The organism is Arthrobacter sp. zg-Y916 (assembly GCF_020907385.1).
GTDB classification, from domain to species: domain Bacteria; phylum Actinomycetota; class Actinomycetes; order Actinomycetales; family Micrococcaceae; genus Arthrobacter_B; species Arthrobacter_B caoxuetaonis.
On sequence record NZ_JAJJOD010000002.1, the window covers coordinates 1 to 55,417 of the forward strand.

Annotated in this window: 57 protein-coding genes, 1 tRNA gene and 2 rRNA genes; 40 read left to right on the top strand and 20 right to left on the bottom strand. The window is 66.0% G+C overall.

Annotation, left to right across the window (positions count from 1 at the left end):
• Both LOC59_RS05260 and rrf read left to right on the top strand, forming a co-directional pair.
• Window positions 1-126 (top strand): 23S ribosomal RNA (locus LOC59_RS05260); the annotation flags it as partial.
• A gap of 217 nt (window positions 127-343) precedes the next feature.
• Window positions 344-460 (top strand): 5S ribosomal RNA (gene rrf, locus LOC59_RS05265).
• Window positions 461-1,939: 1,479 nt separating this feature from the next.
• Here the strand turns inward: rrf and LOC59_RS05270 are convergent.
• A complete protein-coding gene (locus LOC59_RS05270) occupies window positions 1,940-2,830 on the bottom strand; it encodes a hypothetical protein (RefSeq protein ID WP_229970894.1) in 891 nt (296 codons plus the stop codon).
• A gap of 6 nt (window positions 2,831-2,836) precedes the next feature.
• On the opposite strand from LOC59_RS05270, the gene LOC59_RS05275 reads away from it, so the two are divergent.
• From LOC59_RS05275 to LOC59_RS05325, 11 genes are all read left to right on the top strand, one after another.
• Entirely contained in the window at window positions 2,837-3,685 is an 849-nt protein-coding gene (locus LOC59_RS05275) for a hypothetical protein (protein ID WP_229970896.1), read from the top strand.
• Window positions 3,678-4,673: an HAD-IIA family hydrolase gene (locus tag LOC59_RS05280; RefSeq protein ID WP_229970898.1), complete on the top strand. Its 996-nt coding sequence runs from the start codon at window positions 3,678-3,680 to the stop codon at window positions 4,671-4,673. The genes LOC59_RS05275 and LOC59_RS05280 overlap by 8 nt, the downstream gene beginning before the upstream one ends.
• Window positions 4,674-4,682: 9 nt before the next feature.
• Entirely contained in the window at window positions 4,683-4,946 is a 264-nt protein-coding gene (locus tag LOC59_RS05285; protein ID WP_229970899.1) for a hypothetical protein, read from the top strand.
• A 2-nt stretch (window positions 4,947-4,948) separates the two neighbouring features.
• Complete coding sequence (locus LOC59_RS05290) at window positions 4,949-5,794, top strand: TlyA family RNA methyltransferase (protein WP_229970901.1); 846 nt, start codon at window positions 4,949-4,951, stop codon at window positions 5,792-5,794.
• 54 nt (window positions 5,795-5,848) lie between these two features.
• Window positions 5,849-6,793, top strand: coding sequence for an NAD kinase (locus LOC59_RS05295; RefSeq protein ID WP_227897219.1), 945 nt, complete (start codon window positions 5,849-5,851; stop codon window positions 6,791-6,793).
• The gene (gene recN / locus LOC59_RS05300) at window positions 6,790-8,538 is read left to right on the top strand and encodes a DNA repair protein RecN (protein WP_227897218.1); all 1,749 of its coding nucleotides are present in this window, start codon (window positions 6,790-6,792) and stop codon (window positions 8,536-8,538) included. Before LOC59_RS05295 ends, recN begins: the two co-directional genes overlap by 4 nt.
• Window positions 8,535-10,229: a CTP synthase gene (locus LOC59_RS05305; protein WP_279324719.1), complete on the top strand. Its 1,695-nt coding sequence runs from the start codon at window positions 8,535-8,537 to the stop codon at window positions 10,227-10,229. Before recN ends, LOC59_RS05305 begins: the two co-directional genes overlap by 4 nt.
• Window positions 10,230-10,232: 3 nt before the next feature.
• The gene (locus tag LOC59_RS05310) at window positions 10,233-10,901 is read left to right on the top strand and encodes an NUDIX domain-containing protein (RefSeq protein WP_227897216.1); all 669 of its coding nucleotides are present in this window, start codon (window positions 10,233-10,235) and stop codon (window positions 10,899-10,901) included.
• Window positions 10,902-11,068: 167 nt separating this feature from the next.
• Window positions 11,069-12,124 (top strand): site-specific tyrosine recombinase XerD, encoded by a 1,056-nt coding sequence (xerD, locus tag LOC59_RS05315; protein ID WP_269437283.1) that lies wholly within the window; start codon window positions 11,069-11,071, stop codon window positions 12,122-12,124.
• Window positions 12,125-12,460: 336 nt separating this feature from the next.
• The gene (locus LOC59_RS05320) at window positions 12,461-12,631 is read left to right on the top strand and encodes a hypothetical protein (RefSeq protein WP_229970902.1); all 171 of its coding nucleotides are present in this window, start codon (window positions 12,461-12,463) and stop codon (window positions 12,629-12,631) included.
• 9 nt (window positions 12,632-12,640) lie between these two features.
• Complete coding sequence (locus LOC59_RS05325) at window positions 12,641-13,138, top strand: 8-oxo-dGTP diphosphatase (RefSeq protein ID WP_229970904.1); 498 nt, start codon at window positions 12,641-12,643, stop codon at window positions 13,136-13,138.
• Between the two features lie 69 nt (window positions 13,139-13,207).
• On the opposite strand, the gene LOC59_RS05330 is transcribed toward LOC59_RS05325, so the two are convergent.
• Window positions 13,208-13,633, bottom strand: a complete 426-nt coding sequence (locus LOC59_RS05330; protein WP_229970906.1) for a DUF4188 domain-containing protein — start codon at window positions 13,631-13,633, stop codon at window positions 13,208-13,210.
• Between the two features lie 131 nt (window positions 13,634-13,764).
• On the opposite strand from LOC59_RS05330, the gene LOC59_RS05335 reads away from it, so the two are divergent.
• Window positions 13,765-14,436 (top strand): MerR family transcriptional regulator, encoded by a 672-nt coding sequence (locus LOC59_RS05335; protein ID WP_229970908.1) that lies wholly within the window; start codon window positions 13,765-13,767, stop codon window positions 14,434-14,436.
• A gap of 68 nt (window positions 14,437-14,504) precedes the next feature.
• Here LOC59_RS05335 and LOC59_RS05340 read toward each other — a convergent pair whose 3' ends face one another.
• From LOC59_RS05340 to LOC59_RS05355, 4 genes are all read right to left on the bottom strand, one after another.
• Window positions 14,505-15,638 (bottom strand): bifunctional 2-methylcitrate synthase/citrate synthase, encoded by a 1,134-nt coding sequence (locus tag LOC59_RS05340; RefSeq protein ID WP_227917156.1) that lies wholly within the window; start codon window positions 15,636-15,638, stop codon window positions 14,505-14,507.
• 84 nt (window positions 15,639-15,722) lie between these two features.
• Window positions 15,723-16,646, bottom strand: a complete 924-nt coding sequence (gene prpB, locus LOC59_RS05345) for a methylisocitrate lyase (protein WP_229970910.1) — start codon at window positions 16,644-16,646, stop codon at window positions 15,723-15,725.
• Entirely contained in the window at window positions 16,647-18,164 is a 1,518-nt protein-coding gene (locus LOC59_RS05350) for an MmgE/PrpD family protein (RefSeq protein WP_229970912.1), read from the bottom strand.
• A gap of 12 nt (window positions 18,165-18,176) precedes the next feature.
• Entirely contained in the window at window positions 18,177-18,824 is a 648-nt protein-coding gene (locus LOC59_RS05355; RefSeq protein WP_229970914.1) for a GntR family transcriptional regulator, read from the bottom strand.
• 198 nt (window positions 18,825-19,022) lie between these two features.
• Between LOC59_RS05355 and LOC59_RS05360 the strand changes: the two genes are divergently transcribed.
• Complete coding sequence (locus LOC59_RS05360; RefSeq protein WP_229970916.1) at window positions 19,023-20,930, top strand: AMP-binding protein; 1,908 nt, start codon at window positions 19,023-19,025, stop codon at window positions 20,928-20,930.
• A gap of 12 nt (window positions 20,931-20,942) precedes the next feature.
• Here the strand turns inward: LOC59_RS05360 and LOC59_RS05365 are convergent, their stop codons facing one another.
• Both LOC59_RS05365 and LOC59_RS05370 read right to left on the bottom strand, forming a co-directional pair.
• Window positions 20,943-21,638, bottom strand: coding sequence for a response regulator (locus tag LOC59_RS05365; protein WP_227917161.1), 696 nt, complete (start codon window positions 21,636-21,638; stop codon window positions 20,943-20,945).
• Window positions 21,635-23,302: a sensor histidine kinase gene (locus tag LOC59_RS05370; RefSeq protein WP_229970918.1), complete on the bottom strand. Its 1,668-nt coding sequence runs from the start codon at window positions 23,300-23,302 to the stop codon at window positions 21,635-21,637. The genes LOC59_RS05365 and LOC59_RS05370 overlap by 4 nt, the downstream gene beginning before the upstream one ends.
• A gap of 198 nt (window positions 23,303-23,500) precedes the next feature.
• Here LOC59_RS05370 and LOC59_RS05375 point away from each other — a divergent pair, with 198 nt between their 5' ends.
• Window positions 23,501-24,904, top strand: a complete 1,404-nt coding sequence (locus LOC59_RS05375) for a cation:dicarboxylate symporter family transporter (RefSeq protein ID WP_229970919.1) — start codon at window positions 23,501-23,503, stop codon at window positions 24,902-24,904.
• Window positions 24,905-24,994: 90 nt separating this feature from the next.
• On the opposite strand, the gene LOC59_RS05380 is transcribed toward LOC59_RS05375, so the two are convergent.
• The gene (locus LOC59_RS05380; RefSeq protein ID WP_442860569.1) at window positions 24,995-25,186 is read right to left on the bottom strand and encodes a hypothetical protein; all 192 of its coding nucleotides are present in this window, start codon (window positions 25,184-25,186) and stop codon (window positions 24,995-24,997) included.
• Window positions 25,187-25,454: 268 nt separating this feature from the next.
• Between LOC59_RS05380 and LOC59_RS05390 the strand changes: the two genes are divergently transcribed.
• From LOC59_RS05390 to LOC59_RS05430, 9 genes are all read left to right on the top strand, one after another.
• Complete coding sequence (locus tag LOC59_RS05390; protein WP_227897200.1) at window positions 25,455-26,354, top strand: ParA family protein; 900 nt, start codon at window positions 25,455-25,457, stop codon at window positions 26,352-26,354.
• A complete protein-coding gene (locus LOC59_RS05395; protein ID WP_442860570.1) occupies window positions 26,332-27,237 on the top strand; it encodes a segregation and condensation protein A in 906 nt (301 codons plus the stop codon). The genes LOC59_RS05390 and LOC59_RS05395 overlap by 23 nt, the downstream gene beginning before the upstream one ends.
• A complete protein-coding gene (gene scpB, locus LOC59_RS05400) occupies window positions 27,218-27,859 on the top strand; it encodes an SMC-Scp complex subunit ScpB (RefSeq protein ID WP_227897199.1) in 642 nt (213 codons plus the stop codon). Before LOC59_RS05395 ends, scpB begins: the two co-directional genes overlap by 20 nt.
• 24 nt (window positions 27,860-27,883) lie before the next feature.
• Complete coding sequence (locus LOC59_RS05405) at window positions 27,884-28,969, top strand: pseudouridine synthase (RefSeq protein WP_227897198.1); 1,086 nt, start codon at window positions 27,884-27,886, stop codon at window positions 28,967-28,969.
• A 3-nt stretch (window positions 28,970-28,972) separates the two neighbouring features.
• On the top strand, window positions 28,973-30,082 hold the full coding sequence (locus LOC59_RS05410; protein ID WP_227897197.1) for a prephenate dehydrogenase: 1,110 nt from the start codon (window positions 28,973-28,975) through the stop codon (window positions 30,080-30,082).
• Window positions 30,079-30,780, top strand: coding sequence for a (d)CMP kinase (cmk, locus tag LOC59_RS05415; RefSeq protein ID WP_227897196.1), 702 nt, complete (start codon window positions 30,079-30,081; stop codon window positions 30,778-30,780). The genes LOC59_RS05410 and cmk overlap by 4 nt, the downstream gene beginning before the upstream one ends.
• A gap of 185 nt (window positions 30,781-30,965) precedes the next feature.
• Window positions 30,966-32,504 (top strand): ribosome biogenesis GTPase Der, encoded by a 1,539-nt coding sequence (der, locus tag LOC59_RS05420; protein WP_229970921.1) that lies wholly within the window; start codon window positions 30,966-30,968, stop codon window positions 32,502-32,504.
• A gap of 137 nt (window positions 32,505-32,641) precedes the next feature.
• Window positions 32,642-32,715: transfer RNA gene (locus LOC59_RS05425), tRNA-Pro, on the top strand.
• 146 nt (window positions 32,716-32,861) lie between these two features.
• Window positions 32,862-33,617, top strand: coding sequence for an SDR family oxidoreductase (locus LOC59_RS05430; RefSeq protein ID WP_229970923.1), 756 nt, complete (start codon window positions 32,862-32,864; stop codon window positions 33,615-33,617).
• A 232-nt stretch (window positions 33,618-33,849) separates the two neighbouring features.
• Here the strand turns inward: LOC59_RS05430 and LOC59_RS05435 are convergent, their stop codons facing one another.
• Window positions 33,850-34,980, bottom strand: coding sequence for an NAD(P)-binding domain-containing protein (locus tag LOC59_RS05435; RefSeq protein ID WP_229970925.1), 1,131 nt, complete (start codon window positions 34,978-34,980; stop codon window positions 33,850-33,852).
• 91 nt (window positions 34,981-35,071) lie between these two features.
• Complete coding sequence (locus tag LOC59_RS05440) at window positions 35,072-35,545, bottom strand: MarR family winged helix-turn-helix transcriptional regulator (protein WP_227917167.1); 474 nt, start codon at window positions 35,543-35,545, stop codon at window positions 35,072-35,074.
• Between the two features lie 145 nt (window positions 35,546-35,690).
• Here LOC59_RS05440 and LOC59_RS05445 point away from each other — a divergent pair, with 145 nt between their 5' ends.
• From LOC59_RS05445 to LOC59_RS05455, 3 genes are all read left to right on the top strand, one after another.
• The gene (locus LOC59_RS05445) at window positions 35,691-36,071 is read left to right on the top strand and encodes a GNAT family N-acetyltransferase (RefSeq protein WP_229970927.1); all 381 of its coding nucleotides are present in this window, start codon (window positions 35,691-35,693) and stop codon (window positions 36,069-36,071) included.
• 80 nt (window positions 36,072-36,151) lie between these two features.
• The gene (locus LOC59_RS05450) at window positions 36,152-36,448 is read left to right on the top strand and encodes a hypothetical protein (protein WP_229970929.1); all 297 of its coding nucleotides are present in this window, start codon (window positions 36,152-36,154) and stop codon (window positions 36,446-36,448) included.
• A gap of 44 nt (window positions 36,449-36,492) precedes the next feature.
• Window positions 36,493-37,296 (top strand): MerR family transcriptional regulator, encoded by an 804-nt coding sequence (locus LOC59_RS05455; protein WP_229970931.1) that lies wholly within the window; start codon window positions 36,493-36,495, stop codon window positions 37,294-37,296.
• Here LOC59_RS05455 and LOC59_RS05460 read toward each other — a convergent pair.
• Entirely contained in the window at window positions 37,293-37,913 is a 621-nt protein-coding gene (locus LOC59_RS05460; protein ID WP_229970933.1) for a hypothetical protein, read from the bottom strand. The two genes, LOC59_RS05455 and LOC59_RS05460, sit on opposite strands and share 4 nt — an antisense overlap.
• Before the next feature lie 138 nt (window positions 37,914-38,051).
• Between LOC59_RS05460 and LOC59_RS05465 the strand changes: the two genes are divergently transcribed.
• Window positions 38,052-38,612, top strand: a complete 561-nt coding sequence (locus LOC59_RS05465) for a small multidrug efflux protein (RefSeq protein WP_229970935.1) — start codon at window positions 38,052-38,054, stop codon at window positions 38,610-38,612.
• Here the strand turns inward: LOC59_RS05465 and LOC59_RS05470 are convergent.
• The gene (locus LOC59_RS05470; RefSeq protein WP_229970937.1) at window positions 38,609-38,965 is read right to left on the bottom strand and encodes a hypothetical protein; all 357 of its coding nucleotides are present in this window, start codon (window positions 38,963-38,965) and stop codon (window positions 38,609-38,611) included. The genes LOC59_RS05465 and LOC59_RS05470 overlap by 4 nt on opposite strands.
• A 288-nt stretch (window positions 38,966-39,253) precedes the next feature.
• On the opposite strand from LOC59_RS05470, the gene LOC59_RS05475 reads away from it, so the two are divergent.
• The 4 genes from LOC59_RS05475 (at window position 39,254) to LOC59_RS05490 (ending at window position 43,204) form a co-directional block, all read left to right on the top strand.
• Window positions 39,254-40,021 (top strand): SDR family NAD(P)-dependent oxidoreductase, encoded by a 768-nt coding sequence (locus LOC59_RS05475; RefSeq protein ID WP_229970939.1) that lies wholly within the window; start codon window positions 39,254-39,256, stop codon window positions 40,019-40,021.
• A 106-nt stretch (window positions 40,022-40,127) separates the two neighbouring features.
• A complete protein-coding gene (locus tag LOC59_RS05480) occupies window positions 40,128-41,204 on the top strand; it encodes a PQQ-dependent sugar dehydrogenase (RefSeq protein ID WP_229970942.1) in 1,077 nt (358 codons plus the stop codon).
• Window positions 41,205-41,285: 81 nt separating this feature from the next.
• On the top strand, window positions 41,286-42,770 hold the full coding sequence (locus LOC59_RS05485; RefSeq protein ID WP_229970943.1) for an FAD-dependent monooxygenase: 1,485 nt from the start codon (window positions 41,286-41,288) through the stop codon (window positions 42,768-42,770).
• A gap of 50 nt (window positions 42,771-42,820) precedes the next feature.
• Complete coding sequence (locus LOC59_RS05490; protein ID WP_227897169.1) at window positions 42,821-43,204, top strand: VOC family protein; 384 nt, start codon at window positions 42,821-42,823, stop codon at window positions 43,202-43,204.
• A 13-nt stretch (window positions 43,205-43,217) separates the two neighbouring features.
• Here the strand turns inward: LOC59_RS05490 and LOC59_RS05495 are convergent, their stop codons facing one another.
• Both LOC59_RS05495 and LOC59_RS05500 read right to left on the bottom strand, forming a co-directional pair.
• Window positions 43,218-43,760, bottom strand: coding sequence for a hypothetical protein (locus tag LOC59_RS05495; protein WP_229970946.1), 543 nt, complete (start codon window positions 43,758-43,760; stop codon window positions 43,218-43,220).
• Between the two features lie 138 nt (window positions 43,761-43,898).
• Window positions 43,899-44,990 carry a hypothetical protein gene (locus LOC59_RS05500; RefSeq protein ID WP_227917175.1) on the bottom strand — a complete coding sequence of 364 codons (1,092 nt, stop codon included), beginning with the start codon at window positions 44,988-44,990 and terminating at the stop codon, window positions 43,899-43,901.
• A 77-nt stretch (window positions 44,991-45,067) separates the two neighbouring features.
• Between LOC59_RS05500 and LOC59_RS05505 the strand changes: the two genes are divergently transcribed.
• Window positions 45,068-45,658, top strand: a complete 591-nt coding sequence (locus tag LOC59_RS05505) for a TetR/AcrR family transcriptional regulator (protein ID WP_229970947.1) — start codon at window positions 45,068-45,070, stop codon at window positions 45,656-45,658.
• 31 nt (window positions 45,659-45,689) lie between these two features.
• Here the strand turns inward: LOC59_RS05505 and LOC59_RS05510 are convergent, their stop codons facing one another.
• From LOC59_RS05510 to LOC59_RS05525, 4 genes are all read right to left on the bottom strand, one after another.
• Window positions 45,690-47,285 (bottom strand): multicopper oxidase family protein, encoded by a 1,596-nt coding sequence (locus LOC59_RS05510; RefSeq protein ID WP_229970949.1) that lies wholly within the window; start codon window positions 47,283-47,285, stop codon window positions 45,690-45,692.
• A gap of 82 nt (window positions 47,286-47,367) precedes the next feature.
• Complete coding sequence (locus tag LOC59_RS05515; protein WP_229970951.1) at window positions 47,368-48,228, bottom strand: SDR family NAD(P)-dependent oxidoreductase; 861 nt, start codon at window positions 48,226-48,228, stop codon at window positions 47,368-47,370.
• A gap of 119 nt (window positions 48,229-48,347) precedes the next feature.
• Window positions 48,348-48,992, bottom strand: coding sequence for a response regulator (locus LOC59_RS05520; protein ID WP_227897163.1), 645 nt, complete (start codon window positions 48,990-48,992; stop codon window positions 48,348-48,350).
• On the bottom strand, window positions 48,989-50,089 hold the full coding sequence (locus LOC59_RS05525) for a sensor histidine kinase (RefSeq protein WP_229970953.1): 1,101 nt from the start codon (window positions 50,087-50,089) through the stop codon (window positions 48,989-48,991). The genes LOC59_RS05520 and LOC59_RS05525 overlap by 4 nt, the downstream gene beginning before the upstream one ends.
• Window positions 50,090-50,201: 112 nt before the next feature.
• Here LOC59_RS05525 and LOC59_RS05530 point away from each other — a divergent pair, with 112 nt between their 5' ends.
• The 6 genes from LOC59_RS05530 to LOC59_RS05555 all read left to right on the top strand — a co-directional run bounded on the left by LOC59_RS05530 (window position 50,202) and on the right by LOC59_RS05555 (window position 54,483).
• Window positions 50,202-50,945 carry an ABC transporter ATP-binding protein gene (locus LOC59_RS05530; protein ID WP_229970955.1) on the top strand — a complete coding sequence of 248 codons (744 nt, stop codon included), beginning with the start codon at window positions 50,202-50,204 and terminating at the stop codon, window positions 50,943-50,945.
• Window positions 50,945-51,721 (top strand): ABC transporter permease, encoded by a 777-nt coding sequence (locus LOC59_RS05535; protein ID WP_229970957.1) that lies wholly within the window; start codon window positions 50,945-50,947, stop codon window positions 51,719-51,721. Before LOC59_RS05530 ends, LOC59_RS05535 begins: the two co-directional genes overlap by 1 nt.
• 216 nt (window positions 51,722-51,937) lie before the next feature.
• The gene (locus LOC59_RS05540) at window positions 51,938-52,405 is read left to right on the top strand and encodes an FHA domain-containing protein (RefSeq protein ID WP_227897159.1); all 468 of its coding nucleotides are present in this window, start codon (window positions 51,938-51,940) and stop codon (window positions 52,403-52,405) included.
• A gap of 12 nt (window positions 52,406-52,417) precedes the next feature.
• Window positions 52,418-53,173, top strand: coding sequence for a transcriptional regulator FtsR (gene ftsR / locus LOC59_RS05545; protein ID WP_227897158.1), 756 nt, complete (start codon window positions 52,418-52,420; stop codon window positions 53,171-53,173).
• Window positions 53,174-53,178: 5 nt separating this feature from the next.
• Window positions 53,179-53,676 (top strand): bifunctional nuclease family protein, encoded by a 498-nt coding sequence (locus LOC59_RS05550; protein ID WP_227897157.1) that lies wholly within the window; start codon window positions 53,179-53,181, stop codon window positions 53,674-53,676.
• 216 nt (window positions 53,677-53,892) lie between these two features.
• The gene (locus LOC59_RS05555) at window positions 53,893-54,483 is read left to right on the top strand and encodes a MerR family transcriptional regulator (RefSeq protein ID WP_279324720.1); all 591 of its coding nucleotides are present in this window, start codon (window positions 53,893-53,895) and stop codon (window positions 54,481-54,483) included.
• A 76-nt stretch (window positions 54,484-54,559) separates the two neighbouring features.
• Here the strand turns inward: LOC59_RS05555 and LOC59_RS05560 are convergent, their stop codons facing one another.
• Window positions 54,560-55,399, bottom strand: a complete 840-nt coding sequence (locus LOC59_RS05560; RefSeq protein ID WP_229970960.1) for a ParA family protein — start codon at window positions 55,397-55,399, stop codon at window positions 54,560-54,562.
• Window positions 55,400-55,417: the final 18 nt, after the last annotated feature.

Here is a 55,417-nt window from a genome sequence, read left to right on the forward strand (position 1 = left end):
GATTTCCATACACCTTGTGTGTGAGAGGCCCCCAGCCAGACCACTGGGTTGATAGGCCGGATGTGGAAGCGGGGACTAAAGACCCGTGAAGCTGACCGGTACTAATAGGCCGATAACTTACACCACAACAACACCTGGGGAAACACGACTTCAAACGGTTTCCCAACGTACAGGGTGTTGTGATCATGCTGCTTGCGTCCACTATGTGGTTCCCAGCCAACAACCCGCCAGGGTTGTTCTGGTTGCAGGAACTAATTGAATACACGGTTATCGTGTAATCCACTGATTTACCCGCCATACCACCGGACTCGGTCCGGGTGGGTGTGTGCCGGGTTGGTAGGGTTACGGCGGTCATTGCGCGGGGGAAACGCCCGGTCCCATTCCGAACCCGGAAGCTAAGACCCGCAGCGCCGATGGTACTGCACCTGGGAGGGTGTGGGAGAGTAGGTCACCGCCGGACAACCATTAGAACCCCCCCTGGGGGTTCCGGGCTACGGGCCCCGCACCTGGTGCGGGGCCCGACCTGTTTAACCCGACCGGATTGAACCCGCCCAAACCCGGGGTCGCCGGCTACCGGGCGTGCCGGCCTGGCCGGAGGGCCGGGTTCCGGGGTGCCGGAGCGCTGGCTGACGGCTGGAGGCTGTGCCGCCGGGCCGAATGAGCCGCCGGACGTGACCGGTGCGCAATATCATCGGTGCGCAAATCACGCGGCATGGCGGGAGCCGCGAGGCGTGTTGGACAGTTCCCGGTGTTGCCCCGATGACCTCGCGGCCGGGGCTGGAGGCTGCACCGGAATGGGGCGGTGCGGCGAGTGCGCAAAATCACCGGCACGGGCCGGGGCGGGCATTACATGCAGGCCCCCTCAGGGTGCTCGACAGGTTCCAATTCCCCGTAACTCCCGTGGTCGGAGTGACCTCGTGGCGATACACAGCCAGCAACTGCGGCCGGGAAACCCGGTCTCCGGACACCACCGCAGCACCACTCCCGCCCGAAGCACCCCGCATTGTGCCGTTGTGCCGCGGCGTGCGTGGCTCAGGCTCTGAGCATCTTGCAGGGGCTGCCCCCAGGGTAAACGCTGCCTCCCGGGGGTACAGGCACTGCACTGTGGGCAAAGTCACTGCGTCCCGGCAAAACGCTGCACTTTGGGGAAACACTGCACTTTGGGTCCGGAAACACTGCGCTCGGGGATTTCGCTGCACCCTGTGGCATGGTTTCACTGCGTTGCGGGACAAACCGGTCGTTTTGGGAAAATCCGGATACGGCGCCGTGCAGCAAATTCCCCCAGCAAACGAATCAGCCCAAAACGCAGCAAAACCGGTCAGGTCGCATGACCTGCCGTTTATGGCGTACACCACCATCCGAGACGCTCGGTGCCAGCCAAACCGCCGTGCTTGGCGGACAGCTTCCCAAGGGGCGCACCGCATCTGCGCCGTTCCCGTGCGGTGCCCTCCGGCAGGGCGGAGGTCTCGCTCTGGATTCGCGGCAATCCGTGTTCTTGAGTATCCGCAGCAGTTTGAATGGAGGCGAAACATCCACATGTGCGAGCACGTCGAAGGTGTGAGTTTCGCGCCGATAAGGGATGGCCGCTCATGATGTCCTTCTAATGCCAGGACTCGACGGCATCTCGATGGTTGGAGGACCTTGATCGCCGCCCATAGTGGCAAGATTCACCCCGCTCGTCCCGTTGGGTGGTGCCTGGCGGACGGGAGCTTCTCCGTGCTGCCCTAGAATTGAGGAGGACCCTATAGGTCCCCACGACTTTCGCAGGTGGATCCTGCGCCTATCTACACATACATAGTGACGAGCGACTGCATACATTCCGTTGGTCGGCTCACGACGAGAGGAACTCAGCATGTCCGAGCAGAACAACCGGGAAGAGCGAGACAGCCAGGGACGCCCCAAGGCTAACGATCGCAAACCCCCGCAGCGCAAGTCCTATTCAGACCGCCAGGCTTCCGCCGGCCGTCCTGCTCGTGATGGCGAGCGTAAGCCCTTCAGCAAGGAAGGCGGCGACCGTAAGCCGTTTGCCGATCGTGGCGACCGTAAGCCGTTTGGTGATCGTCCGGCGCGTGAGGGGGATCGTCGGCCGTTCAGTGGTGGTCGCGATGACCGTAAGCCGTTTGGTGATCGTCCCGCCCGCGACGGTGAGCGTAAGCCGTTCAATAGCGATCGTGGCGACCGTAAGCCGTTTGGTGATCGTCCGGCGCGTGAGGGGGATCGTCGGCCGTTCAGTGGTGGTCGCGATGAGCGTAAGCCGTTTGGTGATCGTCCCGCTCGCGACGGTGAGCGTCGTTCCTTCGGTGGCGAGCGGGGTGAGCGTAAGCCGTTTGGTGATCGTCCGGCTCGCGAGGGGGACCGTCGGCCGTTCAGCGGTGGTCGCGATGAGCGTAAGCCGTTTGGTGATCGTCCCGCTCGCGACGGAGAGCGTCGTTCCTTTGGTGGCGAGCGTGGTGAGCGTAAGCCGTTTGGTGATCGTCCGTCCCGTGATGGTGATCGTAAGCCGTTCAGCAGTGACCGGGGAGACCGTAAGCCGTTTGGTGATCGTCCGTCCCGCGACGGAGAGCGCAAGCCGTTCCGGAAGGATTCCGAACGCCGTCCGTCGTCGGACCGGCCGTTCCGCAAGGATGACAGGCCGCAGCGCCGCACCGGCGATGACGCACCGGTCACGGAACGCAAGCACAATGCGCGCGACCTGCGCAGCGCCAACCGCGCAGACCGTGAGCGGTCTCCGGAGATCGACGATGACGTCACAGGCCAGGAGCTGGACAAGGTTACCCGCGCCCAGCTGCGTAACCTCGAAGAAGTCAACGGCGAATGGGTCTCCAAGCACCTGGTCATGGCTGGCCGCCTGATCGATGCAGACCCCGAGCTGGCTTTCCAGCACGCCCTCGCAGCCAGCCGCCGCGGCGGACGCATGGCAGCTGTCCGTGAAGCCGTAGCCCTGACGGCGTACGCCGCCGGCGAGTTCGGCGACGCACTGCGCGAGTTCCGCACGCACCGGCGGATCAGCGGCTCCAACGAGTACCTGGCCATGATGGCCGACTGCGAACGCGGTCTGGGCCGTCCGGACCGGGCACTGGACCTGCTGCGTTCCGAAGAGGTTGCCGAGCTCGACAACGCTGTGAAGGTCGACGTCGCGATTGTGGCCTCAGGTGCCCGGATGGACATGGACCAGTTCGACGCCGCCGTGTCCGCCCTCGAGATCCCGCAGCTCGACAAGAACCGTGCCTTCTCCTACAGCCCGCGCCTCTTCCGTGCCTACGCCGATGCCCTTGAGCTGGCCGGCCGCGGCAAGGAAGCTGAGACCTGGCGCCGGCAGGCCGTCGTCGCCGAAAGCGCGCTTGGCGTTGGAGACTTCGCTGAACCGGAAATCATGGACCTCGGTGAAGACGACGAAGCTCCGGCAAAGCCGCGCTTCCGCCGGGACAACGACGCCAGCGCAGACAACGCCGGCCAGGCCGCAGCAGAGGACCGCAGCGCCAACTACGCCCAGGCACCCGAGGCAGCCTCGGCAGAGCTGGACCTTGACGGCGAGTCCGATGACGATGCCCTGCCCAGCGACGAACGCGAAGCACTGCTGGGTGCCGAGGAAGCCGAGCCGGATTCCGAAGATGCCGACGGCGAAGCATCCGAAGCATCCGAGTCAGACACAGCGGAGGAAGCCGCCGCGGAGCGCAATGACTAAGCCGCTCGTCGGCAGCTTCGACGCGGTCTTCGCTGACCTCGACGGCGTTGTCTACGCAGGTCCGCATGCCATCCCCGGCGCGCCGGAAGCCCTCCAGGGGCTTGAGGCGGCCGGGGTGCAGCTGGCGTACATCACCAACAACGCATCCAGGTCATCGGCCACGGTGGCTGAGCACCTGCGGGAGCTGGGCGCTCCGGCAACGGCCGGGAATGTCTTCGGTTCCGCGCAGGCCGGCGCGGAACTTCTGGCGGGACTCGTCCCGGCAGGCAGCCGCGTCCTGGTGACTGGCAGCCAGACGCTGACCGACCAGGTCCGGGCCCAAGGGCTGGAGCCGGTTCCCTCAGCTGAGGACCAGCCGGCGGCCGTGATCCAGGGATTCGACCCCGGACTGGGCTGGAAGGATCTTGCCGAAGCGGCCTTCGCCGTCGCGGCAGGAGCCGTCTGGGTGGCTACGAACACCGATCTTTCGATTCCGCAGGCCCGCGGGATCGCTCCCGGAAACGGCACTCTCGTCGCAGCTGTCGCTGCGGCGACGGGTCGGGCTCCGGTAGTCGCCGGTAAGCCCGAAGCGCCCCTGTTCACGACGGCGGCACGGCACCTGGGCGTCGAGCGCCCCCTGGTGGTGGGCGACCGGCTGGACACAGACATCCTGGGCGGCACCAACGCCGGCTATGCGACGGCACTGGTACTGACCGGCGTGGACAGCCCTGCCACGGCCCTCGCGGCACGCACCGCTGAACGTCCGGACTTCCTCATTCCCAACCTTGGTGCGCTCTATGAGCCGTACCCGAGCGTGCAGCGCACCGACGGAGGTTTCGGCTGCGGTACCGCGCTGGCAACTGTTTCCGGCGGGACGGTGGAGATCACGGCTCCCGAGGGAGACCTGGACGGATGGCGCGCCGCCTGCGCGGCGTGGTGGGACGCCAACCCCGAAGTCACGGCAGCCGCTTCCCCCGAAGTCCGCTGGGTTGTCGGTGCCGGAAGCTAGGGTTTGAGCGTGGAAGAAATCAACGGAGACAACCCTGCGGTTCCGCAGACAGGGGACCCCGGCGTCGATGCCGTTCTCGCTGCGCTCGGCAAGGTGGCAGACATGCCTGTTTCAGAGCACGCCGCCCTGTACAGCACCCTCCATGACGGTCTGCTGGCCGCGCTGAGCGACGACGCCGCCGGACTGCCCGGGAGCACAAGCCCCGTTCCCGGCATCCCGCAGTCCATGAAGCCGGGCCTGCCCACCAGGCCTGCCTCTTTGGAAGCAGGCTAGCTGTGGCCCGGCTGGACCAGGAGCTGGTAACCCGGGGGCTGGCCCGCTCCCGTACCCATGCTGGAAAGCTCATCGCCGGAGGACGCGTCCTGCGCGCCGGAAGCGTGCTCACCAAGGCTTCAACGCCAATCCAGCCGGAGGATCCGCTTCAGGTGACGGACGACGGCGGCCCGGACTATGTCAGCCGTGCCGGCCACAAGCTCGCCGGTGCACTGGCGGCCTTTCCGGCCGTCAATCCTGCCGGACTGCGCTGCCTGGACGCCGGTGCCTCGACAGGCGGGTTCACGGATGTGCTGCTGCGGGCAGGCGCCCGTGAGGTCGCCGCCGTCGATGTCGGTCACGGCCAGTTGGTTGATTCCCTCCGGTCAGATCCCCGCGTGCGCGTCTTTGAGGGTATGAACGTGCGCTATTTCACCCCCGGGGACATTGGCGGGCAGGTGAACCTGACGGTCGCCGACCTCAGCTTCATCTCGCTCTCCATGGTCATCGTCCCCCTCGCCGCAGCCACCGCGCCCGGCGGAAGCCTGCTGCTGATGGTCAAACCCCAGTTCGAGGTCGGACGGGAGCTGCTGAACCGCACCGGCGTCGTCACCGATCCCGCCAGGCACCGTCTGGCCGTGGACCGCGTCACTGACGCGGCAGTGGCCGCCGGTCTGGAAATATCCGGAATCGCCCGCAGTCCATTGCCCGGCCAGAACGGGAATGTGGAATTCTTTATGTGGATGCGCGTTCCCGCAGGGACCATCCCGGACGCCGGGGAACGCTCGGCGGCGGCAACGGCTCTGGTCAACCGGCTATTCGATGCGCCCGCTGCGTTTGCGGACGCACCGGGTGGCGTAGAAGACTGACGGACGGCTACACACGGCTTCCTTCACAGGGGCAGAAGAGGACACAGAGACAACATGAGCAGACGAATACTGGTGATCGCGCACACCGGCCGCAGTGCCGCGATGGCTGCGGCCCAGGAAGTCTGCACCCAGCTCCATGCCGCAGGCCTGGTTCCCGTGATGCGCCGCAAAGACCTCGAAGATATCCAGGCTGAGTATGGCCAGCTCACTGCGCCGACTGAAATCCTGGATGAAGACGTCCAGCTCACCGAAGTCGATCTGGGCATGGTGCTTGGGGGAGACGGGACCATCCTGCGCGCAGCGGAACTGGTACGGGACACGGAAGTGCCGCTGCTGGGGGTCAATCTGGGCCACGTCGGCTTCCTGGCCGAAAGCGAACGTGAAGACCTGGACAAAACCGTCGGCTGGGTCGTGGACCGGGACTATACCGTCGAAGAGCGGCTGACCATCGACGTCAAGGTCTGGCTGGACAGCACGCTGCTGGCACACACCTGGGCGCTCAACGAGGCCGCGGTGGAAAAGGCAGACCGGCAGCGCATGCTGGAAGTGGTCATGGAAGTCGATGCACGTCCCATTTCCTCCTTCGGCTGCGACGGCGTGGTCATGGCGACCCCGACGGGATCGACTGCCTACGCGTTCTCCGCTGGAGGGCCCGTCGTGTGGCCAGGCGTCGAAGCACTGCTGATTACGCCCATCAGCGCCCACGCCGTGTTCTCCCGGCCACTCGTCGTCGCTCCGGACTCCATCCTGGCGGTGGAGATCCTGTCCCGGAATGCCGCCAACGGTATCCTCTGGTGCGACGGGCACCGCAGCATCGACCTGCCGCCGGGCTCCCGCGTGGAGGTGACACGCTCCAACGTTCCGGTCCGGCTGGCCCGCACGCACGACACGCCTTTCTCGGAGCGCCTGGTCAACAAGTTCCAGCTCCCCACCCAGGGTTGGCGGGGACCGGCGAACCAGCCTCCAGAGCAGGCTGCGAACGGAGGTATCCTCCCGTGATCGAAGAAATACGCATCCGGGACCTCGGCGTCATCACCGACGCAACGCTGACCCTGGGCCCGGGCTTCACTGTGGTGACAGGTGAAACCGGTGCCGGCAAAACCATGGTGATCACTGCCCTGGGGCTGCTGCTCGGTGCCCGCTCGGATGCAGGAGCCGTCCGTACAGGCGCCAAATCGGCGCTGGCCGAAGCCGTCGTCCGGCTGCCTCCGCAGAGTCCGGCGGCGGAGCGTTCCGCGGAGGCGGGAGCCGAACTGGAAGAGTTTGACGGCGGCGTCGAACTCATCGTTGCCCGTACCGTCAACGCTGATGGACGCAGCCGCGCCCACCTGGGCGGCCGCGCGACACCCGTGGGCGTCCTGTCCGAGGTGGGCAACCATCTTGTGGCCGTCCACGGGCAGACTGACCAGCTGCGGCTCAAAAGTTCATCAGCACAGCGGGAAGCGCTGGACAAGTATGCGGGGGAGTCCCTGGCCGCCGCGCTGGAAGAGTACCGTACCGGCTACAACCGCTGGCGGGCTGCCGAATCGGAGCTCTCGGAACTGCGCGAGACCGCACGGGAACGCCTCCGTGAGGCCGAGTACCTCGCCGCGTCGCTGGAAGAGATCGACGCCGTCGCCCCCGAACCGGCAGAAGACGAGACGCTGAAGGCCGAGGCCATGCGCCTGGGCAACATTGAGGAACTGCGTTCGGCGTCCGTGGGAGCGCACCAGGCGCTTGTCGCGGGTGACTTCGCCGACGGATCGGATGCCACGTCGCTGGTGGATGCTGCCAAGCGCCAGCTGGAACTGGCAGGCGAGCACGATCCGGCCCTGGCGCAGGCCGGCCAGCGGCTCGCGGAAGTCGGCTACATCCTGGCCGACATTGCGGCTGAGCTGTCCAGCTACAGTGCGTCCCTGGACGGCGAGGGCCCCGGCCGGCTGGCGGAGGTTGAAGCCCGCCGCGCGGAACTGGCTGTTCTGGTGCGCAAATACGCCCCCTCGGTCGACGAAGTCCTGGAATGGGCGGAAACCGGCAGGGCCCGCCTGGCGGAGCTCGGAGACGACGGCAGCCGGATCGAATCCCTTGAAGCCGAACTGACCGAGCTCCAGGCACGTCTCTGGGAGCAGGCCGCGGGACTGACCAAGCTGCGCACGGATGCCGCAGTCGAACTCTCAGGACGCGTCAGCGACGAACTCACTGCGCTGGCCATGCCTGACGCCCGCCTGGTCATCACCGTGGATCCCAGCGCGGCCCTGGGCCCCCAGGGCGCGGACGCGATCGAGTTCCTGCTGGCTCCGCATCCCGGAGCACCGGCGCGGCCGCTGGGCAAGGGCGCCTCCGGCGGTGAGCTTTCCCGCGTGATGCTCGCCATCGAGGTAGTGCTTGCCGAAGTGGATCCGGTTCCGACCTTCGTCTTTGACGAGGTGGACGCCGGCGTCGGTGGCAAGGCAGCCATCGAAATCGGCCGGCGGCTGGCGATGCTCGCCCGCCACGTGCAGGTCATCGTGGTGACCCATCTCCCGCAGGTGGCGGCCTTCGCAGGCCATCACATCCGCGTGATTAAAACCTCTTCCTCCGCAGATGACGGGTCGGGCGTCACTGCCAGCGACGTCGTCGTGCTGGACCGCGAAGCCCGGATCAGGGAACTGGCCCGGATGCTCGCAGGCCACGAGGACTCGGAGTCGGCCCGTGCCCACGCCGAGGAACTACTGGCGACGGCAGCCGTTCCCAGTGGGGAAACTACCCAGACCAACAAAAGGTGATAGGCTCGAATTCCGTGGTGCAGCGATCAAATTCCAGGTTTCCCAAGTCGTCTTCTACGACCAAACACATCTTCGTTACCGGAGGCGTGGCGTCGTCCCTTGGTAAGGGACTGACGGCCTCCAGCCTCGGTCACCTGCTTCGGGCACGCGGCCTCTCCGTGACGATGCAGAAGCTCGATCCCTATCTCAATGTGGATCCGGGCACAATGAACCCCTTCCAGCACGGTGAAGTCTTCGTGACCGACGACGGCGCTGAGACCGACCTCGACATCGGACACTACGAGCGCTTCCTCGATGAGAGCCTCGACGGGTCCGCCAACGTGACCACGGGCCAGGTGTACTCCACCGTCATCGCCAAGGAACGCCGCGGCGAGTACCTCGGTGACACCGTCCAGGTCATTCCCCACATCACCGATGAGATCAAGCGCCGGATGCGCCTGCCCTCCGAGGCGAAGAAGACCCCCGACGTCATCATCACCGAAATCGGCGGCACCGTGGGCGACATCGAGTCCCAGCCGTTCCTTGAAGCCGCCCGCCAGGTCCGCCAGGACATCGGCCGGAACAACGTCTTCTTCCTGCACGTCTCACTGGTCCCGTACATCGGCCCGTCGCAGGAACTGAAGACCAAGCCGACCCAGCACTCGGTGGCGGCCCTGCGCTCCATCGGCATCCAGCCGGACGCAATCGTCATCCGCTCGGACCGCCCGGTCCCTGACGCCATGCGCAACAAGATCGGCCGCATGTGCGACGTCGACGTCGACGCCGTGATCGGCTGCCCCGATGCTCCGAGCATCTATGACATTCCCAAGACACTGCACTCCCAGAACCTGGACGCGTACATCGTCCAGCACCTGGGACTGAAGTTCAAGGACGTCAACTGGACCAAGTGGGACCGCCTGCTTGAAGCCGTGCACAACCCGAAGCACCACGTCGAGGTGGCACTGGTCGGCAAGTACATCGACCTGCCCGACGCCTACCTCTCCGTGACCGAGGCCCTGCGCGCCGGCGGCTTCGCCAACAGCACCAAGGTCAAGATCCGCTGGGTCCCCTCCGATGACTGCGCCACCGAAGAAGGCGCCCGCAAGGCCCTGGCCGGCGTGGACGCCATCTGTGTCCCGGGCGGCTTCGGTATCCGCGGCCTCGAAGGCAAGCTCGGTGCACTGAAGTTTGCCCGCGAGAACAAGCTGCCGACCCTGGGTCTGTGCCTTGGCCTGCAGAGCATGGTCATCGAGTACGCGCGCAACGTCGTCGGCCTCGAAGGCGCATCCTCCAGCGAGTTCGAACCCGACACGAAGTACCCGGTCATCGCGACCATGGCCGAGCAGAAGGAAATCGTTGCAGGCCAGGGCGACATGGGCGGCACCATGCGCCTGGGTCTCTGGGACGCGAAGCTGGACGAAGGTTCGGTTGTGGCCAAGACGTACGGCAAGACCGCCGTCGCCGAACGCCACCGCCACCGCTACGAGGTCAACAACCAGTACCGGGACCAGATTGCCGAGGCCGGTCTGGTCTTCTCCGGCACCTCGCCCGACGGGCAGCTCGTCGAATATGTCGAACTGCCCGAGGACGTGCACCCGTACTACGTCTCCACCCAGGCGCACCCGGAACTGAGCTCGCGGCCCACCCGGCCGCACCCGCTCTTTGCCGGCCTGATCAAGGCCGCACTGGCCCACCAGGGCGCGGACGCGTAAGGCATGAGCGAGAACCAGGGGTTTGCCGACGAGCAGAGTCCGCGACGGCTGCTGGATTCCTCAGTGGTCTACAGCGGTCCCATCTGGGACGTGGTGAGCGAGAAGTTCACCCTGGCTGACGACGGCGAACCCCTGGTCCGCGACTACATCCGGCACCCCGGTGCCGTGGCCATCCTGGCCATGAACGACGCCGGCCAGGTACTTTTGATCAACCAGTACCGGCACCCGGTCCGCATGACGCTCTGGGAAATCCCCGCCGGCCTCCTGGACGTGGAGGGCGAGGACTATCTTGCCGGAGCCGTCCGCGAACTGGCTGAGGAAGCAGACCTGGTGGCTGAGGACTGGAACGTCCTGGCCGACCTCTTCCTCTCACCCGGATCATCCCGCGAAGAGCTGCGGATCTACCTTGCCCGTGGCCTGCATGATGTGCCGGCTGACGAGCGGCATGAGCGCTTCCATGAGGAAGCAGAGATCAAAATGATGTGGGTTGACCTCGACGACGCCGTCACTGCGGTCCTTGAGGGCCGAATGCACAGCCCCTCGGCGGCCGCTGCCGTGCTGGCGGCTGCTGCAGCCCGGAACTCGGGCTACGCGAACCTGCGTCCTGCAGATGCTCCGTGGCCGGAGCATCACACCGAACACCACACCTGGCCCAACGGATCCGTCCGCTAGGGGCATGGGTGATACCCGCCTTCCCCGCCGCAGGCGGCAGCACCTCCGCTCAAGGACCGGCCGCAGGCTCCCGGGCCTCTGACCTCCCTGTGCCCTCGATCAACGACACCATTGAGCTTGATCTCCAGTCCCAGCTGAACCCCACCCTGGTCCTCGACCGGTCCGGACTGGCAGCCGCAGCCACCTCCGAGGACGCTGTATCGGCTGGTCCGGGGGAGTCCACTGCTGCTGCACCGCAGGCACCGCGCGCTGCCCGCAGCTCACAGAGATCCGCCGACGACCTCCGGGCCACCGCCGTCGGACGTGCCATTGGCGCGTACCTCCAGCACATGGCTGTGGAACGCGGGCTCGCCCAGAACACGGTGGACGCCTACCGTCGGGACCTGGTGCGGTATGCCCGGTTCCTTGCGTCCAATGACCGCGCCGATCCGGCCGCCATCACCCGGCATGACGTCACGGCGTTCGCCCGTTCCATCGCAGAAGGATCCGACGGCGCCTCGGCGCTGAGCATGCGTTCGGCGGCGCGGACGATTGTGGCGGTACGCGGCCTGCATAAGTTCTGGGCACTTGAAGGGATCACCACCACCGATCCGGCAGCCGATGTCCACCCGCCGATGGCAGGTAAGCGCCTGCCCAAGGCCATCAGCGTGGACGAAGTAACCCGGATCCTCGAAGCCGTGCCGCTGGACACACCCACTGGACTGCGCGACCGGGCACTGCTGGAGTTCCTCTATTCCACCGGGGCGCGCATCAGCGAAGCGGTGGGCCTGGACATCGATGACCTGTCGCTGGAACGTATCCCGGCCAACGGGCCGGACGTCGTCCGCCTCTTCGGCAAGGGGTCGAAGGAGCGCCTCGTCCCGCTGGGCTCCTATGCTGCCCGGGCGCTGGATGACTACCTTGTGCGCGGCCGTCCCGGAGCTGCCGCCAAGGGGAAGGGAACACCTGCCTTGTTCCTGAACGCCCGCGGCGGCAGGCTGAGCCGGCAGAGTGCCTGGACCATTCTCAAGACCGCTGCGGAACGCGCCAAGATTGACCGGGATGTTTCTCCGCACACCCTGCGCCACTCTTTCGCCACGCACCTGATCGAAGGCGGCGCAGATGTCAGGGTGGTCCAGGAACTGCTCGGCCATGCATCCGTAACGACCACCCAGGTGTACACCCTGGTCACCGCCGACACACTGCGCGAGGTCTACGCCGCAGCCCACCCGCGGGCGCTGTAGACGCAGCCCGTCCGCAGTATCCGGTTCGGGCAGCAGCTGACCTGCGCCAGACTTAGCCGGCACTGCTCAAGCCACCAAGGGGATCGGCTATCCGGTCGACGCAATGAGCTTTGTCAACGGAAAAGGGGGCGGATTCTCGGCACCATTCCCATGGCATTCCGCAGGGAGGACGGTCTCAGTTCACGCATGGTGCCCCGGGCCGGGTTGTTCGTGGCACTCGCTGACATGGCCCGCCACCACGGCGTGCGGGTGGACCATCGACCCCGCTGCACCCGCCCCGCGCTATGTGCCCGTCCTGAGCAGCGGGGGGGGGGGGGGGACATCCCGGACTTCCACGTGGACGTACCCCCGGGCGAATTCCGGCTGCAGTTCGGCACCCGTGCCTTCTTCGCCTTGATGAATACCCCCGACGGCGGCACGATCCTCCGGTCACCGATGATCCCCGCCAGGCGCGGCGAGATCTCCGTGTTGCCCGCAGGAACGTGCGTCGCGGTGGCTTCGCAGTAGATTGGGAGCATGCCCCGTCCACCGCGTGCTTCCCCCGTTGTCCTCTGTTTCCTCTTCCGCGAGACAGGTCAGGGCGGACCCGAGGTCTTGCTGGGGCTTAAGAAAACCGGATTCGGTATTGGCCGGATCGTGACGCTTGGCGGCCATGTGGAGCCAGGGGAGAGCCCAGAACAGGCGGCCGTGCGGGAAGTCTTCGAAGAGTCCGGCGTCAGCGTTGCCGAAGGGGACCTGGAACCCGCCGGTTCCATCGAGTTCATGTTTCCCTCACGACCGGAATGGGACATGTCCACTGTGGTCTACCGGTCCTGGACCTGGTCCGGGGCGCCGGCGCCGTCAGCGGAGATCGAACCTGCCTGGTACCCGGTGGATGCCGTTCCGTATGCGGCTATGTGGGAAGACTCCGCGTACTGGATGCCGAAGGTTCTTTCCGGGGAGTACTTCGCCGCGGCCGTGACGCTCGCGGAAGACAACGAGTGTGTGGGCAGCGTGGTCTTCTCCTCGCCCTGACGGCTGCGTGCCCTGACGGCTGCGTGCCCTGACGGATGCGCGGTCCGAGCGGCGGAAGGCTCGCGGCGGCTAGTGTCCCGCCGCGGCCAGCCGGTCCGCTGCCCGGCTGCCGTCTGGTGCGGGCAGGCTTGCGGTCGCCTTGGCCAAGCCGGATACAGGCATGCCGACGTACATTGATTCGGCACGGTCCACCGGAAAGGTCTCATGCCAGATACCGACGGCTCCCGGCGCCTTCCGGGCCCGGCGGTTAAAGGCTGCCCAGGCCGGCCGGTGTTCTGCATTCGTCTGGCTGGCGTAGGCATAGAGCTCTTCGGCAGTCTTCCAGTACTGCACCACCAGCGGACCACCGGATCCGACGGTCATCCGGTAACCCAGCAGGCCGGAGCCGGGGTTGGAAGACAGCTCCTTGAGCATCCGCGGCATGGCGGCAAAGACCGGGAACCAGAGGTCCGGGCGCCACGGGCGGTTGATGCGCATGCCAATCAGGAATACCACAAGGGGGCCAGTGTGCTGGTGGGTTGAGCGGTGGCTGAGAACGCGAGCCATAACGGCACCTGATTTCGCTAACTGGATAGTGATGCTATCCACACTAGAGAGCTACACTATCCAGCACAAGGGGGTTCTCCATGCGAATTTCAGAGCTGGCGGCAGAGTCCGGGGTTCCGGTGGCCACCATCAAGTTCTACCTGCGGAGCGGCCTGCTTCCGGAAGGCCGGCAAACAGCTCCTCGGCAGGCAGAGTACGGCGCGGACCATCTGTCCCGCCTGCGGCTTATCCGCGCCCTCCTGGGGCCCGGAGGGCTGTCCATTGCGGCTGCCGGCGAGGTGTTGAAACAGCTGGACCAGCCACCGGGGTCCACGCATGGGCTTCTCGGCGCGGCACACCACGCGCTGGACACCGGCGTGCGTGCGAGGGCCGGACAGTCAATGACGGAGCACCCGAGGGCAGACGCGATGCTTGCCTCGCTGGGCTGGAACATTGATCCGGCCGACCATCTCTCCCGGTACCGGCTCGAAGAGGCACTGGCCGGTCTGGAGGCGGCGGGGTTTGTGCCGCCGCCCGGGTTCCCGGAAATGTATGCCTCAGCCATGCGGGAGCTTGCCGTCCGGGAACTGGAGCAGGTGCCGCTGGGGAGCTCCTCGGAAGCCATGCGGTATGTGGTGCTGGGAACCATCCTCACCGAGCCGCTGCTCCTGGCGCTGCGCCGCCTGGCGCAGCAGGATGTCTCCGCCAAAAACTTCGCAGACACCGCTCCGCCTCCCTCGCCCGCCGGCGAAACTGAGCCGAAACACTCCTGATCCGAACAGCAGAAGGCCCGCCGCAGATTCCCCTGCGGCGGGCCTTCGTATGCTCGGGTGCCCCCCGGCTAGGCCAGGTGCCGCTCCTCGGGGCCGTCGTAGGCGCTGAGGGGACGGATCAGAGAGTTGGCCTCCAGCTGCTCCATGATGTGCGCGGTCCAGCCGGTGATCCGGGCAGCCACGAACAGCGGAGTGAACGTGGGGGTGTCAAAGCCCATCAGGTGGTACACGGGCCCAGCCGGGTAGTCCAAGTTCGGCAGGATGTTCTTACGCTCACCCATGGCCGATTCCAGCGCCGTGTACAGCTCGCCCAGGTCGGCACGGTCATAGTGCTTGACCATCTTGTCCAGGGAGGCCTTCATGGTGGGCACCCGCGAGTCGCCGTTCTTGTACACGCGGTGGCCGAAGCCCATGATCTTCTTCTTATCCGCCAGCGCGGCATCCAGCCAGCCTGCCGCGTGCTCGGCGACGTCGCCCTCGCCGGCGCTGGTGGTGATCTCCTCGAACGTGTGCATCACCGCCTCGTTGGCGCCGCCGTGCAGCGGCCCCTTCAGCGCGCCGACTGCTCCGGTCACGGCCGAATGCAGGTCCGAGAGCGTGGACGTGATGACACGGCCGGTGAACGTGGAGGCATTGAAGGAGTGCTCCGCGTACAGGATCATCGACACGTTGAACGCCTCCACCACCTCGGGGGCGGCTTCCTCACCGAACGTCATCCAGAGGAAGTTCGAGGAGTAGTCCAGATCATCCCGGGGTTCCACCAGGTCCTCGCCGCGCCGCCGGCGCTGGTCATAGGCGACGACGGCAGGCATGGCGGCAAACAGGCTGACCGATTTCTGCATGTTGGCCAGGACGGAGGAGTCGTCTGCCTGCGGATGCTGGGCGCCCAGGACCGACACAGCCGTGCGGCAGACATCCATCGGATGGCAGGTCACCGGCAGGGCGTCGATGACTGCCTTCAGCTCCGGGGTCAGCGCCCGCTGGGACCGCTCACCCTCCACGAACTCGGCCAGCTGCTCATCCGTGGGCAGCTCACCGTTCCAGAGCAGGTAGGCCACTTCCTCGAACGAACACTTGGCGGCCAGCTCCTGCACCGGATAGCCGCGGTACAGCAGCGAGTTGGTGTCGGGATTTACCTTGGAGATGCGGGTGGTGTCCACCATCACTCCGGCCAGGCCCTTGTGGATGTTTGTGTCGGTCATGTCTGGGACTCCTTCGTCATGGTGCGCTGTTCTGGTGGTGCGTGTGCCTTCTTCTTGCGTGGTGGAACTGGAACGGAAGCCGGGTCAGGCCGGCGCCGCGGTGCCGGTTGTACCGGGGACCTGGAAGTTGAATACCGAAGTGTCGAAGCGGTTGTACGCCTCATAATCCACCAGATCGTACAGGCGTGCACGTGTGAGCATGCTGGGAACCGCTGCCTGCTGCGTGCCGTCGGCCTTGATGGCCTCCAACGTGCGCTCTGCTGCGCCCATCGCGCTGCGCAGCAGGGTTACCGGGTAAATGACCATGTTGACGCCGGCGGCGGCGAGCTGGTCATAGGTAAACAGCTCGCTCTTGCCGAATTCGGTCATGTTCGCCAGGATCGGGACGTCGACGACGGCGCGGATGGCGGCGAATTCCTCCACCGTCTTCATGGCCTCGGGAAAAATTGCGTCGGCGCCGGCTTCCACGAGCGCCCGGGCCCGGTCCTGGGCTGCTTGCAGTCCGTCGACGGCGCGGATATCGGTCCGCGCCATGATCAGGAAGTTGGGATCCCGGCGGGCGTCAGCGGCAGCGCGGATCCGTTTGGTGGCTGTGTCCAGGTCGACGACGTTCTTCCCATCCAGGTGCCCGCAGCGCTTGGGGTTGAACTGGTCCTCGATGTGGCAGCCGGCCAGGCCGGCGTTCTCGAGTTCCTGGATGGTGCGGGCCACGTTCATCGGCTCGCCGAAGCCGGTGTCGGCGTCGACAATTGCCGGGAGGTCGGTCATCCGTGCGATCTGGCCGGCACGGGTCGCCACCTCGGTGAGCGTGGTCAGCCCAATGTCCGGCAGGCCAAGGTCGTTGGCGAGGACCGCGCCGGAGATATAGACGCCGTCGAATCCTTTTTCCTCAATCAGCCGGGCCGAGAGCGGGTTGAAGGCACCCGGATACTGCTGCAGGATACCGGAGGCCAGGCCTTCGCGCATCGCGATGCGCTTCTGTTCGGGAGTGGTGGAGGAGTACAGCATTTAGAACAGTCCCTTCGGCGCGGCGGCGGGATCGATGATCCCGGCGGCGGCAGTGATGTTGAGCTGGCCGAGCTCACCGGCGGCGAGTTCGGGCAGGCGTTCGGAAGCCGTGATGAAGCGGTCCATTTCCTCCTCGGAGACCAGTCCGGCGGCGAGCGTGCGGAACTTGTTGATGTAGTCGGCGCGAACGAACGGACGGGCACCGAGGGGATGGGCATCGGCCACGGCGATCTCGTCGGTGATCACGGTTCCGTCGGTGAGGGTGATGTCCACCCGTCCGCCGAACGCCTTCTCGGCGATGTCCACCGAGTGGTAGCGGCGGGTCCATTCCGGGTCTTCCACAGTGGTCACCTTGTGCCAGAGCGCTACGGTGTCCGGGCGGCCGGCACGTTCGGGAGAGTAGGAATCCACGTGGTGCCAGGCGCCGTCCTGCAGGGCGACCGTGAAGATGTACGGAATGGAGTGGTCCAGGGTTTCGCGGGAGGCCGCGGGATCGTACTTCTGCGGATCGTTGGCGCCGGAACCGATCACGTAGTGCGTGTGGTGCGAGGTGGAGATCAGCACGGCCGCAACGTTGGCCGGATCTGCGGTTTCCGGGTGCTCACGGTGGATCTTGCGCGCCAGGTCGATCCACGCCTGTGCCTGGTACTCGGCGGAGTGTTCCTTCGTGTACGTGTCCAGGATGGCGCGCTTTGCCTCTCCCGGTGCGGGCAGCGGCACTGTATAGGCGGCGTCGGGCCCGTCCAGCAGCCAGGCAATGACACCGTCTTCGCCTTCGTAGATCGGAGTGGGGGAGGTCTGTCCCCGCATTGCCCGGTCGACGGCTTCGACAGCCATCTTGCCGGCGAACGCCGGGGCGTGTGCCTTCCACGTGGAGATTTCGCCCTTGCGCGACTGACGGGTGGCAGTGGTGGTGTGCAGCGCCTGGCCCACTGCCTGGAAGATCGTCTCGGTGTCCAGGCCCAGTAGGGTGCCGATGCCGGCGGCGGCGGACGGGCCGAGGTGCGCCACATGGTCGATCTTGTGCTTGTGCAGGCAGATGGCCTTGGCCAGGTCGACCTGGATCTCGTAACCGGTGGCGATCCCGCGCAGCAGGTCCGCGCCTGAGGCGCCGGTGTGCTGCGCCGCCGCGAGGATCGGGGGAATGTTGTCGCCCGGGTGGGAGTATTCCGCGGCGAGGAAGGTGTCGTGGTAGTCCAGTTCACGAACGGCCACGCCGTTGGCCCAGGCAGCCCATTCGGGGGAGGTCTTCTCCTCCACACCGAAGACGGCTGCCCCGGATCCGCCGGAGGACGGTGCAAAGGAGAGCGCCTGGGCGCGGGCTGCGACGATCGGACCGCGGGTCAGCGAAGCGACGGCCACGGAGGCATTGTCGATAATGCGGTTGATGACCATGTCCGTGACGTCATCGGTGACGGCTACGGGGTCAGCTGCGACGGCGGCGATCTTCCAGGCCAGCTGGTCTTCGCGGGGGAGGTTTTCCTCGCTGCGGTAAACGCGGACGTTATGGGATTTCACTGATGGGTCCTTTCAGGGGTGGTGGACGGCGGTGAAGTGTTCAAGGCTCTTGTGCAGGTGGATTCGGGTAGCCGCTGCGGCAAGGGCAGGGTCTGCTGCGGCAATTGCCCCGGCGATGGTGGCGTGCTCGGCTGCCGTGTCCCTGAGCCTGCCGGGGTTGTCCTTGGCGAGGCGGCGGACACGCGCCAGGTGCAGGCGGACGTTGCCCAGGGCCTGGGTGAGGTAGGGGTTAGCCGCGGCCTCATCGATCGCTGCATCGAGCCGGGCGACCAGGGCGTAGTAGCCGCGCCGGGCCGGGTCCTCGTCCGGGTCGGCATCCAGCCGGGCCGCCGCGGCCTCGAAGTCGGCACGCAGGGCTCGGAACACGTCGGGATTGCAGCGGACCGCGGCCAGGGAAGCGGCCTGGCATTCAAGGGCCTGACGCAGTTCGAAGAGCGATTCGACGGTGTCCGCCGAAATAGGGGTGACGACGACGCCGCGCCCGTTGTGCGGTGCTGCCAGCCCGTCTGCGGTGAGCCGGGCAAGGGCTTCACGCAGCGGCGTGCGGGAGATGCCGAGGCGCTGGGACTGTTCCACCTCGCCCAGCACCGTTCCCGGCGGAAGCCGCCATTCGACGATGTCTTCCCGCAGCATGGCGTAGGCCCTGTCGCTGGCCCGCATGAGTGCCCTTCCCGCAGAGTGGTCTGTTTGGGTTCAGTGTATACACAGAAGGTCTGATAGTGAACTAGGCCACGAGATTGGCTCACGGCCAGAGGTGGTGTGTATACACGGAGACTCTTTTCAGCCTGACGTGTGTCCCCTAGGATGGCGGGAACGACGCCGGCCGCGGCGCGCCAACCTGCGGATCAAGGAGGATTCATGGGAACTAACGGTTATGCGAAGACCTATGCCGAAAGCGTCGAGGACCCGGAGAAATTCTGGCTGGACGCCGCAGGCCTCATCGACTGGGATGTTGTGCCCCGGCAGGCCCTGGACGATCAGGGTGCACCGCTTTACCGGTGGTTCCCGGACGGACAGCTGAACACCAGCTTCAACGCCCTGGACCGGCATGTTTTGGCCGGCCGCGGCGACGATGCGGCCCTCATCTACGATTCCGCCATGCTGGACACCCAGCGGACCTACAGCTTCAGCGAACTTCTGGCCGAGGTGGAGATGTTCGCCGGCGTGCTGCACGGCCAGGGGATCCGTGCCGGGGACCGGGTAGTGATTTACCTGCCCATGGTTCCCGAAGCGGTCATCGCGATGCTGGCAACCGCCCGGCTGGGCGCCGTGCATTCCGTGGTGTTCGGCGGGTTTGCCGCCGCAGAACTGGCCGCGCGCATCGATGACGCCCGGCCCGACGTCGTCGTCACTGCCAGCGGGGGACTGGAGCCCAAGCGCCGGGTTGAATACCTGCCTGCAGTGGCCGAGGCCCTGGAAACCGCGGCGCACCGGGTGCGTTCCGTCGTCGTTGCCTCACGGGACGGTTTTGGCCACACGGCAGAGGAATACGACGGCGCCGGCGGAACAGTGTGGGCAGACTGGGCAAAGCTGGCGGAGACGGCCGAACCCCAGGGGCCGGTCAGCGTAGCCGCGACCGACCCGCTGTACATCCTCTACACGTCAGGAACCACGGGGTCGCCCAAAGGTGTGGTCCGGGACAACGGGTCCCACGCTGTCGCGCTCGCCTGGTCCATGCGCAACATCTACGACATTGCCCCTGGCCAGGTGATGTGGACGGCGTCCGACGTCGGCTGGGTGGTCGGGCACTCCTACATCGTCTACGGACCCCTGATCGCAGGCGCGGCGACAGTGCTGTATGAAGGCAAGCCGGTGGGAACTCCCGACGCGGGCGCGTTCTGGCGGGTAGCTGCAGAACACAGTGTGGAGGTTCTCTTCACGGCACCCACGGCGCTGCGTGCGATCCGGCGCGCGGATCCGGAGGCTGCGCTGCTGGCCGGGTATGACATCTCCAAGCTGCGGACCCTCTTCGCCGCGGGTGAGCGGCTGGATCCGGAGACCTTCCGCTGGGCGTCGGAGTCCCTGCAGATTCCAGTGGTGGACCACTGGTGGCAGACAGAAACCGGCTGGGCGATTTGTGCCAATCCCATGGGCCTTGACCCGCAGCCGATCAAGGCAGGGTCGCCAACGTTCCCGGTGCCCGGATTCCGGGTACGCATTGTGGACGGGACCGGTGCCGAAGTGGCGACGGGCTCTGAAGGCAACATTGTGCTGGACCTGCCTCTCCCGCCGGGAACCCTCGCGACGCTGTGGGGGAGCGACGACCGCTACCGTGCCTCCTACCTTGAAGCCTTCGAGGGCAGCTATGCGACGGGGGATTCGGGATATGTGGATGAGGACGGCTACGTCTTTGTCATGGGGAGGACAGACGACGTCATCAACGTGGCAGGGCACCGCCTGTCCACCGGGGCAATTGAGCAGGCCGTGGCCAAGCACCCGGACGTGGCAGAGTGTGCTGTCATCGGTGTGCGGGACAGCCTGAAGGGCCAGCGCCCCTGCGGGTACGTAGTGCTCAAGGCCGGATCAACGGCGACGGAAGAAGAGGTCCAGTCAGCGCTCGCGGACCTGGTCCGGAAACAGATCGGTCCAGTGGCGGACTTCCGCGACGTAAGGGTGGTGGAAGCACTGCCCAAGACCCGTTCCGGGAAGATCCTGCGCAAGACCATGCGCCAGATTGCCGACGGCGACGATTTCATCGTTCCCTCCACCATCGAGGACCGCTCGGTGCTCGATGACCTGATGCCGTTGCTCCGTCCCGGCACCTGATCCCGGAGGAGCTCAGCGGCGCCAGGCGTATTCGAGTTCCGGCCGGCCGGGGGAACCGTAGCGCGGGGAACGGACGACTGCCCGCTGGGCAGTCAGGTGCTCAAGGTAGCGCCGGACCGTGATCCGCGACATTTTCAGTGCTGCAGAAACTTCAGAGGCGGACATCGGGTTCGACGCGTCCTTCAGCAGCTCGGACACCGTCCGCAGCGTCTCCGGCGACAGCCCCTTCGGCAGCGCCGCCGGAACGGCCGGACGCAGTGCGGCGAGGGCGCGGTCAACTTCCGACTGCGTGGCAGAGGAACCCTGGCCAGAAAGGTTCGCGTGGTATTCGCGGTAGGAGGCGAGCTTGGCGGCAAAAGCGGAATACGTGAACGGCTTAATCAGGTACTGGACAATCCCGGCGGACATCGCCCCGCGCACCACGGCCAGGTCGCGGACGGCAGTAATGGCAATAACGTCGGCAGGAATCCCGGCTCCCCGGATTCGGCGCAGCAGGTCCAGCCCGTGCAGGTCCGGAAGGTTCATATCGAGCAGGACCAAGTCCACACCGGCGCGCGGACCGGTGAGGAACCCCATGGCTTGCGCGGCCGTGTGGGCGGTGCCGGCCAGGGCGAATCCCTCGGTGCGCCGCACATACTCCGCGTGAGCCTCAGCCACCACGGACTCGTCCTCCACCACGAGGACAGCGATATCGGAACCCTGGGTCATGGCCGCGCTCCTTCCGGAAGCGGCAACCTAACCGTGAAGCGGGCCCCGCCGGCATGGTGCGAGCCGACTTCGAGCGTCCCGCCAAGGCGCAGGACCGCCTGGTTTACCAGGGCCAGGCCGAAACCGCGCCCGGCCCCCGCAGCCTGCACAGGATCCTTGGTACTGAATCCCTGCTCGAAGATACGGGACCTCGACTCGGCGGGAATCCCCGGTCCGCTGTCCCGGACGGTGAGCTCGAACCCGCGCGAGCCGGCGCTCTCCACCACGCCCAAACGGACCGTGACCTCGGGATCCGGCAGGCCCTGGACCGCGTCAAAGGCGTTGTCCACCAGGTTGCCCACAATGGTCACCAGCTCACCGGAGTCCAGCAGGGCAGGTCCGGAACCGTCCCCGGGCACCTCCTCCACGGTCAGCACCAAGGCGATTCCGCGCTCCCGGGCCTGCGCTTTTTTGCCGGCCAGCAGGGCGGCCAGGGCGGGTTCGCCAACGGCGGCAACGACGTCGTCCGCCAACTGCTGGGACTGCACCAGGTCGCGGGTGGCGAACTCAAGTGCCTCCGCAGGGCGGTCGAGCTCGATCAGCGACACGATGGTGTGCAGACGGTTGGCGTGCTCATGGGCCTGGGCCTGCAGCGCATCCGTCAGCGTGCGCATGGACTGCAGCTCTCCGGTCAGCGCTTCCACTTCCGTGTGGTCACGCACAGTGGTGACGGTTCCCAGCCTCCGCTCAGCCGGTCGCCTGCCCTGCCTGCCGGGACGGCCCCGCGCTGGCCCGGCCGGGGCCAGGGCAGGGGACTGGTTAACCACCAGGATGCGGTCGGGGGTGAAATGGAACTCATCGACGGCGGTGCGGCCGCCGTGCAGCAGTTCGGCGAGGGTCGCCGGCAGGCCGAGGTCCCTGGGATCGACGGGACTGCCGGTCCCCGGCGTTAGCCCCAGGAGTTCCGCGGCCTGGTCGTTGTAGAGCACCAGCTCGCCGTCGTTGTTGATGAGCAGCAGCCCTTCGCGGACCGAATGCAGTGCCGCATCGTGGAAGGCGAACAGATCCGCGAGCTCGTCGGGCCGGCGGTCCTGCGTGGTCCGCCGGAGATAGCGGCTGAGCAGGAACGATGCCAGGGTTCCCCAGGCCAGCGCCGCGATGGAAATGATGAACACAGCCGGCAGTTCGGCGTCCCTGGCAATCGCCACCCTGTCCACAGTCAATCCGGCAGCAACCAGGGCCCGGACCTCGCCGCCGTCGTCCGTGACCGGCACAATCGCGCGCACCGACGGCCCAAGGGTGCCGGTGAAAACTTCCGTGAAGGACGAGCCCGCCAGCGCCTGGTCCACGGAGCCGAGATAGGCCTTGCCGATCTCTGACTCCGAGCGGTGGGTGAACCGGGTACGGTCCGGCGCCATGATGGTCAGGAAATCGATGTGCGCCGTTGCCATGACTTCGGCGGCATAGGGCTGCAGCAAGGCGCTGGGATCCGGAGTCTTGACGGACTCCAGCACAAACGGGTCCGCAGCGATGGTCTCGGCCACGGACATCATGCGGTCCGCGGTTTCCTCATAGCTGTGCTGCTCCGCTTGGAGGTAGAGCGCCCAGGACAGGCCGGCAGACAGGCACAGGATGAAGGCCAGCTGCCCGGTGAGCAGCCTGCTGGCCAGGCTCCATTTGCGCAAGGGTCTCCTTCGCTGGGGTACGTCGCGGAAGCCACCGGAAGCAGCCACACGTGTCCAGCGGCAGCATGGCCGTGAACAGTATGACCACAACAGTGACTGCCATCACAGCGGGCGGCGACGATAGCTGCGGAATACTTCCGGTTCCGTCCGCGTCTATCGCCGCCGGGGCACGTCTATCAAAGAAGCTAGGAGCATGCGATGGCCTCTGCCACGATACCCGGCGGCGAACAGCCCCCGGTTAAAGCCAAGAAGAAGGACAAGACCCACGTCCTCTACATAGCCGTGATCGCTGCCGTGGTACTTGGCGCAGTCATTGGCCTTGCAGCGCCCGAACTCGGCAAGTCCATGAAGCCGCTCGGCACGGCCTTCATTGGGCTGATCAAGATGATGATCGCCCCGGTGATTTTCTGCACCATCGTGCTGGGCATCGGCTCCATCGCCAAGGCGGCCACCGTGGGCAAGGTGGGCGGTCTGGCCCTGGGCTACTTCATCATCATGTCCACCTTCGCCCTGGCGATCGGCCTGGTAGTCGGCAACTTCATCCACCCCGGCGAAGGGCTGGACCTTGAAGCCAGCGGTGCGGCCGCACCTGCCGCTGCAGAGGAGGACGGCGGCACCGTCGGCTTCCTGCTCGGGATCATTCCCACGACCCTCCTGGCCTCGCTGACCGGGGAATCGATCCTGCAGACCCTCTTCGTGGCACTGCTCGTTGGCTTTGCGCTGCAGAAGATGGGCAAGGGCGGAGCTCCGATCCTCAAGGCCATCGGGTACGTCCAGGTGCTGGTCTTCCGCATCCTGATGATGATCATGTGGCTGGCTCCGATCGGCGCCTTCGGAGCGATTGCCGCCGTCGTCGGCGAAACGGGCGTGCAGGCCATCGTGAGCATGGCGACCTTGATGATTGCCTTCTACCTGACCTGTGTGCTGTTCATCGCAGTGATCCTGGGCGGCCTGATGAAGATCGTGACCGGCTTCAATATCTTCAAGCTCATGCGTTACCTGGGACGCGAATACCTGCTGATCTTCTCCACCTCGTCCTCCGAGGTGGCCCTGCCGCGGCTCATCGCGAAGATGGAGCACCTGGGTGTGTCCAAGCCCGTGGTCGGCGTCACCGTTCCCACCGGCTATTCCTTCAACCTTGACGGCACGGCCATCTACCTGACGATGGCAGCCCTGTTCGTCGCCTCCGCCATGGGCAAGCCGCTGGAACTCGGCGAGCAGATCTCCCTGCTGGTCTTCATGATCATTGCTTCCAAGGGTGCTGCGGGTGTTACCGGTGCAGGCCTCGCGACGCTGGCCGGCGGCCTGCAGTCCCACCGCCCGGACCTGATCGAAGGCGTTGGCCTGATCGTGGGCATCGACAGGTTCATGTCTGAGGCCCGTGCACTGACCAACTTCACCGGCAACGCCGTGGCCACCGTGCTGATCGGAACCTGGACCAAGGAGATCGACAAGGAGCAGGTCCGCCGCGTCCTGGACAAGGAACTGCCCTTCGACGAAGCGAGCATGAACGTCGATGCCGGTTCCGGTGAGCCGGAACCCACCGAGGTCTCCCGCGAGGTGGAAAGCTCCGTTCCGTCCACGGCCGCGGGCCGCAGCTAGTTTCACCAGGCTGCTCCGCCAGCCGGAAAGGGCGCTCCCGCATGCTGCGGGAGCGCCCTTTCGTGTGTGTGCCGCCGGGCGGCAGTGCGGTTAAGCGGAAGACGGCGACGCCGCAGCGGCTTCGTCGCGTTCCCGGCCGGCCAGGCGCTCCTCCCACGCCGACATGACGGCAGCATCCGTGCGCGGGGTCAGGAGCGAGACGACGACGTAGACCACGGCCGAGGCAACGAGCCCAAAGTAGATCGGTTCGTTGGCGTAGACGCTGGACCCGCCGCTGGTCATGGACGAGGAGAACCTGATTTACCGCAGTGGAAACGGAACCTCATTCCTCGTCTACAAAACCGACAATGCCGGGAGTGCAAAAAACACCCAGAACGGTCCGTTTTACACCAAACGGGCCGTTTTCGGCGTCATGCACCCAAGGTTCGAGTTAAGGTTGAGCGTCAAGGCTCGCTGGGCTACAGGGCGCCGATTCGCGGGATAGCAGTTGCACAGTTGTAACCTTGGACAAGACAGCAGGACAGCTAGATACGGAAGCGTGGATTTATACGTGAGCAGCGAACAGGGTTCCACAACTCTGCAGGACGCAACGCAGGGCGCGGCCGATGAAGCCATGGGCCCCACGGGCCGTCCGCTGACGGAATTCCCCGAACCTCCGGTCCTGACATCCCACGGGCCCGCCCGCATCATCGCGATGGTCAACCAGAAGGGCGGCGTCGGCAAAACGACCTCGACCATCAATCTGGGTGCCGCACTCGCCGAAGCCGGCCGCAAGGTCCTGCTGGTCGACTTCGACCCGCAGGGCGCATTGTCCGCAGGCCTGGGAACCAACCCGCACGAGCTTGACGTCACCGTTTACAACGTCCTGATGGACCGCAAGGTCGACATCCGCGACGCGATCCAGGAAACGCACGTCGAGAACATCGACCTGCTGCCCGCCAACATCGACCTCTCCGCTGCCGAGGTCCAACTGGTAAACGAGGTAGCCCGCGAACAGGTGCTCGAACGCGCCCTGCGACGGGTCTCGGATGACTACGACGTCATTCTCATCGACTGCCAGCCCTCCCTGGGCCTGCTGACCGTCAACGCGCTTACCGCAGCCCACGGCGTCATCATTCCGCTGATCTGCGAGTTCTTCGCCCTTCGCGCCGTCGCACTCCTGGTGGAAACCATCGAGAAGGTCCAGGACCGCCTCAACCCGGGCCTGCAGGTCGACGGCGTCCTGGCTACGATGTACGACGCGCGGACCCTCCACAGCCGGGAGGTCATCGGCCGCCTGGTCGAGGCCTTCGGCGACAAGGTTTTCGAGACCGTCATCAAGCGCACGATTAAGTTCGCCGACGCCACCGTCGCCGCCGAGCCGATCACCTCCTACGCCGGCAACCACGCCGGTGCCGAATCCTACCGCCGTCTCGCCAAGGAACTGATTGCCCGCGGCGGCGCTCCCTAGCCTGGCGGCGGACGCAGGTCCGGGCGACGCGGGGGAGCCGGAGGCAGCGGCCGGTGGATTCCAGGTCCGGCTGGAGAACTTCCGCGGACCCTTCGACGTCCTGCTGGGCCTGATCTCCAAGCACGAACTGGACATCACCGAGATTGCCCTGGCCACGGTCACGGATGAATTCATTGCCTACATACGCGCCCTCTCGGAGTCCGGACAGGGATGGGCACTGGATGAAGCCAGCGAGTTCCTGGTCATTGCCGCCACCCTGCTGGACCTGAAGGCCGCAAAGCTGCTCCCGGCCGGAGACGTGGAGGACGACGAGGACATCGCCCTGCTCGAAGCACGGGACTTGCTCTTCGCCCGCCTGCTGCAGTACCGCGCCTTCAAGCAGATGGCTTCCCTGATGGGCACCCGCCTGGCCGAGGAAGGCCTGCGTTTTCCCCGTGACACAGCGCTTGAACCGCATCTGGCAGCCATGCTGCCGGAGCTGGCCTGGCGCAGCAGCCCGGAGGAATTCGCCGCCCTGGCGGTCAAGGCGCTGGAACCCAAGCCGGGTCCTCCGACGGAAGTGGGGCTTGCCCACCTCCACGCACCTCGGGTGAGCGTCCGGGAACAGGCCCGGATCATCAGCGGCCGGCTGCAGGAGCGCAGTCCGCTCACGTTCAGTGAGCTCACCGCCGATGCCACTGCGCTGGAAACAGTTGCCCGGTTCCTGGCACTGCTTGAAATGTTCCGAGACGGCGTGCTGGCCTTCGACCAGCCCGAACCGCTGGGAGAGCTGCGGGTCGCCTGGACCGGCGCCGGCGACGGCGACGGCACAGCAGCCGGCTGGTCGGCAGAGGATCTGACCGAAGAATACGACGAGGAGACCCATGCAGCGGCTCACCCCTGAGGACGCAGTCCCGGCAAGCGGCACCCTGGCGTCCCGTCCCGGCGGGGTCAAGGCCGCGGCCGAGGCGGTGCTGATGGTGATCAACGAACCCATCACGGCCGCGGAGCTGGCCGAAGCGCTTGGAGTGGAGCCGGCCGAAGCCGAACAAACGCTTGCCGATCTGCGCCAGGAGTATGACGGCTATACTGGGGACGGACCCGTTGGCCCGTCTGCACCGCAACCGCGTGGATTCGAGCTCCGGGAAGTTGCAGGCGGCTGGCGCATCTACTCCCGTCCCGCCTTCGCCGACGTCGTTGGGCAGTTTGTACTCGAGGGACAAAGTGCCCGGCTTTCTCAGGCGGCGCTGGAGACTCTGGCGGTAATTGCCTACCGCCAGCCGGTGTCGCGGAGCAGGGTCTCTGCCATCCGTGGAGTCAATGTCGATTCCGTGGTCCGCACGCTGCTGCAGCGCGGGCTTGTCGCGGAATCCGGAACGGAACCCGAAACCGGTTCGCTGCTCTACAGCACGACTCCGTACTTCCTGGAAAAGCTGGGGCTCGGCAGCTTGGAGGAGCTGCCGCAGATTGCTCCCCACCTGCCCGGGCTGGAAAACCTCGCAGAATTTGAAGAAACTACTTATTAACCGCTACACCCGAAGGACTTCTCAATGACACAGGCACCCCGTTCCGGATCAGGCCGCAACACCCCGCGCGGAGGCGGCGCCGAAGGCGGCCGCGGCTTCGGCAAGGGCTCCAAGCCGGCCGGCGGACGCACGGGGGGTCCCAAGTCCTCTTCCTCCGGCGCACCCAAATCCGGCGCCCCGAAGGCGGGCGGCTACAAGTCCGGCGCCCCGAAGTCGGGCGGTTTCAAGCCCGGCGGCCCCAAGACCGGCGCCCCGAAGGGCAAGGGCGGTTCCGAGCGTGCTTTCCGCAACGAGCGTTTCGGCAACAACCTGGGCCCGGTCACCAAGCGGACGCACACCCGCCGTCCGGGCAAGCCCGTAGTCTCCGACCACCACGATCCCGAGGGAATCCGCCTGCAGAAGGTCATGGCCAGCGCCGGCGTGGCGTCCCGCCGGGTGTGCGAGGAAATGATCCAGGAAGGCCGGGTAGAGGTCGACGGCGAGGTCGTCACGGAGCTCGGTGTCCGCGTCGATCCCAAGACTGTGTCCATTCACGTGGACGGCATGAGCCTGCAGCTGGATGACACCCAGAAGTACTACGTCTTCAACAAGCCCCGCGGCGTGATCTCCACCATGGAGGACCCCGAAGGCCGTCCCTGCATCAGCGATTACCTCAAGAGCACGAACAAGCACGAGCGGCTGTTCCATGTTGGGCGCCTGGACAACAACACCGAGGGCCTGCTGCTGCTGACCAACGACGGTGAGCTGGCCAACCGCCTCACGCACCCCTCCTACGAGGTTCCCAAGACCTACCTGGTCCAGGTCCGCGGTCCCATGGCCCACGGCGTCGGCGCACAGATGCGCGAAGGCCTCGAACTCGAGGACGGCTTCGCCAAGGTCGATTCCTTCCGCCTGGTGGACTCCACGCCCGGACACATCCTGGTCGAGGTTGTCCTGCACTCCGGCCGCAACCGCATTGTCCGCCGGATGTTCGACGCCGTCGGCCACCCGGTGGAGCGCCTGGTGCGCACCCAGATGGGACCGATCCGCCTCAACGACCAGCGCCAGGGCAGCATCCGCGTCCTCGGCCGCCACGAAGTGGGCCACCTGCTGGCTTCCGTAGGGCTGTAGCCCGTGACGGTACTGGCCAACGGGGGTACACACCTGTCCGGACCGGTCCTGGTGATCGGCACCGGGCTGCTTGGTGCCAGCATCGGGCTGGGCCTGCGGGCCCGGGGCATCGACGTCGCACTTTCGGACATCTCTCCCTCCACCGAAGCAGTGGCACGGGACATCGGTGCCGGCCGCCGGCTTGCCGAAGCCGAGGCGGGATTCGCTCCCCAGCTCGTGGTCGTTGCCGCGCCGCCGGACGTTACCGCCTCCCTGGTGGCGCAGGCCCTGGAAGACTGGCCCTCCGCCGTCGTAGTGGACATTGCCAGCGTCAAGGCCGCTGTGCTTGCCGACCTGCAGGAATCCGGCGCCGACCTGTCCCGCTACGTGGGTACGCACCCGATGGCCGGGCGGGAGAAGTCCGGTCCGGTGGCAGCGCTGGGTGATCTTTTTATGTCGATGCCGTGGGTCATCTGCGCGGGGGAGCACAGCTCCCCGGACGCAGTGAAGGTGGCCGAAGCCCTCGCTATCGACCTCGGTGCCGTGGTGTCCCGGATGAGCGCGGAGGACCACGACCAGTCCGTAGCGTTGATTTCCCATCTGCCGCAGGTGATGTCCTCACTGGTGGCCAGCCGCCTGCAGGAGACTCCGCCGGCAGCCCTCGCGCTGGCGGGCAACGGGCTGCGTGACGTAACCCGGATCGCCGCGAGCGACCCCAAGCTCTGGGTGCAGATCCTCAGCGGCAACGCGCCGCGTCTGGTGAACATCCTGCACGGCGTCCGCGAGGACCTGAACCGGCTCATCAACACGCTGGAAAACCCGACGGCCGACGGCGCGCGCCTGGACATGGCGCAGCTGATCTCCGAAGGCAATACCGGTCAGGCGCGGATTCCGGGCAAGCACGGCACCCCGCCGCAGTCCTTCGTCAGCTTCACCGTGCTGGTGGATGACACACCCGGCCAGATCGCGCGCCTGCTCACCGAAATCGGGGAGATCGGCGTCAACCTGGAAGACCTGCGCCTGGAGCATGCCTCCGGCCGCGAGGTGGGACGGGCCGAAATCTCGGTTCTTCCGAGCAAGATGCACGGGCTGGTCAGCGCACTGACCGCCCGCGGCTGGAAGGTAGTGGAGTGAACGCACAGCAGAACCCGGCACAGTTCCGGCTGGGCAAGCCGCTGGTGGTGGCGATCGACGGACCTTCGGGCTCGGGCAAGTCCAGCATCAGCCGGGAAGTTGCGCGCCGGCTGCGTGCCAACTACCTGGACACCGGCGCCATGTACCGGGCAGTCACCATCGCCTGCATGCGGGCCGGCATCGACCTGACCGACGCCGTGGCCGTGGAAGCCGCCACCCGCAATGCGGACATTGAGCTGAGCACGTCACCGGACGCAGAATGGGTGCTCGTTGGGGGAGAGGACGTCACCCAGGCGATCCGTGAACCGGAGGTTTCCTCCAACGTCTCCGCCGTGGCCACCACCCTTGGTGCCCGGGCCGAGCTGGTGCGCCGCCAGCAGCAGCTGATCAAGGACTCCGGACTGCGGATCGTAGCCGAAGGACGGGACATCACCACGGTGGTGGCTCCCACTGCCGAAGTCCGGATCCTGCTTACCGCGTCCGAGGAGGCACGCCTGCGCCGGCGCGGTGTGCAGCTGGGCGGCTCGCAGAGCGCCGCGGCGCTGCGCGAACAGGTCCTGACGCGCGACGTGAAGGATTCCACCGTGGTCAATTTCCAGCAGGCGGCCGACGGCGTGGTGACGGTCGATTCCTCCGACCTGGACTTCGAAGAAACGGTCCAGGCGGTCCTGGACGTGGTTTTCGCCAGTACGCACTAACCACGGGCTGCACGTGCTGCGCCGGGGTCCCAATGGGGTCCCGGCGCCTTGCCGTGTTTCAATGGACTGGTGGCGGCACGGAATAATTCCGTGTCCGGCCCCCAAAAAACTTACCCGGGCTGAACGTCCGGAGACGGCCGGGCGCACCTGCGCTGACGGGCTCAACGGAAAGAAAGCAATAGTTTATGAACGCCAACCCGACCTTTGACGGCGAAGAGTACATCCCGGCAGGCGAGGACCAGATCGACGAGCGCCTTGCCGCCCTTGACGACGACGAAGCCAACCTGCGCGCCGAAACCCTGCGCGCCGGGCTGTCCGACTATGAGCTCGACGAGGAAGACGCCGCACTGCTCTCAGGCGGCTTCGATGAGTTCGACGAAGATGCTCCGGTCCTGCTTGACCCGGTCGTTGCGATCGTCGGCCGTCCCAACGTCGGCAAGTCCACCCTGGTGAACCGTATCCTTGGCCGCCGCGAAGCCGTGGTGGAAGACACCCCCGGCGTCACCCGTGACCGCGTGTCCTACCCGGCCACCTGGAACGGCGTGAACTTCACACTCGTGGACACCGGCGGCTGGGAGCACGATGCCCGCGGTATCCACGCCCGCGTTGCCGACCAGGCAGAAATTGCCGTCGACGTCGCTGACGCCGTGATGCTGGTGGTCGACGCGACCGTGGGCATCACCGCGACGGACGAAGCCGTGGTGCGCATGCTGCGCAGCAAGGGCAAGCCGGTCATCGTCGTTGCCAACAAGGTTGATGACATCCAGAACGAAGCCGATGCTTCCACCCTGTGGGGCCTGGGCTTCGGTGAGCCGTACCCCGTCTCGGCCCTGCACGGCCGCGGCACCGGTGACATGCTCGACGCCGTCCTTGACGTGCTGCCCGAGTACTCCGCCTACGGTGGACTGGAGTCCAGCGGCGGACCGCGCCGCATCGCGCTGATCGGCCGTCCGAACGTGGGCAAGTCCTCGCTGCTGAACAAGCTGGTTGGCAGCGAGCGTGTGGTCGTTGACGACACCGCCGGCACCACCCGCGACCCCGTTGACGAACTGATCGAACTCGGCGGGCGCACTTGGCGCTTCGTTGACACCGCAGGCATCCGCCGCCGCCAGCACATGGCCCAGGGCGCCGACTTCTACGCGTCCCTCCGCACACAGGCCGCACTCGAGAAGGCCGAGGTCGCCGTCGTGCTCCTGGCCGTAGACGAGGTCCTCTCCGAGCAGGATGTGCGCATCCTGCAGCTGGCGATCGACTCCGGCCGTGCACTGGTCCTGGCATTCAACAAGTGGGACCTGCTCGACGACGAACGCCGCCGCTACCTGCAGATCGAAATCGAGCGGGACCTGGCCCACGTTGAGTGGGCGCCCAGCGTCAACATCTCCGCCAAGACCGGCTGGCACAAGGACAAGCTGGTTCCGGCCCTTGACCTGGCCCTGGAGAACTGGGACAAGCGCATTCCCACCGGCAAGCTCAATGCGTTCCTGGGCGAGCTCGTGGCCGCGCACCCGCACCCGGTGCGCGGCGGCAAGCAGCCCCGCATCCTCTTCGGTACGCAGGCCTCCTCGCGTCCGCCGAAGTTCGTCCTCTTCACCACCGGGTTCCTGGATCCGGGCTACCGCCGCTTCATCACCCGGCGGCTGCGGGAGACCTTCGGTTTCGAAGGCACGCCGATCGAGGTCTCCATGCGCGTCCGCGAGAAGCGCGGCAAGACCAGCAAGCGCTAGCTCTTCCAGCACGGCCGGCAGCCCCGGGGCCACTGTGAACCCCGGGGTCGCCGCCGATGCGGGAAAAACGCTGACGATGCTGTAGAGTATTTGAGTTGGTTCGGCCGGAAACAAACCGGCTCAACGGATCAGCGGAACGGGTTGTGGCGCAGCTTGGTAGCGCACTTGACTGGGGGTCAAGGGGTCGCAGGTTCAAATCCTGTCAACCCGACAGACAAAGCTCCGGCGGACAGTATGTCCGCCGGAGCTTTTTGCGTCTGATGGATGCGCAGTGGCTGTTGGCGGGGGAATTAGTGGATACACCGTCCATTTAGTGAATGATGTACTTATCGTTCATGGGCCCGACAGGAGTACGGCATGGCTGAAGGCAGCACCACTTCGGATTCCCAACCACGGGCAGCACTTGTAACCGGCGGATCGGGGGGTATAGGCCGAGCCATCGCCCGGCGTCTGTCCGCGGACGGATTCTCCGTGGCCGTTCACTATATGGGAAACGCCGACAAAGCCGCTGAAGTCGTCCGCGAAATCACCGGCACCGGTGGGCAGGCGATTGCCGTCAGCGGCGACGTCGCCGACGAAGCGGCCATGGTCCGGCTCTTTGACGAGGTGGAGGCTGCCTTCGGGGGCATCGACGTCGTTATTAACACCGCCGGCGTTATGGTCCTTTCGACGGTCGTGGACCTGGATTTGGATGAGCTGGACCGGATGCACCGCACCAACATCCGCGGAAGCTTCGTGGTGTCCCAGCTCGCTGCGCAGCGGCTGCGGAGCGGCGGGGCGCTGGTGAACGTCTCAACCAGCCAGACCCGGATGCAACACCCAACCTACGCGCCCTACGCCGCCAGCAAAGCCGCCGTTGAGGCGCTCACCCCCGTCCTGGCACGGGAACTCCGCGGCCGTGACATCACCGTGAATGCGATAGCGCCCGGCCCAACAGCTACTCCGCTGTTTCTGAACGGAAAGGACCAGGAGGCCATCGACCGCCTGGCCCAGCTCGCTCCGCTTGAACGGCTCGGTACTCCGGAGGACATCGCGGAAGTTGCGGCCTTCCTTGCCGGGCCCTCCCGCTGGATCAACGGGCAGGTCATCTATCCCAACGGCGGACTCGCCTGACCTGTGCCGGGTTGACCCTGTTCGGGGAACAGGGTGTCGGCTTAGCCCGCCGGGCAGAAACTCCTCTCGCTGCCGGTTGTCCTCACAAACGGCAGCCGGGCCAGCTTCGATGTGGACGTCCGGCATCCGCCACCACACCGCTGCGCTGCCGATACGACACCCACTCATGAACCCCAGCCAGCCACTGCCCGTGAATCAGTGCACTAACACTAGCTTCCTCTAAGCGCCGGGGTCAGGCGGGCAGCAGGCTTGAGGTCAGGGTCCGGACAGCCTCCCTCCCGGCACGGTTCGCGCCAACTGTCGACTGCGAGGGCCCGAATCCGATCAGGTGAACCCGCGGATCAGCAGCGGCCACCGTGCCATGGACCTCGATCCCGTCGCGTTCGTTGCGCAGCCGGAGCGGGTCAAGATGGCTCAGCGAAGCCTTGAACCCGGTGGCCCACAGGATCGCATCGACGCGGGTCAGCGATCCGTCGGCCTCCCGGATACCGTCCGGCTCGATGGCCGTGAACATCGGCCTCCGCTGCAGCGCTCCGCGCTCCTTCGCCGCCAGGGCATAGGGTGTCCACAGCAGTCCCGTGTAGGAGACCACGCTGCCGGTGGGGTTGCCGGCCTGCACATCGGCAGCCACCCGGGCTACCACGTCCTTCCCGACGTCCGGAGTGAACGGCTCGTCGCGGAAAACCGGTTCCCGCCGGGTGTACCAGAAGACCTCGGCCACCCGGGAAATCTCCTCCAGCTGCTGAATGGCGGAAATCCCGCCTCCGGCGACGGCGACGCGTTTTCCGGCAAACTCCTTCAACGAGGCGTAGTCCCGGGTGTGGAGCTGGCGTCCGGCAAAGCTCTCCCGTCCCGGGTAGTCGGGCAGGGTGGGGTTGTCCCAGGTTCCGGTGGCGTTGATGACCGCCCGCGCGGTCCACGTCCCGGCGTCGGACTCTATGAGCAGTTCACCGTCGGGATCATCATCCGCGGGGGATACGGAAAGCACTTGCACGGGGCGCAGGATCGGAAGCTGCATGTGTTCCTCGAACGCTGCGAAGTAGGCAGGCACGGCGATGCGGGCCGGTGTGCCGGGGTCAGGAGGGCTCTGCCGGAACCCCGGGAGGTCGAAGATGCCGTTGACGGTGGCCATGGTGAGGGATTCCCAGCGGTGCAGCCAGGCTCCGCCGGGTGCCGTCCCGGCGTCGAGCATCACGAAGCTTCTCTCGGCATCGCCGCCGGCCAGGGCGCTTGTGAAACCGCGCCGGCTCAGGTGGTAGCCGGCTGAAAGTCCTGCCTGGCCGGCACCGATGACAACGACGCCGGCCCGGCGGACCGGGTGGTCCCGCGTATCGGTGCCGTGCTGCTGCGAAGCGGTATGCATCCCGGGGCCTCCTGGGCTATGAGTATCACTGCGTAAATGCCTGGATGCATGGCTTCATTCCCTTCGTAGGGCTGCCGGGCTTCGGCAGCCGTCAGCGTGCCGGCATTCCTAAATGGGTGCGCAGTGCCGCAGCAGCGTCCTCCAAATTGGCCAGCTGCTCCGGCGTAAACGCGTCGATAAAGATCTCTTTGATGGCAGCGAGGTGGGGGAGGGTGCTGCCCCGAAAGGCGCGGGCACCCTCGTCGGTAAGAACGACGAGTGAGCCGCGCGCATCCTCCGGGCTCGGTTCACGGCGCAGCAGGCCTCGTTTCTCCATTCGGCCCAGCTGGCCGGAGAGCCGGCTGCGCTCCCACTCCAGATGGGCGGCGAGCCGCGACGAACGCATAGCCTTCCCCTCTGCCTCGCTGAGGGCGAGCAAGACCCGGTAATCGCCGTCGGAAAGCTGGGAGTCCCGGCGCAGTCTGGACTCGATACGGGAGCGGGCGGTCTCGAAGGATTCGATATGCGCCCTCCAGACAGCGAATTCCACGCTTGTGGGCAGGTGCCGAGGCTTGGCCGCCTTCATCAGAAACTCCTAAGTAGTTGACATGTGAATCATATCCGCGATGATTCATATGTCAACTACATTCCGAATAGCTACCGCGTGCTGTGTTCTGGAACCGGTTTTCCCGGCCCGCAAACAGCAGCAGCCCGCAGCAAAGGACAGTCCCATGACGCAGGAACTCACTGACAGCACCGGAGCATCAGTAACCGTCACCGTCGCACCAGCGGGGCTTTTGGGGGCCTACATTGTGTCCGTGGACGGAGTACATGCGGGAAGAGCCGACTTCATCGATCCTCCCGGGCCGGAGGATGAACGCATCGTTTTCCATACCGAGGTGGATGAACAGTTCGCAGGACGCGGCCTGGCCGGGCTGCTCCTTGGCGAGGTGCTCATGGATATCACCCGCCGGAATCTCACCCTTGTGCCCGTGTGCCCGTTGTTCGGGCGCCATTTGAAGAAACACGGAGACGAGTTCCGGGCCGGCGGCGGGATGTTCCGCCTGCCGAGACCCGCAGACTTCGCCGCAGTCACCAGGGCCGGTTCGTGACCTGCGGTTCACGAACGTTCTTGAAGGAGGGTGGGCGGTAAAGCGTTCAGTCGTGCACGACTACCTGACGGAAGTGTTGGGTGCCCTGGCCGGGGACGACTCATATCCGCGAGTTCGTGGAAGGTGACATCGGCGAGAGCAGGGTGGTACTGGACTTTGCCCTGGTTTCCTCGCTCGACGACGTGGCACGGCGTATGCTCTTGGAACTCGCCAGAAGGCTCACGCTGGAGGGCCGCGGCGTCTATTTTGTGGATCCGGAATTGACCATTCCGGATCCTGACCGCGGCGACGGCATCCTGGTCCCCGTCATCGCGGATGCTAAACACGTCCTCCGAGGCGGTCCGGGAGGACAACCGGGTACCGCAGCGGCTCCGTAGACTCTCCTTTGGGGGAATCCCTGGGGGCGGAAAGGAGCTTTGAGATGCCGTGGAGCACGCGTGAACTGGCTGACCTGGCGGGTACGACGGTGAACACCGTCCGCCACTACCACCGGCTGGGCCTCCTCGCGGAACCTGACCGCCGCTACAACGGCTACAAGCAGTACGAGGTGCGGCATCTGGTGAGCCTGCTGCGTATCCGGCGGCTCGCCGTCCTGGGCATTCCGCTCTCACAAATGCGCGAAGTCAGCTCGGGAGGGGGAGGCACCCCCGATGTGCTGCGGGACGTAGACGCCGAGCTCCAGCTGCGCATCGAGTCCCTGCAGGAAGCACGCGCGCACATTGCCGCGATCCTCCAGCACCAGGCGCCGGCGGACGTGCCTGCAGGCTTCGAAGCCGTCGCCTCCCGCCTGTCGGAGAATGACCGCTCAATCGTCCACATCATGAGCCAGCTCTACGATGAAGACGCGCTGGCGGACATTCGGGAAATGACTGCAGACGAGACCGATGACACCGGTCCGGACATCGACAACCTGCCCCCGGACGCCGATGAGCAGACCCGCGAGGAACTGGCCCGGAGGGTGGCGGCGATCATTGTGAAGCACCTCGCCGCGTATCCATGGCTGAGTGATCCTGCCGCCCACCTGCCCAGGGGAACCCAAATCAGCACCGAGGCGTTCGGGGATGCCCTGACCGAGCTCTACAACGAAGCACAGCTGGACGTACTCTTCCGCGCGAACGTGATGGCCGGCGAACTGCTCGCCAGCGTGCAGGATCACAGCGCTGCGCAGGAGCACATCGAGGTGCAGGATCAGCGCGCCGAAGGGCCTGGTGCCCGTACCAGCTAACCGCCGTCGCTAAGGAGGCCTCCGTCCAGCAGCCAGTTATAGCGCAGCCTCAGTGCCCGCTCGGTGCTGGCGGCCACGCCCGCCAGGAAGAGCGATGTGTTAGCCCACGCTGGCAGTAAGAACGGGCTGGCAAACGTGCCGATGCTTTCCGCGACCGGCGGGATCGATGTGACCGACTCCAGAAGCTGCGGCACCCCGAGGACAAGGCTTACGAGGAGCACTGTCGCGGACGCCCGCCCAAGGAGCCGGCTCAGAGCAGGCCGCGTTTGGTCCAGATGCGCACGCCACCCCTCCGCCGAGGACATATCAGGGGTGAGCTGCTGCACGGTGCCGTCATGGGCTAGGTAGTCGGCCTGCCTCACGCCGTACATGCTCACAGCCACGCGGATGGTCCCTCCCGGGAGGGGAAAACTGGCCGGAGGCTTGACGCGGGCCATCTGCAGGCCGTCGCGGTAGAGGTTCACGTACACCTCGCCCTCTTCATCGCCTCCGTGCCGCACATCGACAGACCACGTCTCCGCCTGGTCCATGAGCCGAAGGTGGAACAACGAACGGGAGAACGCCTGCCACCACCGGAAAGGCTGCAGCGCGGGGGCGCTGCCTGGTTTCACTTGCATGTCCGGCCTTTCGAACCGTGTCCGCCCCGGATAGGCGGCCCTGGTTCGAACCATCGGACACTATGTTCCCGGAACAGGGTTTCTACTGTCTCCAACCCGAGGGACAGGCCCTCGGCGGGAAGACTAGGAACAGGACAGATGAAACCCATCCAGGAACTCGTCCACAACTTTCAGGAGCTTCTAGGCCAGGTGCCTGAGTTCCTTCAACCCTTTATTCTGATGCTCGCAGCGACCATCCCCTTCCTCGAAAATGAAGCCGGCGTGTTGATCGGCATCGTCGGCGGACTGAATCCCGTCCTTGCGGCCGCCGCGGCTGCTATCGGCAACTTTGTCAGCGTCCTGCTCGTGGTGATGCTTACCTCCGGCGCGCGGACCGCCGTTACCAACCGCGTCGATGCCCGGGCGGCGGAAGCGGTCGCGGCAGGCGGCAGTGCAGCGACACTCGTCGCGGCCCGTCCTGCCCAACCGGAGTCAAAGGGACGCATCCGCTTCAAGCGGTGGCTTGTCCGCTTCGGTGTTCCCGGAGCAAGCATCCTGGGTCCGCTGGCCATCCCCACCCAGTTCACCGCGTCGATCCTTGTGGCCGGCGGTACCTCCCGCCGGTGGGTTCTGCTGTGGCAAGGCGTGGCGATTCTTCTCTGGACCACCATCTCAACGGTCCTCATCTGGAGTGCGCTTCGGTTCGTCGTCGGGGTCTAGGAGCCCAGGGCCGCCACATCCCCGGCTACCGCGTCCATCCGTTCCTCGAACTGGTGCCCGCCGGTCTTGTGGCGGCGGATCACTGCAGCGGGCAGCAGCCTCTCGTAACTGGCCAGGTGCTCGAAGGGAACCGTGCCGTCGTCGCGGCAGTGGTGCAGGAATACCGGCAGGCCAGGGGGCAGCGTGAAGTCCGCGGGCAGCGCATACTCGGCCTGCCAGCCCTCCTGCCCCCAGAACGGCGTAGCCAGCAGCACCATCCCCCGGGGCAGCGGTTCCGGGGCAGAAGCGGCAAGTCGCAGCAGCGCCATGGAAGAACCAAAGGAGTGGCCCACTATGACTGTTTCCTCTCCCATCGGACTCCAGGGAGTTCCCCGGCGATCGGCTGATCATCTCTCCACCCGCCTGCTCCGTGCAGGAAGAGAACCTCCACGGGTACCACCTGCTTCCTGTTGAGTCCGGGATGTTCTTCCACTGTGCCGCAGCTGCCGGACCGGAAACAGGGGTGGGACAAAATGGCCTTGGGTTCCAGGCAGGGCTGCACGCGCCGATCCAGCTGACGGCGGGGATGGCGCACTGCTAGCGTTTCCCCACCGGCAGGAGTTCTCCGGCCGGTTTCCTCCTTGCACCAACAGGAGCCCAGGATGCCCGCAGAAACGCTGAACGTGATCATCCACGGTGCCGGGGGAGCGATTGGCGGGGCCGTGGCACAGGAATTCGCCCGGCAGGGTGCGAAACTCTACCTCGCCGGCCACCGTGAACCATCAGTGCATGCCACGGCCGAAAAGGTTCGGGCACTGGGAGCCGAAGTGCACGTCAGCGGCGGTGTGGATGCCTACAGTCCTGTGGAGGTGGATGCCCACACCAGCGCGGTGGCGGACCTCGCCGGGCGGATCGATGTTCTGCTGAATGCCGTTGAGATTCCGCGGGTCCAGGGCATCCCGCTGCTGGAGATGGACGCTGACGACGTCGTGGCTCCCGCCGCCGGATGGCTGCGCACCCAGTTCCTCACCGCACGGTCCGCGGCCCGGTACATGGTGCCCCAGGGCAGCGGAACCATCCTGATGCTTTCGGCGTCACCGGCGCGGCTTGCCCTTGCCGGAGTTGGCGGGTTCTCCGCCGCCTGCGCCGCGGTAGAGGGCCTGACGCGAACGCTCGCGGCGGAAACCGGTGCAGCCGGTGTCCGGACCGTATGCCTGCGTCCGCACCGGATTCGCGAGACCATCGGCGCCACTCCAGACCTGCCCATGGAGCTGGAGGAGTTCACCCGGTTCCTTGAATCCCTCACCACCAGCGGCACTCTTCCCACACTCTGCGACGTGGCACGGGCCGCGGTCTTCCTTGCCGCCGGAGGGGCGGCCAGTATGAACGGCACGGTGCTGAACCTGACCGGCGGCATGAGCCCGGATTAGGGTGAGTCCCCCGGCAAGGCCGTACATGCCGGGTGTCCTTGGTGCCTAAGGCGGCTTCCGGGCAGAACTGGTACCTTCGCTGGCAGATACCAACCTAGGAGCTGTCATGGGTTCCCCGCTGTCCCGGACACGGAAGACCGCGCTGGCTGCCGCCGTCGTACTGGTGCTTTCCGGCTGCAGCGGCATTGGCGCTGACCAGCCCAGCCAGGTCGCGCCCACGGTCCCCACGGCCGGTCTTTCCGAACCGGAGACGCTGACCACCGGTCTCCAGGCGCCGTGGTCCGTGGCGTTCCACGGAGACACCGCACTGGTCAGCGAACGGGATTCCGGACGGATCCTGGAACTGGACGGTACAGGGAACCAGCGCGGGGTCGGAGTGATCGACGCGCAGGGCAGGGGAGAAGGCGGCCTGCTCGGCATCGCCGTGCAGGACGGCTACCTCTACAGCTACCTCACCGCCGGCCGGGAGAACCGGATCGAACGCCGTGAACTCAGCGGCGCGCCGGGGTCCCTGGCACTGGGTGAGCCGCAGACCATGCTCGCGGGCATCCCGGCAGGTCCCGTCCACAACGGGGGCCGCCTTGCCTTCGGACCGGACGGCATGTTGTACGCGACGACCGGCGACGCCGGAAACCGGGAGAGCGCCCAGGACACCGGGTCGCTCTCCGGCAAGATCCTGCGGCTGATGCCCGACGGCGCCGTTCCCGCTGACAACCCGTTCCCCGGGTCTCCGGTATACAGCTACGGGCACCGGAACCCGCAGGGCATCGCCTGGGACGCGGACGGAACCATGTATGCGAGTGAATTCGGCCAGGACACCTGGGATGAACTAAACGTTATTGAACCTGGCGGCAACTACGGATGGCCCGAAGCGGAGGGGACGGCGGGCCGGGACGGATTCATCGATCCCGTGCAGCAGTGGGAGCCCGGTGCCGCCAGTCCCAGTGGCATCGCAGTGGTGGGGAACTCACTGTTCATCGCGAACCTGCGCGGAGAGCGGCTCCGGGAAGTGCCGCTGGAAGACCCGGGCAGCGCCGTCGAACATTTGGCGGGCCAGGGCCGGCTTCGCGATGCAGTATCTGCGCCGGACGGCAGTCTCTGGGTCCTGACGGGCAACACGGACGGGCGGGGAAATCCGGGAGCGGAGGATGACCGGATTTTGCGCCTGGAACTTCAACGCTGAACCGCTGCCCTCAACATTTCGCCGACGCGGACGTACGCTTCATCGAGAACACAGCTGCCAGCAATTTGCGAGGGGAGATCCGTGCCCGAAGTCATCGTTGCCGGAGCCGGGCCAACCGGGATTTTCCTGGCCAGCGAACTGCGCCTGCACGGCGTGGATGTGCTGGTCCTGGACAGGGCCCCGGAGCCGACCAGCATTGTCCGCGCCCTGGGCCTGCACTCACGCAGCATCGAGATCATGGACCAGCGCGGACTGGGCGAGCACTTCGCTGCTGCCGGCACGCGGCATCCGCTCGACGGGTTCTTTGCAGGCATTCTCCGCACGGCGCCGGACCTGGACACGACACATCCGTACGTGCTGGGGATCCCGCAGACCGAGACCGAGGCCGTGCTGACCCGCCGAGCCCTCGAACTTGGCGTTGACATCCGCCGGGGACATGAACTTACCGGCCTCATGCAGGACGACGCCGGCGTCCTGGTCACTCTGGCAGACGGGAGTGAGGTCCGCGGGCGCTATCTGGTGGGATGTGACGGGGGCCGCAGCACCGTTCGGTCCCTGGCGGGGATCGGGTTCCCGGGGGAACCAAGCAGGAGGGAATTCCTGCTGGCCGAGGTGGACCTCACGGCGGCACCGGAAGAGGTGGCCGCCGTGTCAGCGCGGGTTCGTGAGACCCACCGTGACTTCGGTGCAGGACCCGTGGAAGGCGGTGTCTTCCGAGTGGTGGTTCCCGCGGACGGCGTGGCTGAAGACCGCACCGTTCCGCCTGACCTTCGGGAACTGAAACGGCAGCTGAATACCTACGCCGGCACGGATTTTGGTGCACATTCACCCCGCTGGATCTCCCGGTTCGGTGATGCAACGCGGCTGGCTGACGCCTACCGGGCCGGCAGGGTGTTCCTGGCCGGCGACGCCGCGCACGTCCACCCGCCCTTCGGCGGCCAGGGACTGAACCTTGGCCTTCAGGACGCCCTGAACCTGGGCTGGAAACTTGCCGCAGCCGTGAACGGATGGGCGCCGGAAAAACTCCTGGACACGTACTTCACCGAAAGGCATCCGGTGGCAGCCGACGTCCTGAACACCGCCCGTGCCCAGTCCGAACTGGCTTCGACGGAACCGGGACCGCAGGCCGTGCGGAAGCTGCTCACGGAGCTGATGGAGTTAGATGCCGTGAACCGGCGCCTGATCGGCAAGATCACGTCCTTGGACATCCGGTACGACTTCGGACCCGGCCCCGACCTGCTTGGGCGCCGGCAGCGGGATGTCCGGCTGGGGCAGGGAACACTCTATGCGCGGATGCATACCGGGCGCGGAGTCCTCCTGGACCGGACCGGAGAGCTGCTGCTTGAAGGCTGGGAAGACCGGGTGGACCAGTTCATTGAACCCGGCTCCGATCCGCAGACACCCTCGCTGCTGCTGCGTCCGGACGGGCACATCGCCTGGCTGGAGGGCGAACCCGACGACGGCGGGACCTCCGCCGGGAGTCAGGCAGACCTGGTCGAAGCTCTGGAAACCTGGTTCGGTCCGCCGAGCCTGCCGAGCCTGGTGAAGCTGGCCGACGTGAACTGAATGGCCGGACAGCTGCCAGCGGCTGCCGGGAGGCGAAAGGAGAGCTAACAGTGGATGACGGCATACTCGCGTTTGGGATCTCCCTCAACGTTCCCGACCCGGGAGCCTCAGCTGGCTTCCTTACGGAGCACTTCGGTTTCCGTCCCGAAATGCAGGACGAGGGGTTCATTTCCCTGAAACATCCCGACGGCGGGCCGAACATCGTCTTCCTGCGCACCGGTCTCCCGACCTTCAAACCTGCAGAGATCGCAGGACGTGCCGGGGACGGCCTCCTGCTGGTGCTGGTAGTCGGGGACCTGGATGAGCGCCACGCGCATCTGGCTGCTGCCGGCGCCGACGTCGTTACCCCGCCGGAGACCGAGCCGTGGGGCGAACGCTATGCCCAGTACCGGGATCCGAACGGCCTGATCATCCAGCTCGTGCAGTGGGTCTGACCGGACCGGGAGACTAAGCCCCTGCCTTGATCTCGGCGCGCACACCACGCAGCCAGGACCGGCGGATGATCCCGCTGCCGGCCCGGATCACCAGCCAGTACAGCTGGAACAGCAGGCGTGCCCGGCGGCCCAGGGGCAGCACCCGGGTCTCGGTGCTAAGGGTCTGCCCGTCCACCGAGAAGTTGATGGCAGCCTTGACCAGACCGGGTCCGCGAAGCGAGCGGAAACCTGAAACGGCGTCGTCCCCCAGTGCCGGAATCTCCCGCTGGCGCAGGCTCACAACGCCGCCAATAACCAGCTCGGCCGGGGAACGGTACAGGACCGTGTACGGTCCGGAGAGCAGCGCGGTGAGCACGCGCCCGTCTGCGGGGTAGCGCCGGGTGCCCAGCCCGGCCATTCGCAGGATGCCGCGGAACACAGGCACCCTGTTCCAGGTCAGCTGTTCCACCACGTCCATCACATTGGCATCCGTGGCGGGAATCCGGATCTGGTGCACCTCGCGGTGTTTCCAGTCCGGCATCGCCTGCTCCAGCACCGTCGGGGTGTTTTCAGCCACCGCAGGCCCCTTTGTTCACCGGGATCAGGGTCAAAGCCCCTCTGTCCTTAACTTTTCCCCGTTCGCGGCCGTGCCACCAGTGCCGCCCGGGGAATCAGTTCCGGTGCCAGGTATCCGGGGCTCCCGACACTTGCCGGCTTACTTCAGCCGGAACACCTCGACGATGTGCGGCGTATCGATCAGGGTGTGAGGGGCAAAGGCGTGGTACGCCCAGACATGGACCCAGGCATTGCCCGTCCTCAGTGTCAGGAAACTCTTGAGCATTCCCGGACCCAGGTATGTGAAGATGAGGAAAATGACCGACAGGACGGTGGATTCAGGGGACGTGAAGACTGCCCATGCGTCCCAGAAGTGTAGTCCGGCGTAGGTCAGCCCACCCAGCAGTACTGTGGCAACGGCCGAACCGGTGAGGCGCAGGATCCGGGGCAGCAGGATCGCGTAGATGAAAACCATCGCAGGGAGCACGGCGCCGGCCATATAGAGGAAGAAGGTCAGGGCAGCGCCGGGCAGGAGCTGATTCAGCGGCAAACCGAGGCTGGCTGGTTGCAGGTAAACGATCTGGAAACAGGTCTCCAGCCCCAGCACCACGAGGATCACCAGCAGATCGTTCCGCGGCGCTGTCGACTTCAATCCCAAGGCGGTGGCAGAGTAGCGGCGCCTGAAATACAGCAGGGGAATGACGGCGTAAACCACCAGGTTGTAGCCAGCCCAGGTCAGCACCTCGCCGGGAGCCAGCTGGTCATGTGTTCCGAATATGGTTCCGGCGAGGTGGAGGCCGAAAGGATGCCAGCCGAAGGCCTGGGCCAGGACGTAGCCGCCCACCATGCCAAGGAGCCCATAGCTGAACAGGCCAAGGGTCTCCCGCAGGGCCTGCCTGCGTTCAGGTGCCCGGGCCGCCAGGTGAGGGTCGGGCCGGTGGCGCGTCAGCAGGTACACCACTCCCATAAGCAGCAGGATCTGTGCCAGTGCAATGTTGACCTCGGCCAGGATCTCGAGGCTTGACTGGCCGGCACGCGCTGGCCAGTCGAACGGCAGCCGGGAGGGGGAGGCAAGGACAACCCACAGGTTGGATGCGGCCCAGCCTGCGGCCGCTGCCCACAACCACCGGGACCGCAGCAGGCGGTGGGGTTGCCTTCTCCTGGGAGGTGCCGTTCCGGGCGTCTCGACGCGCAGGGGCTCAGCAGCTTCGGCGTTCGTGCGCGGGGAATTCTCTTCAGTGCCGTGATTCATCGCTCCTCCAACAGGTGAGGATTTAGCACGCTCGTGATATATGCCATAGGCTAACACGGCTGTGCTATAAAAGATCCATGCCCAAGGTGGTCGATCGGGATCAACGTCGTCTGGAGCTGGCCCGAGCGGCTTGGCGGGTCATCCGGCGCGACGGCATCGAGCGCGCCTCAGTCCGGGAAGTGGCGCGGGAGGCAGGCCTCTCCACCGGATCTCTTCGGCACTACTTCGGCACTCAGTCGGAGCTGCTGATCTTTGCCATGCGCAATGTGATGGAGCAGGTTGAACGCAGGGCTGCAGCTGTCCAGCGCCCGAACGATCCGCTGGCGGCGGCAAAGCTGGTGCTCGCGGAGCTCTTGCCCCTCGATGACGAACGACGGGCAGAAAATGAGGTCTGGGTGGCCTTTATGGCCCGCGCGATGGTGGACCCTCCGCTTGGGTCACTGCGCGACGAGGCCTACGACCGTCTCCGAGAAGCGTGTGCCCGGTGGGTCTCAGCACTTCTTCCCGGCGGCAGCGAGGCTCAGCTGCAGCTCGAATCAGAACGTTTGTTTGCCCTCATCGATGGGCTGGCACTCCATGCGGCCATGCGTCCGGCCAGTGCCACTGCCGCCCGCCTGTCCGCAGTGATGTTCCATCACCTGGAGCAGATCGCAGGCCGCCGGAACTGAACCGCTTGGTGGTTCCCGGGCTGCCCGGGAGTCAGTGCTGGTGCCCTGTGTCCGGGACCTCGGATTCCGGGTGCCCGCCGCCGTCGTCGTCCGGAGCCGCTCCCTGCCCGTGCCCGTCTCCGCCCTGTCCGCTACCGCCCTGTCCCGGGCCGGTGACCACAAACTGTCCCATCAGGCCCTGGTCCTCGTGGAGCAGCAGATGGCAGTGGAACATGTAGGGGGAGTCCGGATCGGCATAGTCCTCGAACCGCATGATCAGCCGGTAGGTGCGGTTCGGTTCCAGATACACGGTGTCCTTGCGTCCACGGAGCTCCGGTGGAGGGGCAGCGCCGTCAATGTCCAGTACCTGGAACTGGACGTCGTGCACGTGCCAGTTGTGCGGTACGCCATGGGTGTTGGTCACCTCCCAGATCTCCGTGCTGCCGAGTTCGGGGGCGGCGTCGATCCGGTTCATGTCCATGCTGCGTCCGTTGATCTGCCGGTCCTGGACCTCAAAGCTGCGGGTGACGGAGGCCTCGGATGCAACCGGCCCCGCGGCGCCGTCGCTCAGGCGCACGGGCAGCGGAGGGGAGGTCTGCAGCTGGTCGGCAGCGCGCAGAAGCAGGACATCGAACCGGTCACGGGCACCGAAAGCGGAGGGCACCAGGACATCGCCGAGGTCGGGCGGGAAGGACGTCAGCATGGTCTGCTCACCCGGGACCATCGGAACGACGATCTCGGCGCGCTCGCCGGGGGAGAGACGCACACGGGTGGTTTGGAGCGGCTCAGCCAGCAATCCGCCGTCGGTGGCGATCTGGTCGAAGCGCCGGTCATCGTCGAAACCGAAGTCATAGGTGCGGGCGGTCGAACCGTTCAGCAGCCGCAGGCGCACGAGTTCAGTGCCCACCTCCTGTACCGCTCCGGCGACGCCGTTGGCCAGGACCGTATCTCCAAGCAGTCCCAGCTCGTTGCCCTGGGAATCCTGAACCAGTCCGCCCCCGCTGTCGAACCGCTTGTCCTGGACAATGACGGGAATATCGTCCTCTCCGTAGTCCTTAGGCAGGTCCAGCTGACGGGACCGCGCATCGTCGAGGATGAACATTCCGGCCAGCCCCCGGTAGACATGCTTCTCCGTCTGGCCGTGCGGATGCGGGTGGTACCAGAGTGTTGCAGCCTGCTGGTCGATTTGCCATTCCGGACGCCACGAGCTGCCGGGAGCAACGGGTTGATGCGGACCGCCGTCCATGGCTGCGGGAAGATGCATGCCATGCCAGTGCACGGTGGTTGGTTCGGAGAGCGAGTTCCGGACCTCGACGGCGACCTGCTCGCCTTCCTCGGCGCGCAGCGTCGGTCCCAGCACATCACCGTTGAACCCCCACGTGGGGGTCTGGAGGCCGGGGACGAGTTCACTGGACCCTTCCTGAGCATCTAGCTGGAACACCCGCGTGCCGTCGACCACCTGGGAATCCGCGAGGGGCGGAATGGGCAGCCGGCGGTCGAAGGGGAACGTGGTCTGTTCCATGGGCTCAGTGGCAGGGACACACCCGGAGACGGCAAAGAGGGCCAGTATCGCGGCGATCAGGACCCGCCGCAGCGCGGTCCGGCGGGTCCGGCGGGATTCGGGCAGGGAGCTGGGTGAAGGGTCCATGCCCGAAACCGTAGGCTGCTGCCTCCCGGCGGGGAGTGGTGCGTGTGTCGACATCCGTGTCGCCTCAGAGCGACTGAGGGGGTCACGCCTTGCGTTCGCGCATAAGGCGGCGGACCAGGCGCGCCCGCCACCTGGCGGGGAGGTCGGCGACTGCGGCGAGCAGCAGGGCGTCCCTGCCAACGAGCCGGCGCGGCGGCGGATGCGGAGAATCGAGGGTTCGAGTGATGAGGCGGGCAACATCTTCCACCGGAAGTGCTTGCCGGAATGCCTGACCGGAGCGCCGGAGAACGGCAAGCAGTGCGCCCCGGTACAGGTCCGCCATTGCTTCCGGCATGCCCTCGAGCTGGGCCAGGGCACGCGCGCTGCTGTCCGTGAGGATGCCGGTGCGGACGGCGCCGGGCTCAAACAGGGTCACCGTTATGCCGCTGCCCGCCGTCTCAGCGCGCAGGGCATCGGTCAACGCAGCGAGCGCGGCCTTGCTGGCCGCGTAAGGGCCGCCAAAAGGCAGCGCGACCCGTCCCTGGCCGGCGCCGACGAAGACCAGGCTGCCCCTGGACTTACGCAGCAGGGGCAGTATCGCCCTGGCCAGCAGCACCGGCGCGAATGTGTTCACCTCGAACTGTTCCCGCAGCGCTTCTGCAGGGATTGCCTCCAGCGGGCCGGGAATGGCGATTCCGGCGCTGCTGATGAACGCATCAAGGACAGGTTCCCTCCGAACCCGGTCCACGAGCGCCTGCAGGGACGAATTCCACCTGAGGTCTGCCTCGACGACTTCAACGCCCTGCAGGTCGTGGAGGGCTGAGCTGTCCTGTCCTGGCAGGGCGGTTGCCAGCACATGCCACTCCTGCCGGGAGAGCGCCTGGCAGACGGCCAGTCCAATGCCCGTGGCAGCACCGGTAACGAGGGCACGGCGGTGCGGGCGGGCGGGAGTGCTGCTGCGCATGATGTTCCTTAGCCAGGCGGTGTACGCCGGGATGCTACGGCACAGGAGGGGAACACAGCTACAGAAACGGCACTGACCCGGGCGCTCGCCGTCTGTTCCATCCCGGGCGGACCCGCAGCCTAATCGAGGATGCCGCCGTGCAGGGCCCGCAGCACAGCGTTTGTCCGGTCACGGGCGCCGAGCTTCAGCAGCAGTGCGGAGATGTGGTTCTTCACCGTTCCCTCTGCCAGGAAGAGAGCGGCAGCGATTTCCCGGTTGCTGAATCCTCCGGCGACAAGACGCAGCACATCCAGCTCCCGCGGGCTCAGTTCTTCAACCGGACCGGTTCCCGGTTCCACCGGCAGCCGGCCGGAACGTACCGCGCGCAGCAGCCGGTCAGTGATCGACGGCGCGATCAGCGTTCCGCCGCAGGCCAGGGTGGACACGGCCCGGGTCAGCTGCTCCAGTGTGACGTCCTTGAGCAGGTATCCGCGGGCGCCGGCTGCCAGCGCTTCAAGCAGCAGGTTGTCATCGTCGAACGTGGTCAGGACCAGCACAGGGACGCGGATGTCCGCAGCGGCCAGTTCCCGCAGCGCCCACAGTCCGTCATAGCCCGGCATCCGCAGGTCAAGCAGTGCAACGTCCGGGATGGCGGCGGCAATCACCTCGACTGCCGCGCGTCCGTCACCCGCCTCGCCAACGACGGCGACGCCCGCCAGCTCCAGCAGGCTCCGGATGCCATGGCGGACCAGCACCTGGTCATCCACCAGCACCACGCGGGTCATGAGGCCGGAACCCTGGCTGTGAGCCGGAACCCGCAGCTGCCGTCCAGCCCAATACTGCCGCCGAGGGCCTCAAAGCGTTCGCGCAGGCCACGCAGGCCGTTGCCGGGCTGCGGCATTCCTCCGCGCCCGTTGTCCACGGCTTCCAGGACTATGTCTGCGCCGTCGCGGGAAACCTTCACCCCGAGGGTGCTGGCACCGGAGTGCCGCAGGGTGTTGGTGGCGATTTCCTGCACCGCCCGGAGAAGGGCAGCAGCCTGCTCCTCATCCGGGTGGAGTCCCGGTTCTACCTCCACCTGCACTGTGAGGCCGGGAAGGTCCTGCACAACTTCAGCGAGCATGGCGTGCAGATCTGCCGTTTCCGTACGCAGCTCTCCCACAGTGGTTCGTACATCGGAAAGGAGCTCGCGGGCCACCCGGTTCGCCCGTTTCACATGCGGACGCGCCCCGGCGCCCTCGGTGTGCTGCGCGGTTTCCAGCTCCAAGGTCAGGACGGTGAGCTGATGGCCGATCAGGTCGTGCAGCTCGCGGGAAATCCGGAGCCGCTCGGCGGTCCTGACTGACTGCGCCAGCAGAAGCTGCGAGGCACGCAGGGCGACGTTGGTCTCGGCTAGTTCCCGGCGCATCCGTTCCCCGGCGATGATCGATGCGGAACTGAGGTGTGAGGCCAGCTGTATCAGCAGATAAAACGCAAGAATGGCCGGCAGTCCCGGGGGCTGGCTGCCGGGAGCGCCCAGACTGACGGCCAGCACGGCGGTGTTGAGCCCGGTAAGCACCAGCCCGGCCCATATCGGAGCGGCGTAAGCGCTGACCGCGACCGTAACAACCAGGATCACGGGCAGCAGTCCCACTCCGGGAGCCGTCAGCACCGCCACCCAGCTCGCAGCGACCGCACCCGCGAGGGCGGCGTGCCCCGGCCTTGAACCGACGTACACAACGCCGGCTGCAAGCAGGCAGCACAGGAAAAGGATAAACACGGCGATCCACCAGATACGGGGGATCAGGGTCTCGGCGGCACCTACCGCCACGGGAAGGCCAACAGCAGCCGCCACCGCAAAGGTGACGATTCCCGAGTAATCCTGGGGCCCAAGCCGACGCATGTTCCTCACCCTAGGGTTGGCGGACCTAAGCGGCAAGGTGCCAAAAGTCATGCCCGCTGGACCCGACGTTTGGCACCTGCGCGGCCGGGGCAGCGCTGCCTAGCCTCTAGGCATGGATACTTCGCAACCGGCGGTCAGCGCCGTGAACCTCGCCAAGAGCTACCGCGGCAGGACGGTCGTGGACGGAGTGAGCCTGCAGATCGGCCAGGGAGAGGTACTGGGCCTGCTGGGGGCCAACGGTGCCGGAAAAACCACCACGGTTGAGATGATCTCCGGCGTGCGCAGGCCCGACCGCGGCAGCGTCCGTGTCCTTGGGCTGGAACCGCGTGCCGACCGGGCGATGGTTCGCAGGATACTCGGTGTCCAGCTGCAGGAAAGCTGTCTGCACCACGCCCTGACCGTAGGTGAGCTCATCAACCTTTACCGCAGCTTTTATCCCCAGCCGCGGCCGGTCCCGGAACTGCTGGCCCTGGTGGGGCTGGACGGGCACGAAAAAGCCAGGTTCGAGTCCCTCTCGGGCGGGCAGCAGCAACGGCTCTCCATTGCCCTGGCACTGGTTGGCCGGCCCAGGGCAGTGATCCTCGACGAACTCACCACCGGACTTGATCCCATGGCGCGGCGGCGCATGTGGTCCACGGTGGAGCAACTGCGCGGCGAAGGCGCCGCCGTCCTGCTGGTGACCCACGCAATGCAGGAGGCAGAGGCACTGTGCGACCGCGTGGCAATGCTCGACGCCGGACGGATCGTCGCGGAGGGCACACCAGCCGGAGTCGCTGAAGCGGCGGGAGCAGGGAATCTCGAAGAGGCTTTCCTGGCCCTGACAGGCAAAACCGTTGGGGAAGAAGAGGAGAGATGATGAGTGCGCTGAGTTCACTGACTGGCGTCCGCGGCCCCGGGATGCGGTCCTGGCTGACCCTGATCGGCTGTGAAGCAAAGATGGTGGGACGAGACACCAGCGGATTGATCGTTCCAATCCTGCTGCCGCTGCTGATCCTGGTGGCGAGTGCGGGAGCCGCCGCCGGCGTGGTTGTGGAGAACGGGCGGACCGCCCTGGAGGTCTTCGTGCTGCCCCTGGTGATCACGATCGTCACCGCGACAATCGGGATGATCAACATGCCCGGTTTCCTCGCTTATTACCGCCGCTCCGGCATCCTTCGCCGGCTCTCAGTAACGCCGGCATCCCCGGCCATGGTGCTGGCGGCCCAGGGAATCGTCGGTGTGCTCCAGGCGCTGCTTGGGATCGTCATGGCCCTAATCGTGGCCATGACCTTTTTCGGTGCAGCGCTGCCGGCGAATCCGGGAACGGCCCTCGCCGTCTTCGCCTTATCTGTTGCCGCCTTGTACTCAGTGGGCCTGATGATCGCGTCCGTGGCGCCCACACCGAACTCCGCCACGGCGATCGGTTTAGTGGTGTTCTTCATTCTCGGTGCCCTCGGCGGAATGTTCGGCGGGTTCAGCGCCCTGACCGGACCGCTGGAAGCCATTGGCAGCGTGCTGCCGTTCGGTGCGTCAGTTCAAGCGCTGTCTGCGGCCTGGGCAGGCACCGCCGTGGCTCCGGCCGCAGTCGGAAGCCTGGCGCTGACCGCACTCCTTGGCAGCAGCGTCTCAGCCCTGCTCTTCCGGTGGCAATGACAAGGTGCGGTAATAAAGGCGCACGTCAGCACGCGAACGCACGTCCCAGACCAGGTGGGAGACCATGCACGGAAGAGAGTCCTGAATTCCCTGTGCCGCAGACGCCCCGCAGCAGGTAGGCTAAGACAGCCGGTAAGGCACGAACGGTAAGCGAGTGTACACATGGCCAGCCGCCGCAATGGCAGCATGGCCGGTTCTTTTTGGGGAGGAAACAGTATGGCGGGCGAGGACTACAACGCCGAAAAATCGGATCAGCGTGGCTTCACTGCGGAGGACACGACTTCGATCAGTCTTCCGCCGGCCTCGGACGCCACCTCGGTAGAGCCGAAGCTCAGCGCCGATGAGAGGGCAGCCGTGGCAGCCCTTCCTTCCGGATCCGCCCTGTTGATCGCCCACTCCGGCCCCAACGCCGGCGCGCGCTTCCTGCTGGACCAGGACGTCACCACGGCCGGGAGGCACCCCAATGCGGACGTTTTCCTGGACGACGTGACTGTCTCCCGGAAGCACGTTGAGTTCCGCCGGACTGCCGACGGCTTCCGGGTCGTTGACTCGATGAGCCTCAACGGCACGTACGTCAACAACGACCGGGTGGACCAGCTGCTGCTGCGCACGGGGAACGAAGTCCAGATCGGCAAGTTCCGCCTCACCTTCTACGCTGCACGCCCGGCTGCCGGCACGGCCTAAAGGCAGAATCGGATGCCAGGACCAGAGTCCGCCCGGCGCGCCCTCGGCTCAGCCGCGGAGCGCGTGCGTCCGCGCGTTCTCAACATCGGCCAGGTCCTCGCTGACCTCAGCAGCGAGTTCCCCGGGATCAGCGCTTCCAAGATCCGTTTCCTCGAGGAAAAGGGGCTGGTGGCACCCCAGCGCACGTCCGCCGGGTACCGCAAGTACTCCGCCCAGGATGTTGAGCGCCTGCGGTTCGTGCTGGCCCTGCAGCGCGACCAGTACCTTCCCCTCAAAGTCATCAAGGACTACCTTGACGCGATCGACAGGGGAGAGCGTCCTGAGTCGCTCCCCGGCGGACTCAGTGTGGCACCCCGTGCAGTGTCCGAGCAGCTGGCGGAAGAACTGGCAGCCAGGACCCGGCCCCGGGTGCTGTCCTTCGATGAACTGGTGGCCGAGTCCGGCGCCTCTGCGGAGCTGGTCCGCAGCCTCATGAGTTTTGGTCTTATCAGTGCTTCGGACCAGCAGTATGATGAACACGCCCTGAAGGTCGCCAAGGCCTGCAGCCAGCTGGAAGCCCACGGGATCGAACCCCGGCACCTGAGGCCGTTCCGTGCTGCTGCAGACCGTGAACTGGGACTGGTGGAGCGGGTCATCGCGCCGGTAGCCTCACGCCGGGACGTCGCCTCGAAGGCGCGGGCCGCCGAGACGGCACGGGAGATCAGCGACCTCTGCCTGAATCTGCACAGTGCCCTGGTCAACGGGCAGATAGCCCGGATGGAGAGCTAAAGCCCATGCAGGAAGTCGAAGTAGTCGGCGTACGGATCGAACTGCCGTCCAACCAGCCCCTGGTACTCCTCAAGGAGCTCGAGGGGGACCGGCACCTGCCTATCTGGATTGGAGCTCCCGAAGCCAGCGCCATCGCCTTCGTGCAGCAGGGAATTGTTCCGCCCCGGCCCATGACGCATGACCTGATGGTCAGCGTGATCAAGGCCTTGAACCACCGGGTCACGGAAGTCCGGCTCGTGACCGTGGAGGACACCGTTTTCCACGCGGAACTGGTATTTGAAGACGGGACCCGGGTCAGTTCCCGTGCCTCGGATGCGATTGCCGTGGCGCTGCGGGTTCCCTGCCCGATCTTCTGCGCAGACACCGTGCTCGACGAAGCCGGCGTGCGGATCACGGAGTCCGACGCTGACGCCGACGAAGAAGACCAGGAGACCGCAGAGCAGGAGCTGCGGCAGTTCCGGGAGTTCCTTGCCGACGTCGAACCCGAGGATTTCGAGCGCTGAGGCGCCGACACGCACTCAAAAAAACAGGCGGCATCTTTGACCTTGGACGTGCTCGGATCTAACGTCAAAGGCATAGAGTTCCCATTGCGCCAGTGGGGTACCACAGACACACTAGTGAGAACAGGCTAGTGCGGCCAGGTCCGGTAACAGGGCCGGTCTTCGTCCGGTGGCCTGCGGCGGCTGCCGATATTGCGGGAACCATTACGAGGAGGAACAGTGAGTCTGAAAGGCGATGCCGGCGAACACCGCGCCGTTGCACCCGGAAAGACGCTGCCGGCCAGTGCCCAGGGACTGCTGTTTACCGAGGACCTCCCGGTGCTGGACGAAGACGCAGGCTATCGTGGTCCCACGGCCTGCAAGGCCGCCGGAATCACCTACCGCCAGCTGGACTACTGGGCTCGGACGGGCCTGGTTGAACCGGCAGTCCGCGGTGCTTCAGGTTCCGGCACGCAGAGGCTTTACAGCTTCCGCGACATCCTGGTCCTGAAGGTGGTCAAGCGCCTGCTGGACACGGGAGTATCACTGCAGCAGATCCGCACCGCTGTTGAACACCTGCGGGAGCGGGGCGTTGAAGACCTCGCCCAGATCACCCTGATGAGCGACGGCGCCAGCGTCTACGAGTGCACGTCGGCTGATGAAGTAATCGACCTGGTCCAGGGCGGGCAGGGCGTGTTTGGCATCGCCGTCGGCCGCGTGTGGCGGGAAGTCGAAGGAAGCCTGGCCCAGCTGCCCAGCGAGCATGCCGATGAGCATTCCTTCCCGGAAGACGAACTCAGCCGCAGGCGCGCAACGCGCAAAATCAGCTAGTCCCCAAGAACACCAAAGAGGCCGCCTCCGTCAGGAAGCGGCCTCTTTTGCGTGCTGGTGCCCGGCTGGGGAAGTGTCAGCTGGCCGGCCGGCGCATCACGCGGTTGCGGACGCTGCCGGTTTGGACAAGGTTCTTGAGCAAGGCGTCAAAAGTCGAGGCTGCCTGCTTGGCCGATTCGCCGGGCCAGTGGTGGACAGAGTGTGCCGCGCCCTGGATCTGCTGCCAGTTGGCGTGTTCAGCAATGTTCGGTTCCAGCAGCAGGCCGCCGAACATCTGCTTCATTTCCGCCAGCCGGAAAGTGTGCTCGTTCGAGGTGGGGCGCACCCGGTTCGCCACGATTCCGGCAGGAGCCAGGTTGGGGGCGAACTCGCGGCGGAAAAGGTCCAGGGCCCGCATGGTGCGTTCGGTGCCGGCCACGGAGAAGAGTCCGGGTTCGGCAACGAGCAGGACGCGGTTTGACGCCGTCCACGCGATGCGGGTCAGCCCGTTGAGTGACGGAGGGCAGTCGATGAGGACCAGCCCGTAGCCGTTGACCTTGCCGAGAAGGGTGGAGAGCCTCTTGAGGTCCCGCTTGCCGAGATCGGGCCGGTCGTAGATACCGGAATAGGCCGAACCCATTGCCACATCCAGGACGGGGGCCCGTTTCGAACCCTGATTGCGCTTCCTGGCTGTTTCCACCCATCCGCTGGGAACCACGTTCGCTGCGAGGTCCGCCCGGCGCGCATTGCGCAGCATGTCGCCGATGCCAAGCTTGTCTCCGGCCGATACCGCGAGGCCGGTCGTGGCATCCGCGTGCGGATCAAGGTCAACCACCAGGGTAGGGATGCCGGCGGCCAGTGCGGCTGAAGCCAGTCCCAAGGTCACGGAGGTCTTGCCGACGCCGCCTTTCAGGCTGCTGATGCTCACTACTTGCACTTGTTGAACCAATACCTA

Excerpts from the sequence above, each read along its gene's own strand:
- LOC59_RS05475 (WP_229970939.1), top strand. The coding sequence starts at position 39,254 with ATGCCCGCAGAAACGCTGAACGTGATCATCCACGGTGCCGGGGGAGCG.
- LOC59_RS05335 (WP_229970908.1), top strand. The coding sequence starts at position 13,765 with ATGCGAATTTCAGAGCTGGCGGCAGAGTCCGGGGTTCCGGTGGCCACC.
- LOC59_RS05465 (WP_229970935.1), top strand. The coding sequence starts at position 38,052 with ATGAAACCCATCCAGGAACTCGTCCACAACTTTCAGGAGCTTCTAGGC.
- LOC59_RS05405 (WP_227897198.1), top strand. The coding sequence starts at position 27,884 with ATGACACAGGCACCCCGTTCCGGATCAGGCCGCAACACCCCGCGCGGA.
- LOC59_RS05295 (WP_227897219.1), top strand. The coding sequence starts at position 5,849 with ATGAGCAGACGAATACTGGTGATCGCGCACACCGGCCGCAGTGCCGCG.
- LOC59_RS05455 (WP_229970931.1), top strand. The coding sequence starts at position 36,493 with ATGCCGTGGAGCACGCGTGAACTGGCTGACCTGGCGGGTACGACGGTG.
- LOC59_RS05500 (WP_227917175.1), bottom strand. The coding sequence starts at position 44,990 with ATGAATCACGGCACTGAAGAGAATTCCCCGCGCACGAACGCCGAAGCT.
- LOC59_RS05540 (WP_227897159.1), top strand. The coding sequence starts at position 51,938 with ATGGCGGGCGAGGACTACAACGCCGAAAAATCGGATCAGCGTGGCTTC.
- LOC59_RS05360 (WP_229970916.1), top strand. The coding sequence starts at position 19,023 with ATGGGAACTAACGGTTATGCGAAGACCTATGCCGAAAGCGTCGAGGAC.
- LOC59_RS05480 (WP_229970942.1), top strand. The coding sequence starts at position 40,128 with ATGGGTTCCCCGCTGTCCCGGACACGGAAGACCGCGCTGGCTGCCGCC.
- LOC59_RS05435 (WP_229970925.1), bottom strand. The coding sequence starts at position 34,980 with ATGCATACCGCTTCGCAGCAGCACGGCACCGATACGCGGGACCACCCG.
- LOC59_RS05365 (WP_227917161.1), bottom strand. The coding sequence starts at position 21,638 with ATGACCCAGGGTTCCGATATCGCTGTCCTCGTGGTGGAGGACGAGTCC.
- LOC59_RS05430 (WP_229970923.1), top strand. The coding sequence starts at position 32,862 with ATGGCTGAAGGCAGCACCACTTCGGATTCCCAACCACGGGCAGCACTT.
- LOC59_RS05525 (WP_229970953.1), bottom strand. The coding sequence starts at position 50,089 with ATGCGTCGGCTTGGGCCCCAGGATTACTCGGGAATCGTCACCTTTGCG.
- LOC59_RS05355 (WP_229970914.1), bottom strand. The coding sequence starts at position 18,824 with ATGCGGGCCAGCGACAGGGCCTACGCCATGCTGCGGGAAGACATCGTC.
- ftsR (WP_227897158.1), top strand. The coding sequence starts at position 52,418 with ATGCCAGGACCAGAGTCCGCCCGGCGCGCCCTCGGCTCAGCCGCGGAG.
- LOC59_RS05445 (WP_229970927.1), top strand. The coding sequence starts at position 35,691 with ATGACGCAGGAACTCACTGACAGCACCGGAGCATCAGTAACCGTCACC.
- prpB (WP_229970910.1), bottom strand. The coding sequence starts at position 16,646 with ATGCTGTACTCCTCCACCACTCCCGAACAGAAGCGCATCGCGATGCGC.
- LOC59_RS05460 (WP_229970933.1), bottom strand. The coding sequence starts at position 37,913 with ATGCAAGTGAAACCAGGCAGCGCCCCCGCGCTGCAGCCTTTCCGGTGG.
- LOC59_RS05510 (WP_229970949.1), bottom strand. The coding sequence starts at position 47,285 with ATGGACCCTTCACCCAGCTCCCTGCCCGAATCCCGCCGGACCCGCCGG.
- LOC59_RS05470 (WP_229970937.1), bottom strand. The coding sequence starts at position 38,965 with ATGGGAGAGGAAACAGTCATAGTGGGCCACTCCTTTGGTTCTTCCATG.
- LOC59_RS05275 (WP_229970896.1), top strand. The coding sequence starts at position 2,837 with ATGGCTGGCCGCCTGATCGATGCAGACCCCGAGCTGGCTTTCCAGCAC.
- LOC59_RS05535 (WP_229970957.1), top strand. The coding sequence starts at position 50,945 with ATGAGTGCGCTGAGTTCACTGACTGGCGTCCGCGGCCCCGGGATGCGG.
- LOC59_RS05505 (WP_229970947.1), top strand. The coding sequence starts at position 45,068 with ATGCCCAAGGTGGTCGATCGGGATCAACGTCGTCTGGAGCTGGCCCGA.
- LOC59_RS05325 (WP_229970904.1), top strand. The coding sequence starts at position 12,641 with ATGCCCCGTCCACCGCGTGCTTCCCCCGTTGTCCTCTGTTTCCTCTTC.
- der (WP_229970921.1), top strand. The coding sequence starts at position 30,966 with ATGAACGCCAACCCGACCTTTGACGGCGAAGAGTACATCCCGGCAGGC.
- LOC59_RS05375 (WP_229970919.1), top strand. The coding sequence starts at position 23,501 with ATGGCCTCTGCCACGATACCCGGCGGCGAACAGCCCCCGGTTAAAGCC.
- LOC59_RS05310 (WP_227897216.1), top strand. The coding sequence starts at position 10,233 with ATGAGCGAGAACCAGGGGTTTGCCGACGAGCAGAGTCCGCGACGGCTG.
- LOC59_RS05440 (WP_227917167.1), bottom strand. The coding sequence starts at position 35,545 with ATGAAGGCGGCCAAGCCTCGGCACCTGCCCACAAGCGTGGAATTCGCT.
- LOC59_RS05520 (WP_227897163.1), bottom strand. The coding sequence starts at position 48,992 with ATGACCCGCGTGGTGCTGGTGGATGACCAGGTGCTGGTCCGCCATGGC.
- LOC59_RS05380 (WP_442860569.1), bottom strand. The coding sequence starts at position 25,186 with ATGACCAGCGGCGGGTCCAGCGTCTACGCCAACGAACCGATCTACTTT.
- LOC59_RS05530 (WP_229970955.1), top strand. The coding sequence starts at position 50,202 with ATGGATACTTCGCAACCGGCGGTCAGCGCCGTGAACCTCGCCAAGAGC.
- scpB (WP_227897199.1), top strand. The coding sequence starts at position 27,218 with ATGCAGCGGCTCACCCCTGAGGACGCAGTCCCGGCAAGCGGCACCCTG.
- LOC59_RS05515 (WP_229970951.1), bottom strand. The coding sequence starts at position 48,228 with ATGCGCAGCAGCACTCCCGCCCGCCCGCACCGCCGTGCCCTCGTTACC.
- LOC59_RS05280 (WP_229970898.1), top strand. The coding sequence starts at position 3,678 with ATGACTAAGCCGCTCGTCGGCAGCTTCGACGCGGTCTTCGCTGACCTC.
- LOC59_RS05550 (WP_227897157.1), top strand. The coding sequence starts at position 53,179 with ATGCAGGAAGTCGAAGTAGTCGGCGTACGGATCGAACTGCCGTCCAAC.
- LOC59_RS05340 (WP_227917156.1), bottom strand. The coding sequence starts at position 15,638 with ATGACCGACACAAACATCCACAAGGGCCTGGCCGGAGTGATGGTGGAC.